60 protein-coding genes (2 of these 60 running past the window's edge) are annotated in these 57,671 nt (G+C 32.2%); 32 read left to right on the top strand and 28 right to left on the bottom strand.

Going from position 1 to position 57,671, the window contains the following annotated elements; translation table 11 throughout:
• The 3 genes from VOI25_RS13905 to VOI25_RS13895 form a co-directional block, all read left to right on the top strand.
• Positions 1 to 679 carry the end of a S41 family peptidase gene (locus VOI25_RS13905; protein ID WP_323789687.1) on the top strand. The gene continues 1,379 nt to the left of window position 1, outside the view, so only the last 679 of its 2,058 coding nucleotides appear in the window; its start codon lies off the left edge, out of view; the stop codon is at positions 677 to 679.
• A 1-nt stretch (position 680) separates the two neighbouring features.
• Positions 681 to 1,715, top strand: a complete 1,035-nt coding sequence (locus VOI25_RS13900) for an LIC11966 family surface protein (protein WP_323789686.1) — start codon at positions 681 to 683, stop codon at positions 1,713 to 1,715.
• A 70-nt stretch (positions 1,716 to 1,785) separates the two neighbouring features.
• Positions 1,786 to 2,532, top strand: a complete 747-nt coding sequence (locus VOI25_RS13895; RefSeq protein WP_323789685.1) for a YebC/PmpR family DNA-binding transcriptional regulator — start codon at positions 1,786 to 1,788, stop codon at positions 2,530 to 2,532.
• Between the two features lie 198 nt (positions 2,533 to 2,730).
• Here the strand turns inward: VOI25_RS13895 and mazG are convergent, their stop codons facing one another.
• The 4 genes from mazG to ruvX all read right to left on the bottom strand — a co-directional run bounded on the left by mazG (position 2,731) and on the right by ruvX (position 5,038).
• On the bottom strand, positions 2,731 to 3,504 hold the full coding sequence (mazG, locus tag VOI25_RS13890) for a nucleoside triphosphate pyrophosphohydrolase (RefSeq protein WP_323789684.1): 774 nt from the start codon (positions 3,502 to 3,504) through the stop codon (positions 2,731 to 2,733).
• 9 nt (positions 3,505 to 3,513) lie between these two features.
• Positions 3,514 to 3,942 carry a DUF5606 domain-containing protein gene (locus VOI25_RS13885; protein ID WP_323789683.1) on the bottom strand — a complete coding sequence of 143 codons (429 nt, stop codon included), beginning with the start codon at positions 3,940 to 3,942 and terminating at the stop codon, positions 3,514 to 3,516.
• 26 nt (positions 3,943 to 3,968) lie between these two features.
• Entirely contained in the window at positions 3,969 to 4,559 is a 591-nt protein-coding gene (gene def / locus VOI25_RS13880) for a peptide deformylase (protein ID WP_323789682.1), read from the bottom strand.
• Positions 4,560 to 4,624: 65 nt separating this feature from the next.
• The gene (gene ruvX, locus VOI25_RS13875; protein ID WP_323789681.1) at positions 4,625 to 5,038 is read right to left on the bottom strand and encodes a Holliday junction resolvase RuvX; all 414 of its coding nucleotides are present in this window, start codon (positions 5,036 to 5,038) and stop codon (positions 4,625 to 4,627) included.
• Positions 5,039 to 5,443: 405 nt separating this feature from the next.
• Here ruvX and VOI25_RS13870 point away from each other — a divergent pair, with 405 nt between their 5' ends.
• Positions 5,444 to 6,259 carry a 2,3,4,5-tetrahydropyridine-2,6-dicarboxylate N-succinyltransferase gene (locus tag VOI25_RS13870; RefSeq protein WP_323789680.1) on the top strand — a complete coding sequence of 272 codons (816 nt, stop codon included), beginning with the start codon at positions 5,444 to 5,446 and terminating at the stop codon, positions 6,257 to 6,259.
• Positions 6,260 to 6,344: 85 nt separating this feature from the next.
• Positions 6,345 to 7,403, top strand: a complete 1,059-nt coding sequence (locus tag VOI25_RS13865) for a glycosyltransferase family 9 protein (RefSeq protein WP_323789679.1) — start codon at positions 6,345 to 6,347, stop codon at positions 7,401 to 7,403.
• Between the two features lie 7 nt (positions 7,404 to 7,410).
• On the opposite strand, the gene VOI25_RS13860 is transcribed toward VOI25_RS13865, so the two are convergent.
• Positions 7,411 to 8,010 (bottom strand): YrbL family protein, encoded by a 600-nt coding sequence (locus tag VOI25_RS13860; protein WP_323789678.1) that lies wholly within the window; start codon positions 8,008 to 8,010, stop codon positions 7,411 to 7,413.
• The gene (locus VOI25_RS13855; protein ID WP_323789677.1) at positions 8,010 to 8,837 is read right to left on the bottom strand and encodes a glycosyltransferase family 2 protein; all 828 of its coding nucleotides are present in this window, start codon (positions 8,835 to 8,837) and stop codon (positions 8,010 to 8,012) included. Before VOI25_RS13855 ends, VOI25_RS13860 begins: the two co-directional genes overlap by 1 nt.
• Before the next feature lie 44 nt (positions 8,838 to 8,881).
• Between VOI25_RS13855 and VOI25_RS13850 the strand changes: the two genes are divergently transcribed.
• Positions 8,882 to 9,637: a glycosyltransferase family 2 protein gene (locus tag VOI25_RS13850; protein WP_323789676.1), complete on the top strand. Its 756-nt coding sequence runs from the start codon at positions 8,882 to 8,884 to the stop codon at positions 9,635 to 9,637.
• On the opposite strand, the gene VOI25_RS13845 is transcribed toward VOI25_RS13850, so the two are convergent.
• From VOI25_RS13845 to VOI25_RS13835, 3 genes are read right to left on the bottom strand one after another with little or no spacing between them, the layout of a single operon-like run.
• Positions 9,634 to 10,407, bottom strand: a complete 774-nt coding sequence (locus VOI25_RS13845; RefSeq protein ID WP_323789675.1) for a lipopolysaccharide kinase InaA family protein — start codon at positions 10,405 to 10,407, stop codon at positions 9,634 to 9,636. The two genes, VOI25_RS13850 and VOI25_RS13845, sit on opposite strands and share 4 nt — an antisense overlap.
• Positions 10,394 to 11,191, bottom strand: coding sequence for a glycosyltransferase family 2 protein (locus tag VOI25_RS13840; RefSeq protein WP_323789674.1), 798 nt, complete (start codon positions 11,189 to 11,191; stop codon positions 10,394 to 10,396). Before VOI25_RS13840 ends, VOI25_RS13845 begins: the two co-directional genes overlap by 14 nt.
• A gap of 16 nt (positions 11,192 to 11,207) precedes the next feature.
• The gene (locus VOI25_RS13835; protein ID WP_323789673.1) at positions 11,208 to 12,074 is read right to left on the bottom strand and encodes a hypothetical protein; all 867 of its coding nucleotides are present in this window, start codon (positions 12,072 to 12,074) and stop codon (positions 11,208 to 11,210) included.
• 104 nt (positions 12,075 to 12,178) lie between these two features.
• On the opposite strand from VOI25_RS13835, the gene VOI25_RS13830 reads away from it, so the two are divergent.
• Positions 12,179 to 13,171: a glycosyltransferase family 2 protein gene (locus VOI25_RS13830; protein ID WP_323789672.1), complete on the top strand. Its 993-nt coding sequence runs from the start codon at positions 12,179 to 12,181 to the stop codon at positions 13,169 to 13,171.
• Here the strand turns inward: VOI25_RS13830 and VOI25_RS13825 are convergent.
• From VOI25_RS13825 to VOI25_RS13815, 3 genes are read right to left on the bottom strand one after another with little or no spacing between them, the layout of a single operon-like run.
• Positions 13,163 to 14,056 carry a glycosyltransferase gene (locus VOI25_RS13825; protein ID WP_323789671.1) on the bottom strand — a complete coding sequence of 298 codons (894 nt, stop codon included), beginning with the start codon at positions 14,054 to 14,056 and terminating at the stop codon, positions 13,163 to 13,165. The genes VOI25_RS13830 and VOI25_RS13825 overlap by 9 nt on opposite strands.
• A complete protein-coding gene (locus VOI25_RS13820; protein WP_323789670.1) occupies positions 14,049 to 14,687 on the bottom strand; it encodes an acetyltransferase in 639 nt (212 codons plus the stop codon). Before VOI25_RS13820 ends, VOI25_RS13825 begins: the two co-directional genes overlap by 8 nt.
• Complete coding sequence (locus VOI25_RS13815; protein ID WP_323789669.1) at positions 14,688 to 15,764, bottom strand: DegT/DnrJ/EryC1/StrS family aminotransferase; 1,077 nt, start codon at positions 15,762 to 15,764, stop codon at positions 14,688 to 14,690. It abuts the gene before it with no gap.
• Positions 15,765 to 15,879: 115 nt separating this feature from the next.
• On the opposite strand from VOI25_RS13815, the gene VOI25_RS13810 reads away from it, so the two are divergent.
• Positions 15,880 to 17,058, top strand: a complete 1,179-nt coding sequence (locus tag VOI25_RS13810; protein WP_323789668.1) for a glycosyltransferase — start codon at positions 15,880 to 15,882, stop codon at positions 17,056 to 17,058.
• A gap of 104 nt (positions 17,059 to 17,162) precedes the next feature.
• Complete coding sequence (locus VOI25_RS13805; protein ID WP_323789667.1) at positions 17,163 to 18,581, top strand: CCA tRNA nucleotidyltransferase; 1,419 nt, start codon at positions 17,163 to 17,165, stop codon at positions 18,579 to 18,581.
• A gap of 42 nt (positions 18,582 to 18,623) precedes the next feature.
• Here VOI25_RS13805 and VOI25_RS13800 read toward each other — a convergent pair whose 3' ends face one another.
• On the bottom strand, positions 18,624 to 19,016 hold the full coding sequence (locus VOI25_RS13800; RefSeq protein WP_323789666.1) for a VOC family protein: 393 nt from the start codon (positions 19,014 to 19,016) through the stop codon (positions 18,624 to 18,626).
• A 54-nt stretch (positions 19,017 to 19,070) separates the two neighbouring features.
• A complete protein-coding gene (nadC, locus tag VOI25_RS13795; RefSeq protein ID WP_323789665.1) occupies positions 19,071 to 19,931 on the bottom strand; it encodes a carboxylating nicotinate-nucleotide diphosphorylase in 861 nt (286 codons plus the stop codon).
• A 184-nt stretch (positions 19,932 to 20,115) separates the two neighbouring features.
• On the opposite strand from nadC, the gene rlmH reads away from it, so the two are divergent.
• Positions 20,116 to 20,589 (top strand): 23S rRNA (pseudouridine(1915)-N(3))-methyltransferase RlmH, encoded by a 474-nt coding sequence (gene rlmH / locus VOI25_RS13790; protein WP_323789664.1) that lies wholly within the window; start codon positions 20,116 to 20,118, stop codon positions 20,587 to 20,589.
• A gap of 3 nt (positions 20,590 to 20,592) precedes the next feature.
• Here the strand turns inward: rlmH and VOI25_RS13785 are convergent, their stop codons facing one another.
• From VOI25_RS13785 to VOI25_RS13775, 3 genes are all read right to left on the bottom strand, one after another.
• The gene (locus VOI25_RS13785; RefSeq protein ID WP_323789663.1) at positions 20,593 to 22,662 is read right to left on the bottom strand and encodes a M3 family metallopeptidase; all 2,070 of its coding nucleotides are present in this window, start codon (positions 22,660 to 22,662) and stop codon (positions 20,593 to 20,595) included.
• A 123-nt stretch (positions 22,663 to 22,785) separates the two neighbouring features.
• Entirely contained in the window at positions 22,786 to 23,085 is a 300-nt protein-coding gene (hpf, locus tag VOI25_RS13780) for a ribosome hibernation-promoting factor, HPF/YfiA family (RefSeq protein ID WP_323789662.1), read from the bottom strand.
• Between the two features lie 106 nt (positions 23,086 to 23,191).
• The gene (locus tag VOI25_RS13775) at positions 23,192 to 24,832 is read right to left on the bottom strand and encodes an AMP-binding protein (protein WP_323789661.1); all 1,641 of its coding nucleotides are present in this window, start codon (positions 24,830 to 24,832) and stop codon (positions 23,192 to 23,194) included.
• A 109-nt stretch (positions 24,833 to 24,941) separates the two neighbouring features.
• On the opposite strand from VOI25_RS13775, the gene VOI25_RS13770 reads away from it, so the two are divergent.
• The 3 genes from VOI25_RS13770 to VOI25_RS13760 all read left to right on the top strand — a co-directional run bounded on the left by VOI25_RS13770 (position 24,942) and on the right by VOI25_RS13760 (position 28,606).
• The gene (locus VOI25_RS13770; RefSeq protein ID WP_323789660.1) at positions 24,942 to 25,520 is read left to right on the top strand and encodes a non-canonical purine NTP diphosphatase; all 579 of its coding nucleotides are present in this window, start codon (positions 24,942 to 24,944) and stop codon (positions 25,518 to 25,520) included.
• 248 nt (positions 25,521 to 25,768) lie between these two features.
• Entirely contained in the window at positions 25,769 to 27,700 is a 1,932-nt protein-coding gene (locus VOI25_RS13765; protein WP_323789659.1) for a DEAD/DEAH box helicase, read from the top strand.
• A gap of 126 nt (positions 27,701 to 27,826) precedes the next feature.
• Positions 27,827 to 28,606, top strand: a complete 780-nt coding sequence (locus tag VOI25_RS13760; protein ID WP_323789658.1) for a carboxypeptidase-like regulatory domain-containing protein — start codon at positions 27,827 to 27,829, stop codon at positions 28,604 to 28,606.
• Between the two features lie 6 nt (positions 28,607 to 28,612).
• Here the strand turns inward: VOI25_RS13760 and VOI25_RS13755 are convergent, their stop codons facing one another.
• From VOI25_RS13755 to VOI25_RS13745, 3 genes are all read right to left on the bottom strand, one after another.
• Positions 28,613 to 29,230: a hypothetical protein gene (locus VOI25_RS13755; RefSeq protein ID WP_323789657.1), complete on the bottom strand. Its 618-nt coding sequence runs from the start codon at positions 29,228 to 29,230 to the stop codon at positions 28,613 to 28,615.
• 95 nt (positions 29,231 to 29,325) lie between these two features.
• Positions 29,326 to 29,700, bottom strand: a complete 375-nt coding sequence (locus VOI25_RS13750) for a VOC family protein (RefSeq protein ID WP_323789656.1) — start codon at positions 29,698 to 29,700, stop codon at positions 29,326 to 29,328.
• Positions 29,701 to 29,733: 33 nt separating this feature from the next.
• Positions 29,734 to 30,390: an RNA methyltransferase gene (locus VOI25_RS13745; protein WP_323789655.1), complete on the bottom strand. Its 657-nt coding sequence runs from the start codon at positions 30,388 to 30,390 to the stop codon at positions 29,734 to 29,736.
• 36 nt (positions 30,391 to 30,426) lie between these two features.
• Between VOI25_RS13745 and VOI25_RS13740 the strand changes: the two genes are divergently transcribed.
• Complete coding sequence (locus VOI25_RS13740; protein ID WP_323789654.1) at positions 30,427 to 31,638, top strand: hypothetical protein; 1,212 nt, start codon at positions 30,427 to 30,429, stop codon at positions 31,636 to 31,638.
• A 2-nt stretch (positions 31,639 to 31,640) separates the two neighbouring features.
• The gene (locus VOI25_RS13735) at positions 31,641 to 32,321 is read left to right on the top strand and encodes an NAD-dependent deacylase (RefSeq protein ID WP_323789653.1); all 681 of its coding nucleotides are present in this window, start codon (positions 31,641 to 31,643) and stop codon (positions 32,319 to 32,321) included.
• Here VOI25_RS13735 and VOI25_RS13730 read toward each other — a convergent pair.
• The 6 genes from VOI25_RS13730 to VOI25_RS13705 form a co-directional block, all read right to left on the bottom strand.
• A complete protein-coding gene (locus VOI25_RS13730; RefSeq protein ID WP_323789652.1) occupies positions 32,318 to 33,397 on the bottom strand; it encodes a serine hydrolase domain-containing protein in 1,080 nt (359 codons plus the stop codon). The genes VOI25_RS13735 and VOI25_RS13730 overlap by 4 nt on opposite strands.
• A gap of 73 nt (positions 33,398 to 33,470) precedes the next feature.
• Positions 33,471 to 34,274, bottom strand: a complete 804-nt coding sequence (locus VOI25_RS13725; protein ID WP_323789651.1) for an AraC family transcriptional regulator — start codon at positions 34,272 to 34,274, stop codon at positions 33,471 to 33,473.
• A 110-nt stretch (positions 34,275 to 34,384) separates the two neighbouring features.
• Positions 34,385 to 34,585 carry a helix-turn-helix transcriptional regulator gene (locus tag VOI25_RS13720; protein WP_323789650.1) on the bottom strand — a complete coding sequence of 67 codons (201 nt, stop codon included), beginning with the start codon at positions 34,583 to 34,585 and terminating at the stop codon, positions 34,385 to 34,387.
• The gene (locus VOI25_RS13715) at positions 34,585 to 35,034 is read right to left on the bottom strand and encodes a hypothetical protein (protein WP_323789649.1); all 450 of its coding nucleotides are present in this window, start codon (positions 35,032 to 35,034) and stop codon (positions 34,585 to 34,587) included. Before VOI25_RS13715 ends, VOI25_RS13720 begins: the two co-directional genes overlap by 1 nt.
• 134 nt (positions 35,035 to 35,168) lie before the next feature.
• Entirely contained in the window at positions 35,169 to 35,696 is a 528-nt protein-coding gene (locus VOI25_RS13710; RefSeq protein WP_323789648.1) for a hypothetical protein, read from the bottom strand.
• Positions 35,697 to 35,796: 100 nt separating this feature from the next.
• Entirely contained in the window at positions 35,797 to 36,615 is an 819-nt protein-coding gene (locus tag VOI25_RS13705; RefSeq protein ID WP_323789647.1) for a peptidylprolyl isomerase, read from the bottom strand.
• Between the two features lie 173 nt (positions 36,616 to 36,788).
• Between VOI25_RS13705 and uvrA the strand changes: the two genes are divergently transcribed.
• From uvrA to VOI25_RS13640, 13 genes are all read left to right on the top strand, one after another.
• A complete protein-coding gene (gene uvrA, locus VOI25_RS13700; protein WP_323789646.1) occupies positions 36,789 to 39,620 on the top strand; it encodes an excinuclease ABC subunit UvrA in 2,832 nt (943 codons plus the stop codon).
• A 30-nt stretch (positions 39,621 to 39,650) separates the two neighbouring features.
• Positions 39,651 to 40,337 carry a TIGR00730 family Rossman fold protein gene (locus VOI25_RS13695; RefSeq protein WP_323789645.1) on the top strand — a complete coding sequence of 229 codons (687 nt, stop codon included), beginning with the start codon at positions 39,651 to 39,653 and terminating at the stop codon, positions 40,335 to 40,337.
• 28 nt (positions 40,338 to 40,365) lie between these two features.
• On the top strand, positions 40,366 to 41,634 hold the full coding sequence (locus VOI25_RS13690) for an endonuclease/exonuclease/phosphatase family protein (RefSeq protein WP_323789644.1): 1,269 nt from the start codon (positions 40,366 to 40,368) through the stop codon (positions 41,632 to 41,634).
• Complete coding sequence (locus VOI25_RS13685) at positions 41,631 to 44,483, top strand: metalloprotease (protein ID WP_323789643.1); 2,853 nt, start codon at positions 41,631 to 41,633, stop codon at positions 44,481 to 44,483. Before VOI25_RS13690 ends, VOI25_RS13685 begins: the two co-directional genes overlap by 4 nt.
• Positions 44,484 to 44,635: 152 nt before the next feature.
• Entirely contained in the window at positions 44,636 to 47,047 is a 2,412-nt protein-coding gene (locus VOI25_RS13680; RefSeq protein ID WP_323789642.1) for an alpha-ketoacid dehydrogenase subunit alpha/beta, read from the top strand.
• Between the two features lie 141 nt (positions 47,048 to 47,188).
• On the top strand, positions 47,189 to 48,043 hold the full coding sequence (gene ppk2 / locus VOI25_RS13675) for a polyphosphate kinase 2 (RefSeq protein WP_323789641.1): 855 nt from the start codon (positions 47,189 to 47,191) through the stop codon (positions 48,041 to 48,043).
• A gap of 10 nt (positions 48,044 to 48,053) precedes the next feature.
• Positions 48,054 to 48,863, top strand: coding sequence for a polyphosphate kinase 2 (ppk2, locus tag VOI25_RS13670; protein WP_323789640.1), 810 nt, complete (start codon positions 48,054 to 48,056; stop codon positions 48,861 to 48,863).
• A gap of 167 nt (positions 48,864 to 49,030) precedes the next feature.
• On the top strand, positions 49,031 to 50,635 hold the full coding sequence (locus VOI25_RS13665; protein WP_323789639.1) for a class I SAM-dependent methyltransferase: 1,605 nt from the start codon (positions 49,031 to 49,033) through the stop codon (positions 50,633 to 50,635).
• Between the two features lie 4 nt (positions 50,636 to 50,639).
• Positions 50,640 to 50,903 carry a DUF202 domain-containing protein gene (locus VOI25_RS13660; protein ID WP_323789638.1) on the top strand — a complete coding sequence of 88 codons (264 nt, stop codon included), beginning with the start codon at positions 50,640 to 50,642 and terminating at the stop codon, positions 50,901 to 50,903.
• Positions 50,900 to 51,379, top strand: coding sequence for a hypothetical protein (locus tag VOI25_RS13655; protein ID WP_323789637.1), 480 nt, complete (start codon positions 50,900 to 50,902; stop codon positions 51,377 to 51,379). Before VOI25_RS13660 ends, VOI25_RS13655 begins: the two co-directional genes overlap by 4 nt.
• A 10-nt stretch (positions 51,380 to 51,389) precedes the next feature.
• Positions 51,390 to 51,761, top strand: coding sequence for a DUF2200 domain-containing protein (locus VOI25_RS13650; RefSeq protein ID WP_323789636.1), 372 nt, complete (start codon positions 51,390 to 51,392; stop codon positions 51,759 to 51,761).
• 32 nt (positions 51,762 to 51,793) lie between these two features.
• The gene (locus VOI25_RS13645) at positions 51,794 to 52,423 is read left to right on the top strand and encodes a GyrI-like domain-containing protein (protein WP_323789635.1); all 630 of its coding nucleotides are present in this window, start codon (positions 51,794 to 51,796) and stop codon (positions 52,421 to 52,423) included.
• 6 nt (positions 52,424 to 52,429) lie between these two features.
• Positions 52,430 to 52,783 (top strand): VOC family protein, encoded by a 354-nt coding sequence (locus VOI25_RS13640; protein ID WP_323789633.1) that lies wholly within the window; start codon positions 52,430 to 52,432, stop codon positions 52,781 to 52,783.
• A 4-nt stretch (positions 52,784 to 52,787) separates the two neighbouring features.
• Here the strand turns inward: VOI25_RS13640 and holA are convergent, their stop codons facing one another.
• Complete coding sequence (gene holA, locus VOI25_RS13635; protein ID WP_323789632.1) at positions 52,788 to 53,792, bottom strand: DNA polymerase III subunit delta; 1,005 nt, start codon at positions 53,790 to 53,792, stop codon at positions 52,788 to 52,790.
• Between the two features lie 105 nt (positions 53,793 to 53,897).
• Here holA and VOI25_RS13630 point away from each other — a divergent pair, with 105 nt between their 5' ends.
• From VOI25_RS13630 to VOI25_RS13620, 3 genes are all read left to right on the top strand, one after another.
• Complete coding sequence (locus VOI25_RS13630) at positions 53,898 to 54,341, top strand: type I restriction enzyme HsdR N-terminal domain-containing protein (RefSeq protein ID WP_323789631.1); 444 nt, start codon at positions 53,898 to 53,900, stop codon at positions 54,339 to 54,341.
• Positions 54,338 to 55,318 carry a glycosyltransferase family 2 protein gene (locus VOI25_RS13625; protein ID WP_323789630.1) on the top strand — a complete coding sequence of 327 codons (981 nt, stop codon included), beginning with the start codon at positions 54,338 to 54,340 and terminating at the stop codon, positions 55,316 to 55,318. The genes VOI25_RS13630 and VOI25_RS13625 overlap by 4 nt, the downstream gene beginning before the upstream one ends.
• A 102-nt stretch (positions 55,319 to 55,420) precedes the next feature.
• A complete protein-coding gene (locus VOI25_RS13620; RefSeq protein ID WP_323789629.1) occupies positions 55,421 to 56,278 on the top strand; it encodes an OmpA/MotB family protein in 858 nt (285 codons plus the stop codon).
• A 57-nt stretch (positions 56,279 to 56,335) separates the two neighbouring features.
• Here VOI25_RS13620 and VOI25_RS13615 read toward each other — a convergent pair whose 3' ends face one another.
• Positions 56,336 to 56,956: an L-threonylcarbamoyladenylate synthase gene (locus VOI25_RS13615; protein WP_323789628.1), complete on the bottom strand. Its 621-nt coding sequence runs from the start codon at positions 56,954 to 56,956 to the stop codon at positions 56,336 to 56,338.
• 47 nt (positions 56,957 to 57,003) lie between these two features.
• Between VOI25_RS13615 and VOI25_RS13610 the strand changes: the two genes are divergently transcribed.
• Positions 57,004 to 57,671, top strand: the 5' portion of a protein-coding gene (locus VOI25_RS13610) for an alpha/beta hydrolase (protein ID WP_323789627.1). It continues 196 nt past the right edge of the window; the window shows 668 of its 864 coding nt (coding positions 1–668); the start codon lies at positions 57,004 to 57,006; the stop codon falls past the right edge of the window.

The raw sequence follows: 57,671 nt of genomic DNA, 5'->3' as shown, positions 1-57,671 counted from the left end.
GTTTTTTGCAGCAGCAATGCAAGATTACAACAGAGCAATTATTGTAGGCTCTACATCGCATGGTAAAGCTTCAGCTCAAGTATTATTGCCATTAGAAGAAAATTCATCTTTAGGATTTTCAAAACTTACAGTAGAAAAATTTTATCGTATAACAGGACAAAGTCATCAGTCTATTGGCGTAATTCCTGATATACCATTACCAAGTGTATATGATAATTTTAAAACTCAAGAACAATACGCTTCTTATGCATTAGATAATGATTCAATTGAACCTGCTCTTCAGTATATTAAACTAAAAGCATTTCCTATTGAAACACTTTTAACAAAAAATCAAGCTCGTATTCGAAACGATGTAGCTTTTGAAGCAGTAAAATCACTTAATTCATTAATTATAGATTACTATTTCGATTTAAAAACCGAATATCCACTCACATTACAAAATGTATATAGCAATATGAATGCATATCATTCTAAGTGGAAAATATTTAGTGACACTATTGAAAGTAAAACCTCATCATTAATTGTAAGTAATACAAGTTCAACAGAGGAAATTCTTAGTTTTAATGCTGAACTAAAAGACGTTAATACATCAATACTAGAGAACATTCAAAACGATATTTATATCTCTGAAGCACATCATATTTTATTAGATCTAATACAATTAAACTCCACGAATTAAAATGAAACACATCACATTAACCCTTAGCATATTTTGCTTTCTAGTTTCAAACCTAGTAATAGCTCAAAGTTTTAAAAATGCATCTGAATATTTAGATTTTGTTGGTGAAGAACAACAAGCCATCACAAAAAATATGTGGAAATACACAAAAGCAGTAGCCCATAGCAACAGCGATAGAAGTATTGAAGGTAAACGAAAAAATTTACTCAAAACATTAGATAAGGCACTAGCAAAAATTGAAAAAGCAGATGGCTTTAATGGCGATGAATATAAAAACCAAGTTTTAAAGCATATGCGACTTAACAAAAGTCTTTTAAATCATGACTATGCTGAAATTGTTGATATGAAAGCTGTCGCAGAACAATCATATGATGCGATGGAAGCTTACATTCTTGCTCAGGAAATGGCAGATAAGAAAATGGAAGAATCGCAACAAGAATATGAAACCAATTTTTATGCTTTTGCCGAAAAACATGCTATTGAAATTATTGAAAGTGAAAATGATTTAGCCCGAAAAATGAAAATATCAAATGAGGTTTTCGAACATTATAATGACATGTATTTGGTTTACTTTAAAGTCTATATTAATGAGGTATACCTTTGGGATGCTGTTCGAGCAAATGACGTAAGTGCTATTCAACAAAACTCAAATGCACTTAATGCAGCTGCAAAAGAAGGTATTGAAATCTTAAAGACAAAATCAAAATATAAAAATGATGATTCTATTATCAATGCTACAAAAACAGCATTTGAGTTCTTTATTGATGAAACTGAAAATAAAATGCCTCATCTCACTGATTTTCTTATTCTAAATGAAGACTTCGATAAAATCAAAACAACTTTAGATCAAACGCCTGAACGTGAGCGAACCAAAAAGCAAATTGATGATTTCAATAAGAAAGTAAAAGTCCTTAATAAAGCTGTAAAGAATTATAATAAGGTAAATACCGAATTAAATACTAAACGCCAAGCCTCTATAAATGAGTTGAATAATACCAACGCAAATTTTTTAGCAAATCACATTCCTAATGACTAATGTTTGTTGGCATTTCAATTAAATTTCGATAATTTTGAATGCAACAAAAAACTTTTAAAAAAGAACGATAATGGGAAGAGCTTTTGAATTTCGTAAAGCAAGAAAAATGAAACGTTGGTCTGCAATGAGTAAAGCCTTTACACGTATTGGCAAAGACATTGTAATGGCTGTAAAAGAAGGTGGTCCTGATCCAGATTCTAATTCTAGATTGCGAGCAGTGATACAAAATGCGAAAGCGGTAAACATGCCTAAAGACAATGTTGAACGCGCAATTAAAAAGGCTAGTGAGAAGGATCAAGGAGATTATAAAGAAGTCCTTTTTGAAGGCTATGCACAACATGGTATTGCCGTACTTATAGAAACAGCAACAGATAATAATACGCGTACAGTCGCTAATGTCCGTTCTTATTTTAATAAATGTGATGGCAGTTTAGGAACCTCTGGATCTGTTATATTTATGTTTGATCATACCTGCAATTTTAAAATTAAAGGCGAAGAATTAGATTTGGAAGAATTAGAATTAGAACTTATAGATTTTGGTGTTGAAGAAATTTTTGAAGATACTGATGAAGATGAAGAAGGAAATGAGCAAACAAGCGTTATGATTTATGCGCCATTTGAAAGTTTTGGAAACATTCAATCCTATCTTGAAACTAATAATATAGAAATTATATCTTCTGGTTTTGAACGGATTCCACAAGTGACAAAAAAGATAACTCCAGAACAAGCAGAAGATGTAGAAAAACTTCTTGAAAAACTTGAAGAAGATGATGATGTACAAAATGTATATCACACCATGGAAGAATCTACAGAGTAATCCTCATAAATAATAAAATCCTGCCTGATTAAACAGACAGGATTTTACCCCTAACTAAACTAAATTTTAAATCTTAATCAAATCCGCTTAACTATATAATTAAGATTGCCTACTTATGATAATAAAACTTATCTCTAAGTTTCTATCTATGTTATATACGAATGCTTTTGTGTATTTGGATTACGACAATTGAAAAAATTATATTTTTTTCGCTTCTTCCCAGTAAATATCCATCTCAGCTAAAGTCATTTCTGATAATGGTTTGTTTAAATCTTTCGATTTTTGTTCTAAATACTGAAATCGCTTTATGAATTTTTTATTGGTACGTTCTAATGCGCTTTCAGGATCTACTTTTAAAAATCGCGCATAGTTTATCATTGAAAATAAGACATCACCAAATTCACTTTCAATTTTGTCTTGATTGCCAGAATTGATTTCAACTTGTAATTCACTTAGCTCCTCTTTTACTTTTTCAAACACTTGATGTGGTTCTTCCCAATCAAATCCTACTCCAGCAACTTTATCTTGAATTCTGTTAGCCTTTACCATAGCTGGTAAACTTTTGGGTACACCTTCTAAAACGCTTTTCTTTCCTTCTTTAAGTTTAAGTTGCTCCCAGTTTCTCTTTACGTCTTCTTCATTTTCAACAACAACATCACTATAAATATGTGGATGTCGATCAATTAACTTATCGCAGATACTATTGCAAACATCAGCAATATCAAAACTATTAGATTCGCTTCCTATTTTAGAATAGAATACAATGTGTAGTAATACATCACCTAATTCCTTTTTAACCTCGTCTAAATCGTTGACTAAAATAGCATCTCCCAATTCATAAACTTCCTCAATAGTTAAATGACGAAGTGTTTGTAAGGTTTGCTTTTTATCCCAAGGACATTGTTCGCGCAACTCATCCATAATTATGAGTAAACGTTCAAAAGCTTGTAATTGCGATTTTTTATCAGACATGTTTAAGGTTTATTCTTCCTCTTCAGAAGCAGCAACCTTTGCCTCTTCTTCTAAAGCATCAAGCATATCATGCTTTTGAAGTAAATTGTACCACTGCACAATTTTTTTAATATCACTTGCATAAACACGGTCTTCATCATAATCAGGCAATACTTCAAAGAAATATTCCTCTAAAATGTCTTTAGAATCTTTATGACTTATAGAAGTTTGTTGACCATTTTCTTTTTCCATTACCTTTTTAAGAACATCTCTTAATGGTAACTCTTCTGTTAATGTATACACAGCAATTTCGCTAAGAATGCTCACGTTACTGTGAATATTTACATTTACTTTTTTTTGATCAATTAAAGATTCAGCTACAAAGCCAGTTCTTGTTTGTGCAATAACTTTAAACAATCCTGGTTTTCCAGAAATGGAAAGTATTTTATCTAAACTCATAATTTATATAATATGATTTTTATGTTTTATCGTTTCTTTTTTAAAGCAGGAAAACGCATTCTGTAATCTACCTGTATTTTCCCTTTAGAAATGTTTGATAATTTTCCTTTTATCAAACGCTTTTTTAATGAAGATAGTTTATCAGTAAATAATATACCTTCAATATGATCATATTCATGCTGAATAACTCTAGCTATTAATCCGTCAAATTCTTCAGTATGTGTTTTGAAGTTTTCATCTTGATACTGAATCTTAATTTTTGGTTGTCTAAACACATCTTCGCGAACATCCGGAATACTTAAACAGCCTTCATTAAAAGCCCATTCGTCTCCTTCTTCATCCAAGATTTCAGCATTAATAAATGTACGCTTGAAATTTTTCAAAATCTCTTGCTCTTCTTCAGAAAATTCGTCATCTTCAGCAAAAGGTGATGTGTCAACCAAAAATATTCGAATGGCTAATCCAATTTGCGGAGCTGCCAAACCTACACCAAATGCACCATACATCGTCTCTTTCATATTCTCTAAAAGAGCTTCTAATTTAGGATAATCTTTAGTTATTGGTTCTGCTTTTTTTCTTAAAACAGGATCGCCATAAGCAACTATTGGTAATATCATGTACTTTTATTTTTCGATTGCAAAAATACAATTCTTATTGTGATTTTTTAACTTTTTAGATTTAATTACGATTGATTATACAAGTAACTTTGAAGAATGATTGTCGCACTAATTTCATCAACCAAGGCTTTATTTTTTCGTTGCTTTTTATTAAGTCCGCTATCAATCATTGTCTGAAATGCCATTTTAGATGTAAACCGTTCATCTATTCGTTTCACAGGAATCTCTGGACACGCTTTTTCTAATTTATCTAAAAACTTAGAAATCGACACTTCACTTTCAGAAGCCTCAAAATTCATTTGTTTCGGCTCTCCTACTATAAATAGCTCGACAGATTCTTCAGCAATATAGGTTTTTAAAAACCCAATTAATTCTTTGGTATCAACGGTCGTTAACCCAGAAGCAATAATCTGTAACTCATCTGTTACAGCTATTCCTGTTCGTTTTGTACCATAATCTATTGCTAGTATTCTTGCCATATTGCAAAGGTAATTGTTATTAAACAAAAAAACGCCTCTTTGTAGGTCAAAGAAGCGCTGTAAAATAATCAACCATCAATTATTATTCATAAACTAGTTTACCCTCTACTTTAAACAGTTCATGTTATACTTTTAAGACACATGATTTATAGTTAGGTCACATCTCTTTTTTGTTTTTTTTAAAAATAAAAACACCCTTCTAATAAAAGAAAGGTGTTTTCAAAATTAGCTATTAATTATTAAAGAATTCAAGTGCCTATATTAGGGATGACACATGAATAATAATAATCACAACTTTAAGACACCAACTTTTTAATTAGGTCACATTTTTTTTTATTTTTTCTGAATTAGAAATTATGAGAAGAATTTTATAGACTTATCTTTGTCAAAATTGAGACCTCTAAAATGAAAGAATTACAACAACATATAGAAAACGCATGGAACGACCGTTCTTTATTAACTAATGACATTACCATCAAAAGTATAAGATCTGTAATAGACTTATTAGACGAAGGCACGTTAAGAGTTGCTGAACCTACAAAAAATGGATGGCAAGTTAATGAATGGGTAAAAAAAGCAGTTGTTCTATATTTTCCTATTCAAAAAATGGAAACCCTTGAAGCTGGTATTTTTGAATACCATGATAAAATTCCATTAAAACGTGATTATAAAAAGAAAGGTATTCGTGTTGTACCAAACGCAGTTGCAAGACATGGAGCTTACATATCGCCTGGTACTATTTTAATGCCAAGTTATGTCAATATTGGCGCTTATGTAGATGAAGGTACTATGGTTGATACTTGGGCAACTGTTGGTAGTTGTGCACAAATTGGAAAGAATGTGCATCTTTCTGGTGGTGTTGGAATTGGTGGTGTTTTAGAACCGTTACAAGCAGCACCAGTAATTATTGAAGATGGTGCTTTTATTGGTTCTCGTTGTATTGTTGTTGAAGGAGTACGTGTTGAAAAAGAAGCTGTCTTAGGAGCAAATGTTGTTTTGACAATGAGTACAAAAATTATTGATGTGACTGGCGATAAACCTGTTGAGATGAAAGGTGTTGTTCCTGAACGTTCTGTAGTCATTCCAGGAAGTTATACGAAAACATTTCCTGCAGGAAACTATAATGTTCCTTGTGCTTTAATAATTGGAAAACGTAAAGAGAGTACCAATAAAAAAACCTCTCTAAATGATGCGTTACGTGAATATGATGTTGCCGTGTAACTATTTTAAATCACAGATATCATTTTAGATTGAGATTATACGATTGAGTAAGCTAATAATAAAATAACGCTTAGCGTTTTAGAGTTTGAAAATTTTAATTATACAGCAAAAAATGATTGGTGATGTGCTCACTACAAGCATTTTGTTTGAAGCTTTAAAAGCTGAACATCCAAATGCTGAGCTTCACTATGTAATAAACTCTCATACATTTGCTGTTGTTGAACATAATCCTTTTATAGATAAATTTTTATTTGTTACGCCTGAAATAGAAGACAATAGAGCTGAATTTTTAAGTTTTTTAAAAGGTATTAAGAAAGAACAATACGATGTTGTTATAGATGTGTACTCAAAATTTTCGAGTAATCTTATGACAAAATTTTCAGGGGCAGCGATTAAGATTTCAAAACATAAGTGGTACACCAAATATTATTACACCCACACTTTTAAAGAAGCAACTGAAGCTAAAACCAATGCTGGATTAGCGATAGAAAATAGATTGCAATTATTAGCACCAATCGTTGATAAAATCCCAGCGGCTATTCGTCCGAAAATTCATCTAACGTCTGAGGAAATTTCAGCTTCAAAGCAATTACTATCAGATGCCAAAATAGACTTATCTAAACCTCTATATATGATTAGCGTTTTGGGAAGTGGTACTAATAAAACCTATCCCTTGCCTCACATGGCAAAAGTAATTGACTTTATTGTGACTCAAACCAAGGGACAAATTTTATTCAATTATATTCCAATTCAAATTGATGAGGCAAAAACGGTATATAATTTTTGCACGTCTGAAACTAAAAAACACATCTTTTTTGATGTCTTCGGAAAAAGTCTGAGGGAGTTTTTAGCTATTACTTATCATTGCACAGCTATGATTGGTAATGAAGGTGGTGGTGTAAATATGGCTAAAGCTTTAAGTATTCCAACCTTTACAATTTTTTCTCCTTGGATTATTAAAGAAGCTTGGAACATGTTTGAAGATGGCAAACAAAATGTATCAGTTCATTTAAAGGATTTCAATCCTGATATCGTGGAAAATTCATCACCAAAAGAATTAAAAGAAAACTATAAATCGCTTTATGAACTCATAAAACCTTCACTTTTTATTGAGGAACTAGAAAAATTTCTAAATTCTAACTAAACTGTTTTTATCCGTTAGCAAGCCACATTTGTCTGTGATGAGCCATACTTTGCATATCGTTTTTTATCAATCGTCGTTCTACTTTCCTTTTAGCAAAATAACCAAACCAATCTGCAAAGGGAAAAATGTCTCTATGTCCAATACCATCAACAATAACCATTTCAATAGAATTATCTTTCAATAGTTTACAACAGATATTTCTAGGTTTAAAATCGCTAGCAAAAACCTTATGCTTTATCATTTGCGACTGTAATCGTAAAAGTGCTTGATCGAGAACATCATCACTAAATAGAGGATCTTTCATTATCATGTAATGCCTCAAGGTTTTTGAAACTGTATTTGTAGTTTGATCTCTAACCAAATCATAAACAAAACCTTCGCCTAGATTTGTTTCAATACGTCCATGATAGGCTGCAAAAAAAGGGTAATCAAACTCAGAGAAATCCTTATTTTTAATCTTTTTGTAATACTTGATTTCTTTATAAAGGTGAGCTTCATCAACTCCTGGCTTTCCAATTTTGATGCACAAATTATCGGATTTAGGATGAAAATAGCATTTCCTAGCCAGGCCTTCTGCCATATAATGTTCATCTTTAAGAACTACCATTAGGAACTCAATTTTTCAATACCAAAAGGTGTTTTGGTAATTTTTTTAGATTTTGTAGTCGCTCTGATGGCTTTGTTTTTTTCAATCATTTCAGGTTTCACATAGCCTCTAGCATGATCTAAATGCAAACAAACTGCACTATATCTAATTTGCTTTGCCTTAATTCCGGCATTAAACAAGCGTTCACCTAATTCTCTATCTTCACCTCCATACTGCATACGTTCGTCATAACCATTTGCGGCTAAAATATCACTTTTAAAACCTGATGAATTATGACCATTCCAAGTGGCTGTTGTAGGTGTGATTGCATTAAGTAATTTTTCCTTAAGACCTTTTGAGGTCAACTTATTATTCTTAAATGAAGATTTTAATCCGTGTTGTTTTAACCAGTTAATATTAAAACAATGTTGATTCTTAATATCAGTTTCAGTAATGGTTTCGCTAATATCCATTGGCAACTTAAAATAACCTCCAGATAGAAAATATCCAGCTTCTCTCCTACTAGCATGTACCTGTAAAAAATCTGCTCTAGCAATACAATCACCATCAGTATATACTAAATAATCGCCTTTACTTGCAACAGTTGCTTTGTTTAAAATGATTGTTTTTTGAAACCCTTGGTCTTTGTGCCAGATATGTTGAATAGGAAAACTAACCTGAGAAGCCATAGTATCAATCAGAGATTTTGTATCCTCATTTGATCCATCATCAGCAATAACGACTTCAAAGTTCTTAAAGGTTTGTACGTCAAAACTCCACAAGACTTTTTGCAGCCACTTTGGGTTGTTATAGGTACTTATAATTACTGAAATATCAATAGCTTTCATTGCCTCAAAAATAGTTATTTTTGCCTAATTAAGATGAATCAAGAATGATTAAACTCTCAGGTGTAATAATTACGTTTAACGAAGAACGAAACATTGAAAGGTGTTTGCAGTCACTCGTAAACGTTGTTGATGAGATTATTGTTGTAGATTCATTTTCTACAGATGCTACAAAGCAGATTTGTTTAAAGTACAATGTGACATTTATTGAACAGAAGTTTCTAGGGTATATTGAACAAAAAAACTTTGCATTAACGAAAGCATCAAATGACTTTATTGTGTCTTTAGATGGTGATGAAGCCTTGTCTGAAACGCTTCAAAACTCTATCATTGAATTAAAATCTAATTGGCAATTAGATGGCTATTATTGCAATCGATTAAATAATTTTTGCGGACAATGGATAAAGCATTCAGATTGGTATCCAAATAAAAAACTTCGCGTATTTGACAGACGACTAGCTGAATGGAAAGGTATTAATCCACATGATGAAATTGTTCTAAAAGACAATCGCAAAGCAGGAATACTTATAGGCGACATTTTGCATTGGACCTATCAAAGTTATACCGAGTTTAATAAAAAAACAGATTATTTTTCTTCCATTTCAGCTCAAGCTTACTACGATATTGGAAAAAAAGCACCTTGGTATAAAATTGTATGGAATCCTTTTTGGGCTTTCTTTAAAGCTTACTTTTTAAGACTCGGATTTTTAGATGGAAAAAACGGATTTGTTATAAGTAAGGAAACAGGAAAAATCACCTATTTGAAATACACTAAACTCAGACAATTATATAAGGAGAATTAATTCTTAGATTTTTTCCAAAACTTAAGCTTCTTTTTAAGTCTGCGTTTTCTATGGTATTTATGTTGAAAAGCTTCTGTAGATGACCACATTAAATCAAATACCTTATTGTAATCTTCACCAGAACATTTCGCATATTCATCACTCATCACTTCAATCATGGACTTATGAATTGTGAGTTTAGAGAAATTTTTTATTCGTGTTTCAAAATCGAGTGTTTTAAACTCCATTCTATTTAAATCTACTAAATAAAACTCGTAGTCGTCTCCTACTTTTTTAATCAAGGTGTTGCCTGGAGAATGATCTAAAAAATGCACATTTTTTTGATGTAGTTTGTAGGTGAATCTAGTAAATGCTCTTAAAATAGTATCAAAATCAGGGTAATTTAAATTTGTAGTTAACTCACGATAGGTCAAATCACAATCCTGTTGTTCGCTTATATAATAGCTCTTTTTGAAAAGCAAACCTGTTTTATATTCATAATAAGCTATAGGTTGTGGTGTACCAATATCTAAACTTACAAGCCAATTTCCATATTCAAATGAGCGCTGTGCTTTACTTTTTCTAAAAAAACGATACGCAATTTGATTGATAAAATTTGGAATACGGAAAGACTTGACATTTATGGACTTCCCATTTAAATCAAATAACCTAAGTGAGTTTCGATCTTGATTACCAAAAGGCTTCCCTTTCAAATCAAAATTTGAAATGATATCATCAAAAAATGCTTCGTGAGCTTTAAAATCGTTATGTATGTTTTTAGTTCGTTTCACCTAAATATTTATCTACACCATTTTTACACCAAACCGTTTTATTAGCAATGGTTTGTAATTCGATATCGTTATTAATTTCTAGTCTGCTTTTAGATTTTTCATTGTGATAAATATGAAAAACAATACCTCTATAGCGAATGCGTTTGCCTTGTAATCCAAAATTATGAAATCTTAAAGCCAATTCAGAATCTTCTCGTCCCCAACCTTTAAAATCCTCATTATAACCATTTACGGCAACAAAGTCTGATTTAAAGTAGGACGTATTACAACCTCTATATTTTTTAGAAAACAAATTACTGGCTTTATAAAACTGACTTAAAAAGGGAAAATGTAATGCACGTGTTCGTTTCTTTATACCTTTTGAAAACGCCTTAAATCGAATTTGTTTCTCCTTAAATAAAGTCTCTAAATAGGATTCTTGAATATTTACACGACTTCCAAACAAATACGTATTCTTCTGTGCATAATGTAAATGATCCTCAACGTAATTAGAATGTAAAATACAATCACCATCAGCTTGAATAATATATTCGCCTTGAGCTTGTGCTATCGCTTTATTTAATATAACCGATTTCCTAAAACCTTCATCTTCGTGCCACACATGTCTTAAAGGAATACTGAACTTCGATTTGAATTCTTCAATCAATTGAGCCGTTTCTTGAGTTGAACCATCATCAGCAATAATTATTTCATCAGGCAATTGCGATTGATAAAACGCACTTAACAACACAAGTTCTAAAGCTTGCGGCCAATTATAAGTTGAAATGATTAAGGTTGACTTCATTGAGTTATCAAAATGCTTAAGACTTAAATAAAAATTTAAACCACTGACCGAAATTCTTTTTTAATAAATAGGATGAGCTCAGTTTTAAATCGTCTTGAGTTTTTACTAAATTTTTCATTGTTTCAAGGTCTCTAGAAGGTAAATATCCTAAACCTTTCCAGATTTTCGGATCCATATAGAATAAATCTTTTAACTCTTTATAATTATTTTCATCGGCTTTTTTCCATTTCGGAAAGAATTCATCATTTAATTGATGACTATGTCCCCAATTTTCTAGTTTAAACTTCAGTTCGTCTTCTGTTCTAGCCAAACATTCGTGTAAGAGCACATTATCAGTATAAATTATGCGTTGCTTAGTGTTTCTAGCTCGCTTATAATTTGGGTAATTAGTTGCTAACATCACCTTAGTTGGTTCATTTACATAGAGAATGCCATTATCTAAATACTTATAGATATTAACCAAAAAGCCTGCAATCTGAATTGGTCGCTTCTCAGGCTTGTCTAAATAATGATCATACTTTCTTAAGGTAGTTACGAAATTTTTAAAATCTAAAAATATTTCGTCAGCATCAACTTGAACCAGCCAATTACCAACACCCATTTGTTCTGATAGCATAGTTCTTTCTCTCGTGTCATTTTGAATTGTATCCATTTCTGGAATGAAAAAATCGTCTTTATATAAGGTGATTTTCTTTTCTGTATCAAATGTTTCCAACCACGAAAAAAAGCTAGCATCTATTTCAAATGAATTTCCTTTCCAAGTACGTTGATCTTTATCTAAAGCAATATAAATTGCATCAGCTTCATTGTAAACTGGTGGAATAGAATATTTTAGTTTTTCATAATCATAAGACATTAAAAAACCAACATGAATTTTTTTCATTTAAATAGTAACTGTTGAAATCAGAATTCTAGAATAAATTATAATCACAAATATAATGTTAAGCTTTATAAATACTTACTTTTGCTATTGAAAAACATAAACCAATGAATGCATTAACTGTAATCATACCAGTTTATAATGGCGAAAAGTATTTGGAGGAAGCGATAGACAGCATTCTTAACCAGACATTTACCGATTTTAAATTGTTAGTCTTAAATGACAATTCTTCAGATAGTACTCCTGCTATATTAAAAGCATATCAAGACAAAGACAGCCGAGTTGAAGTTATCCATAAAACAAAAAATGAAGGACCTGCAAATTTAAGAAATGAAGGCATTGAAAGAGCTCAAACCGAATTCATTGCACTTATGGATGCCGATGATATTGCTTTACCAACGCGGTTTGAAAAACAGTTGGCAGTTTTTAATAACAATCCCAATATTGGTGTTTGCGGCACCTGGTTTACATTTTTTGGAGATAAACAAAAATTAATCAAACATGCAGTTGAACCAGACGCTTTAAAAGTTCAGTTCTTGAGTAGTTGTGGAATTGGGAATCCAACAGTTATGTTTAGAAAATCTGCCATTAAGGACTTTAGATTCGAACATCAATTTGTTCCTGCAGAGGACTACGGACTATGGAGTGAAGTGATTCGTGTGACCGATTTTTATAATATTCCAGAATCCTTACTCAATTACAGATGGCATCCAAATAATATCAGTCAGACGAAAACAGAAAATCTTCATAAGGCTAATGTTTTAATTAAAAAAAGACAATTAAAACATTTTGGTATCGATGCAAATTCTGAAAATATGGATGCGTATCTAAATGCTGTTTCCTTAAAAAAAGATCTAACGCCAGAACAAGTTATTGCTGCTATTGAAGCTTCAAAGAAATTAAAAGAAAGAAATCAGACTTCAAACTATTACAATCCTACAATTTTTGAATCTCATATTGATAAAGTGATTATTAGAACCATAAGAAATGCTAATAATTACAACAAAACCTTCTATTCGTATTTGAAAAATGAATCTAGCTATTTTGGGCACATTCCATTTATTGACAAAATGATTTTGCGTTTGAAATGCTTATTTTAAAAAGCGTCTCTTGAAGTATTTCAATTTCGTTTTCAAGTTTCCATTTTTGAAATAATCAGTCATGAATTTCAACTGATCTTCAGTTAAAACCTCTCCTTTTTGCTTCTGTTTAAGTAATCCGAAAGCCGTTGCATTACCAAGAGAATTTAGAATTCGCTTCATGTTTTTTGATCGAGACTCTGGAACAGCTTCCATTATTTCCTTAATGTTTAAATAAGACGAATAGTTTTTATGATAATTTGATGTTAACGAGTAAACACCACCTTCATGCACTCTATATACTGAAGATACAAAATTCAAAAAGGCTCCTTTTCCTTCCCTCAATAATAATACATAAAGAGAATTATCCTTATAATGTTTCAAGGTCTGGTAGAGTTCTAAATCGAATGCTTCCATTCTGAACATCGAGGTTAATGTATAGGTAGAATATGGTGTGAATAAATTATTGAAATCAATATCAATGATATCTTTGGTATAACCGAAATCGGTTTTCGTTAGTTCACCTTTATCATTTACTATGCTGTAATCTGTCCAACAAATCGTATAGTTCGGATTAGCTTCAAGGAAATCGACTTGTTTTTGAAGTTTTAATGGATCAATCCAATAATCATCACCTTCACAAACTGCAATATATTTTCCTTTAGCGGCTTTTAGAGTTCTGATGAAATTAGGAATCATTCCAACATTCTCTTCGCTAAAAATCAGGTTGATTTTATCTCCATATGATTTACAAATCGCTAACGTATCATCTGTGCTTTTATCTTCGCCTACAACAACTTCATATTCAAAATCAGTTTTTTGGGAAAGAAGACTGTCTAATGTTTGTTTAATAAACGCCTCATGATTATATGAAATGACTACAACGGAAACTAGAGGTTTACTCATTCGATTTTATAATTTTACCAGGAACACCAACAACAACACTATTGTCTGGAACATCTTTAAGCACTAATGTTCCTGCACCAATAATACAATTGCGACCAATAGTTATATCTGGAATAATAATAGCATTTGTACCAATGCTGGTTAAATCTCCTATTGTACATCTTCCTGAGATATTTACATTAGGCGATAATTCAACAAAATCACCAACAATAGTATCGTGACCTATAGTACAATTTAAATTGATTAAACAACCTTTACCAATTGTTATGCTATTGGTAATACGAACACCTTGCATTATAGTTGAACCATCTCCAATGCCGACATCAAAACTTCCTATAGAAGCGTCATCGGCTATTATCGTTTTTAAATGAACTCCAAGGTTAGAAAACTTTTTAAACATTGTTTCTCTTACTGAAGGCAATCCAATTCCGATAACAGCGTCCTTATCTGAAGAGGTTTTCAAAAACTCTTGCACTTCGATAATAGATTTCAACACTCTAAACTTTTCAAATAATACGTCAGGAAAAGGCGTTGTTACATCATCAAAAAAAACGATGCTTTCAGTGTCATAACTGCTTGTTACAACCTCTAAAACCTCTTTCGCAAAACCTTTAGCACCAATAATAATCATCTATAACGTATTTATAATAATTTCACTTATGCGTTTGACATCATCTTCAGACAGAGTATAATATAAGGGCAAACAAATAATACGTTCCGCAATACTTTCTGAAATTGGCATTGTTTCACCATTTATGTATGCTATGGTATTAAGAGATGGATAAAAATAGCGTCGTGGAAAAATTTCGTTTTCATTTAAGGCTTTTATTACTGCTAATGTTTGAGGTTCATTTTCTAAAACAATAGGAAAATAGGCATGGTTATAATCAACATTATCAGCTATATTTTGAAATGTAATACTAGTACTGTTTTTTAAATTCTCTATATACAACAGATATAGTTTTTCTCTTCTAGCAAATATCTTGTCAAAATAGGGTAAAACCGCTAAACCCATTGCTGCTTGCAATTCACTCATCTTAGCATTTATACCTAAACCATGAAATCGTTCAGGACCATCATGACCAAAATTATGATGGTAAAATAATTTATCTCTTAAGTTATTATCTTTTGTAAATAACGCGCCTCCTTCTCCAGTATGAAAAATTTTTGTGGCATGAAAACTACATGTACTAACGTCGCCATATTCAAAAATAGAAGTGCCTTTATAAGTCACACCAAATGCATGTGCTGCATCATAAATCACTTTTAAATTATGTTTATCAGCAATGTGTTGAATCGCTTCTAAATTACAAGGATTACCAAATACATGTGTAGCAATAATTGCAGAGGTCTTGTCTGTTATTTTGGCCTCAATTTCTTTTGGATCTATATTGAAACTATCGCTTTCTATGTCTGCAAAAACGGGAACACATGATTCCCATACAACCGTTGATGCTGTTGCAACATAACTAAATGGAGTTGTAATAATTTCACCTGTTAAACCTAAAGCCTTAATGGCAATTTGTAACGGTAAAGTTCCATTTGTTGTGGCAATAATACTTGATACGTTCAGTTTTTCGGTAATTTCGCTCTCTAACCTCAGAACTAAATCACCTCTATTTGTAATCCACTTTTTATCCCAAGCATGATCAAGAATAGTTTGAAACTCTTCTTTTGGAGGTAAAAATGTTTGTGTTACGTATATCATATAAACACAAATTTAATAAACTAATGTTTGTAATTAACATTTATATAAAATTATTGTTCGTTAGCCTGTTTTCGTATATAAAATCCTATTTTTATACCAACATAAGGCATCATATATGGATAAGAAAATTTTAGTTATTCCTTCTTGGTATCCAAATAATAAAAATGATTTGGTAGGTTCATTTTACAAGGAACAAGCTCAATTATTAAACAAAAACGGATTTGATCTCAAGATTCTACTTGGTATTGAACATAAATTAAGTTTAACTAAATATATCTTAAACATTTTCAAATCGACTGTAGCCTTATCTACTAGTTTTCTTAAGCAAGATCCTGAAGCATTTTCATTTGACATTTACTACTACAAAAAATGGTCGGAAAAAAAGAAATTGCAACATATAAAAAAGCAGTATAAAAAGGCATTTGATTTACTTTCAGAACAGTGGAAACCTGAATTAATTCATGCACAATGTACAGCAAACGCTGGAATCTATGCGTCTTATTTGTCAAAGACAAGCGACATTCCTTTTGTCATAATTGAACATCAAATTTTCTTATTGAATGTGTATCCTAAAACGATTCAAAAAGAAATGATACAGGCAATCGAAAATGCAACCAAAATTGGAGCTGTAAGTTACCATCAAAAAAGATGTATTTTAATGCATAACATTAATTGTAATCCAGTTATTACTTGGAATTTGATGGATGAAACTAAATTCGATATCATTCCAAAGACATCTAATTCAAAGTTTACAATTCTAACGATTACTTATCCTCATTTTATAAAAGACAGTGAAACTTTTTTCAAAAGCATTCAAGCCTTTAAAAACAGTAGCAAAATAGATTTTGAAGTTATTGTTATCGGAAATGATTCATTTAAGGATATTACTAAAGCAAACAGTCTTACCTTCGAATCTCAAGCGAAAGCTTTTGATGTCTTTGATAAATGCACCTTTTATCCACACCTAAATCGTGAAGAAATTAAAAAGAAACTTCAAGAATGCAATGTATTTGTGTCGACTAGTATAGCTGAAACCTATGGTGTTGCACCTCGAGAAGCTATGTTATGTGGGAAACCTGTAATAAGTACTAAAAGCGGAGGTATTGAAGATTCTTTAAACTCGACAACTGGTGTTTCTGTTCAACTCAAAGATTATAAAGCGATCGCGAACCACCTAAATGAAATTAGCTCTAATGAATTGTCTTTTAGTCCAGAAAACATCCGAAATTTCATAATTGAACAAGCTGGTCAAAAAGCGTTTATAAAAATTATGAGTGGTTTTTATAATTTGTAATTGTTTAATTTATCAAATCCTTTTTTTAAAAATCTCTAAATCGTAGATTTGCCAAGAATAATAACTGGTCAATAAACGAGTTTATTTAGTTGATACCTGTAATAATGAACTACAAAGACGCTTTACAAAATAAAATTTTTAAAATCATTTCAGATTCTGCTAAAGAGCTGAAACTTGATTCGTATGTCATTGGTGGTTTTGTTCGTGATTATATTTTAAATAGAGGATTACATAAAGATATAGACATTGTAGCCATTGGAAGTGGAATATCTCTTGCCAAACAGGTCGCAAAAAATTTACCAATTTCACCTAAGGTACAAGTGTTTAAAACCTATGGAACTGCCATGCTTCCTTTTGAAGATATGGATATTGAATTTGTTGGTGCTCGAAAAGAAAGTTACCATGAAAACAGTAGAAATCCAGTGGTTGAGAATGGAACTCTTCAAGATGACCAAAACCGAAGAGATTTCACTATAAATGCTATGGCTTTAAATTTAAGCGAAGCTAATTTTGGTGAATTATTAGATCCTTTTAATGGCATTAAAGATTTACAAAATAAAATTATTCGTACACCTTTAGATCCAGATATCACTTATAGTGATGACCCATTGCGAATGATGAGAGCGATTCGTTTTGCAACGCAACTCGGATTTGTAATAGAACCTAAATCGCTTGACGCTATTTCTAGAAATAAAGAAAGGATAAAAATCATTACCAATGAACGTATCGTTGTAGAACTCAATAAGATTCTTGAAAGTGATGTGCCTTCTGTTGGCTTTTTATTGCTAGAAAATACAGGATTATTAGATTTTATTTTACCTGAATTAACGGCTCTAAAAGGAATTGACGAAATTGAAGGTCAAAAACATAAGGACAATTTTTATCATACGTTAGAAGTCGTTGATAATATTTCAAAACATACAGACAACCTATGGTTACGTTGGGCTGCACTGCTTCATGATATAGGTAAAGCGCCTACGAAAAAGTTCAGTAAAAAAGTAGGTTGGACCTTTCATACACACGAATTTGAAGGAGCAAAAATGGTCTATCATTTATTCAAAAGGTTAAAAATGCCATTGAACGAAAAAATGAAGTTTGTTCAAAAAATGGTGTTTATGAGCTCCAGACCTATTGTATTGGCTCAAGATCTTGTAACAGATTCTGCAGTAAGGCGTTTGGTTTTTGATGCTGGTGATTATGTAGAAGATTTAATGACACTTTGTGAAGCCGATATTACCACAAAGAATCCTAAGAAATTTAATAAATATCACAACAACTTTAAAATTGTTCGTCAAAAAATTGATGAGGTTGAAGCTCGTGACCATGTTCGTAATTTTCAACCACCAATCTCAGGTGAGGATATCATGAAAGCTTTTAATATCAAACCTTCACGTGAAATCGGACAAATAAAGGAAGTGATTAAAGAAGCCATTTTAGAAGGTGACATTCCAAATGACTATGAAGCTGCTTACGAACTTATGATTAAAGAAGGTATCCGATTAGGACTCAAAACTGCTAATTAGTTTTTTTGATTGGAATTAAGTCAGCCAATATAACAACGAGCATTATTCAACGGCATCATTGACTTCTATCCAATATCCATTTAGATCTTGAAAGTAAACTTGTCGAATTCCGTCTTTCCTAATGTAATCTTTGTGTGGTGTGTCTCGCCAATCTGAATACTCTATTTTTAAAGTCGCTAAATGCTTGACAAATGAGCCAAAATCGTTTGTAGCCAAGGCAAAATGAACAGCCTTATTTGTTTTTATAATAGCATCGGGTCTAGAAATCAAGTGAAGTTGCTTGCCTTCACCTAAAGATAGCCATCTCGTCTTAGAATTAGAAGCTGTATTCTTTATTTCCTTAAAATGAAATACGTTTTGGTAAAATGCAATAGATTCGTCAACATCTTTTACCGAAAGCGCTATATGATTGAAAGTAAAAGAAGGTGTTACCATAGGTCTATCGTCTTGTGAATTAGAAAAAGACTTAAAATCTCATTAACAATTAGTTTATTCTACCGCTTTTAAACTTAAATCTTTATTGTAAACCGAATGTGTCAATGCGCCAGAAGAAATATAATCTACACCACATTCCGCATATTTTCTAAGCGTTTTTTCATTTATTCCACCTGATGATTCCGTTAAACATTGATCGCCAATAAGCTTAACGGCAGTTCGTGTATCTTCATAATTAAAATTATCAATTAATATACGATACACACCTCCTACCTCAAGGATTTCTTTAATTTCATCGAGGTTTCTTGCTTCTACAATAATTTTCAAATCACGATTGGTATCTTTCAAATATTGCTTGGTTTTATTGATTGCTTTTGTAATTCCTCCAGAAAAATCAATATGATTGTCTTTCAACATAATCATATCATATAAAGCAAATCTATGGTTTTCTCCTCCTCCAATTTTTACAGCCCATTTTTCAAGTGCTCTAATACCAGGAGTAGTTTTTCTAGTATCTAAAATTTTAGTTCCAGTACCTTCTAATAAATCGACAAACTGTTTCGTTTTTGTGGCAATTGCACTCATGCGTTGCATGGCATTTAACACCAAACGTTCTGCCTTCAAAATTGATTGTGAAGCGCCTTCAACATAAAATACAATATCGCCAAATTTAACACGACTTCCGTCTTCAATTAGCGTTTCAACAGTCATGTCTTTATCGACATAAGCAAAAACTTGTTTAGCGAATTCTACGCCTGCAATAATGCCTTCATCTTTCACAAGAAGTTTGGCTTTACCCTTTGCAGTTACGGGAATACAAGCTAATGAACTGTGATCACCATCTCCTACATCTTCTCTGATAGCGTTTGAGATAATTAAATCTATTTCTATGTTGAATTGTTCTTTAGAAATCATATGAATATATTTAATGTAAAAATAGTAATTGACTTCAATTAAATAAAGTGATATAGAAATGAATTTTTCAATTTTAAAACGAAAAATGATAACTTTGATATTCTCTTAAAGAAAGAAAAGTCTACCAGTTTGCAGTCTATAGGTTTTTTTATTAGGTTTCGACTGCGCTCAACCTGACATTGATATGACAATTAAACTCCTTGCCATTGGCAAAACTGACAACAAACAATTACTAGCGCTTATTGATGATTATCAAAAGCGTTTAGGATTTTATGTAAGATTTGAGTTTGAGATTATTCCAGATCTCAAAAAAGCTAAACATCTTAGTGAAGATCAGCAAAAGCAAAAGGAAGGCGTACTTATTTTAAACAAACTGAATCCCACAGATGTTTTGGTTTTACTTGACGAAAACGGAAAACAATTAGATTCGGTTGCCTTTTCAAACTACTTGCAAAAGCACATGAATTCTGGAATTAAACAATTGGTATTTGTGATTGGTGGTCCTTATGGTTTTTCACCTGATGTTTATCAAAAGGCACATGGGAAATTATCATTGTCTAAAATGACATTTTCTCACCAAATGATTCGGTTGTTTGTATTAGAGCAATTGTATAGAGGCTTTACAATTTTACGTAATGAGCCTTACCATCATCGTTAATCTTTATTCTAAACCAAGGCTTTTAACGTAAGCTTTGTTATTCATTGGTCGGCCTAAAAATTCTTCAACAGCTTCGTCAACAGTTCTTTGGCTTCCGTTTGCTAAAATTAATTTTCTATATCTCACTCCAGTTTCTTGATCACGCAATCCATTCTTTTCAAAAATGGTAAACATATCTTGAGCATAAACTTCTGACCATAAATAACCATAGTAATATACTGGATGTGTATTGATATGAATCCAACAAGCCTGAGGATGTGTTCCTTCAATATACCAATCCATTACACCCAATTGCTTATCGACATCTCGCCATAATTGATCCGTATCTATTGGTTGCTCTGGATTGTATTTATCATATAAATTCATATCATAAATACAACTTCTTAATGAACCTTGGGCAGATAGTCCTGACGATACATTTTTAGCATTCACCATATTATCAAATAATTCCTTTGGCAAGACTTCACCTGTTTCATAATGTTTAGCAAATGAACTCAAGATGTTATAATCCCAAATCCAGTTTTCAAAAATTTGAGACATGGCTTCTACAAAATCTCTTTTTGTATTGGCTTGCAAACTATATTCTCCTTCATAAGCCATAGCATCCATAATATGACCAAACTCATGAAATAAGGTGCTTAATTCGTTATGTGTAATCATTGAAGGCAGTATATCAGTTCCTTTTGTGAAATTCCCTAAAAGCATAGCCACTGGGACTTCATAACCATCTGCTGTTTGTTTACCAGTTGAAAGTGGAACTGCATAAAACCAAGACTCTTTATTTGGTCTTGGAAATAAATCTAGGAAGAACCTTCCTTTTAACTTACCATTTTCAAACACTTCGTAAGCTTGGATATCTTCATGCCAAACTGAAGCATTTTCTACTTTTTTAAATTCCACATCTAATAATTCTTGATACAATTCAAACATGCCATCTAGACATGAGCTTACTGGTAAATATTCACGGATTTTTTCAGTATCCACTTGATATTCGGTTTTTAATATTTGGTTTTTATAATAAGATAAATCCCAAGCATTTAAAACTTCTTCATTATTAATGTTATCTGTTTTTTTTCTAGCGGTTTTCAAAACTTCTATATCTTGAATAGCTTTTTCTTTAGATTCGGCAACTAGGTCATCAATAAATTTCCAAACAGCTTCTGGGTTTTTAGCCATTTTCGGTACTAAATTATGTTCAGCATAAGATTTTTTACCCATTAATTGTCCGAGTTGATACCGTTTTGCAACCAACTGATTCAATATACCTATATTCTTATCTGCTCCTCTGTTAGAATACAATATTTGGTACTTTTTTCTGGTTTCAGAATTTATTGCATTACTCATAACTGGTCCACTAGTTGAAGGTTGAGCAGGAATTTCGTATCTACCGTTTTCAGTTTTATATTTTTCTTTAAGATTCTCCGGAATCCCTTTTGCTCCAGCTTCATCAATTAACAATACTGAATTAGCTGTGTTCATATTTGTTGAATATTGAGACGTTAAATCTGTTATTTCAGCCTTTAATGTTTTAACCTTATTGAGTTTTTCATCTGATAAATTAATTCCAGATTGCTTGAAACTATCAATGATATCATTAACAAATCGCTGTCTTCTAGTATTTAATTTAGAATAGTCTTTAGAAGCAGCAAAAGTTTCAAATTGTTTGAACAAATCTTTGTCTGATGAAATTGCTGTACTCAAAGAATCTACTTTTTGTGAGTACTCTAAACCTTTTGCTCTAGTAATAGAATCTGTAGAAGTCCAATACAACATAAATGAATTGCTGCCAGCTTTATTTAGTCTATTGTATACATCATCAAACGGATGAAATGTGTTTTCTAATGTTGGAATGGATTGATTTTTTATAATTTCAATGGTCTGCACTACATTTTGGATTTCATAAGTCACAAAGTCTTCTATAGATTCTCCAGTTACATTAGCGTAATCAAAAGGTTCATTTAAAGCAACATTAAACGGATTATCTTTTGACAACTCAACTACAGCCTTTTCGGCTTCTTTTTCTGAACAATTCATAAGTGATAGTAATACAAGTATAGCAGCTAGTTTTCTCATTTGAAATAAAAATTTATGTATTTACAAATATAACATTCAAAAATCACAAATTCATCAATGCAAAAAAAAGTCTTATAAAATCATTACGGATTTTATAAGACTTTTTTGAAATAATTAAAACATTTAATGTGCATTAAAAACTTCTTTGCGTTTTTTAAGTTGACGTTCTAAGTCGCTAATTGTAGATCGCACTGCGACTTCATATTTTGATTCGTCGGAAGTGGCAAAAATTCGTGGTCCAGGCAAACTTAATTCTATATCACAAATTTTACCTTTCGTGTGACTATTATCATCGTGTTTAAATCGGACTGTTGCTCCAATTATAAACTCGTATCTATTAAATAATTTATTTAGTTTTTCTTCTGTAAAGGTGTTTAGTGATTCACTTATATCCACACCTACATATCTAAAGTTTACATTCATAATCGTTCTTGTTTTAGGTTAATTTCAATACTTAAATTTACAAAATTCTATCAAATTTTAATTGATAAATATCATAAAATGTATATAATTTTCAAGACGTCATGGACTATTCAAAAATTATGTTATCTGACGTATTAAACCAAGTCGGATAAAACTCTTGATGAATTTTCTCAATGCTATTTCGTTTCACTTTCATACTAGGTGTGGTCAAACCGTTAGCGACATTCCAGTCTTCTTTCATAATTACGACTTTTTCAAGTCGCTCATGTTTTTCAAGCGTTGGATTTATTTCAGCTACACTCGCTAATAATGAACTTGATATACCCTCTTTTGATTTCGCTTTTCCGAGTTCTGATAAGGTTATCAAGGCAATTGGTTGCGGAATTCCGGTTCCAACAATACAAATTTGTTCAATATCTGTATTGCTACACATTAATAGTTCGATATGAGAAGGCGAAATGTATTTTCCTTTATCGGTTTTAAACTGATCTTTTACACGACCAACAATACTTAAAAAACCATCATGATCAAATTCTCCCATATCTCCAGTTTTTAAGTAGCCTTCGTCATCAAAAACTTCGGCTGTTAATTCGGGAGCTTTAAAATAGCCTTTCATTAAGCAGCTGTTTTTAATACAAATTTCTCCTTCAGCAGATAATTTGGCTTTGACATTATCGAAAGTTTTGCCCACAGTTCCAATTTTACTCGCTCCAGGTTTATTGAAATGAGATACACAACAATCTTCAGTCATACCATAACCTTGATAAATGGTGATTCCCAATTTTTGATACCATCTTACAATTTCAGAAGCAATTGGTGCAGCAGCTGAAGCTATAAATACAGCGTCTGTCAATCCTAATTTTTGTTTTAGTTTCTTTTTTATAATTCCGTTTATTAGCGGAATACTTAATAATATATTTAGCTTTTTCTGTGGAAGTGATTCTAGTATTTTTTCTCTAAATTTTGTCCATATTCTTGGCACGGCAAAAAACAAATTGGGCTGAACAGCTTCTAAATCTTTAGCAAAAGTATCTAAAGATTCTGCGAAAGTAATTGTACCTCCCAAAACCATTCCAGCGTTATTCAATAATCGTTCGGCCACATGAGCTAATGGCAAATATGAAAATAGTTTAGGCTTATTATCTAGAGTAAACTCACGAACTAATGTTGAAGATGATTCCATAAAATTACTTCCAGAATGCATTACTCCTTTCGGAGTTCCTGTTGTTCCCGACGTATAAATAATAGTATGTAGCGCTTCTGGATCTGACTTATGAACGACTTTTAATGGTTGCGTATCATTAACAATATCTTCCCATAAGGTACCTTCTTGTTCACCAAATAACCCAACACTAATTTTTGGAATATCAGGAACACCATCCTTTTGAGATGCAAAATCATCTAATTTACCAATAATTATGGCTTTTGATTCACTATGCACTAAAATTTGGTTCATGGATGCACTATTCAATGTTGGATAAATAGGAATAGACACATATCCAGCCATCATAATAGCTAAGTCTGCCAAAATCCAATGTGCACAATTCTTAGACAGTAATGCCACATGACTTCGTTCTGGTAGATGTAAAGACCCTAAGTAGGCAGCCATTTTTCGTGCTTCTTCTCCAGCTTCTTGATATGAATAGGTGATTTTTTTACCGTTAATAGGTTGATTTAAAAAGAGATGGTGTGGAGATTCAGCTTCCCAGTATAAAAAAGCCTCTAGAGGTGATTTAAATTCTTTCATTCTATAGCATAGTTAGTAATTACTAAATATAGCCAAAGTTTTTCAGTAAAAGAATTTCTCAAAAAAATGAATGCATTAAAGTATCTTTGACCACATAAAAGTCAAGACAATGCAACTCGTTTTCGCCACTAATAACCTAAATAAACTTAAGGAAGTACAATCATTAATTCCTGACCACTTTAAACTATTAAGTTTAAAAGATATTGGTTGTTTTGAAGACGTCCCAGAAACCCAATTGACCATTGAAGGTAATGCTATTCAAAAAGCAGAGTATATAAAGGAACAGTATGGCTTTGACTGTTTTGCAGATGACACAGGTTTAGAAGTTGAATCACTCAATAAAGAACCGGGAGTTTTTAGTGCACGTTATGCTGGTGAGCAACGCGATGCAAATGATAATATGAATAAGTTACTTCAGAATCTTGAAGGAAAACCAAATAGAAGTGCACAATTCAAAACCGTTATTGCTCTGCATCTCAATAACAAATTAGAAACGTTTACTGGTATTTGTAAAGGTGAAATTACTGAAACCAAACAAGGCAACGAAGGCTTTGGTTATGATCCAATTTTTAAAGCTAAAGGCTACACTAAAACCTTTGCTGAAATATCTTTAGAGGAGAAAAACAAGATTGGGCATCGAGGTAAGGCCGTTAAACAATTAGTCTTATTTCTAAATGAATTGCGTTAACGATGGAACGGCATGTTTGAAATCCTTTTTGTTTTTTTTACAAAAAGATTGAGTAGTGAGAGCGTGTTAAAACGCCCAAGTATTGTATATCCAAATAATAGTCTATCTTTGCACCTTTAAAATCCCAAAGAATTGGGATGTTAAATTCCTCAGAGTGAGGATGTGTTACCTAGAAGTTTAAGTGTTAAGTATGTCGATTCGCTTCTTTTGTAACACCAAAGGACATAATCGAATACAAAACAAAACGAATGAGCACATTCCAAGAACTCGGTCTTAATGAAGACCTATTAACTGCTATTACCGATTTAGGATTTGAAAACCCTAGTGATGTACAAGCAAAAGCAATTCCAATTTTATTAGAAAAAGATTCTGATCTCGTTGCCCTAGCGCAAACTGGTACAGGAAAAACTGCAGCATTCGGATTTCCGATGCTTCAAAAAATAAATATTGAAAGTCGAACGACCCAAGGCTTGATACTCTCTCCTACTCGAGAGCTATGTTTACAAATTACCAACGAGCTTAAACTCTACGGAAAATATTGTAAAGGACTTAATGTTACTGCAATTTATGGTGGTGCAAGTATCACAGATCAAGCTAGATCTGTAAAACGTGGTGCACAAATTATTGTGGCTACTCCTGGTCGTATGAAAGATATGATTAGCAGAAACATGGTTGATATTTCTAAAATCGAATATGCGGTTTTAGATGAAGCTGATGAAATGCTAAACATGGGGTTTTATGAAGATATTACTGATATTTTATCACATACTCCTGAAGATAAAAGCACATGGTTATTTTCTGCAACGATGCCTAAAGAGGTCTCTAGAATTGCAAAAGATTTCATGAATGATCCGATAGAAATTACTGTTGGAAATAAAAATGAAAGTACAAGTCAGGTATCTCACGAATACTATTTAGTAAACGCAAGAGATCGCTATCAAGCTTTAAAGCGTTTATCAGATGCTAATCCAGATATTTTTTCTGTGATTTTCTGTCGTACAAAACGTGATACTCAAAAAGTTGCCGAAAACTTAATCGAAGATGGTTATAGTGCTGGTGCTTTACATGGTGATTTAAGTCAGAACCAACGTGATTTGGTAATGAAATCGTTCAGAAATAAACAAATCCAAATGCTTGTCGCGACAGATGTTGCTGCTCGTGGTATTGATGTTGATGATATTACACATGTTATAAATTATCAATTACCTGACGAACCTGAAATTTACACACACCGTTCTGGACGTACTGGGCGTGCTGGTAAAACAGGTATTTCGATGGTTATTGTTTCTAAAAGTGAAGTCCGAAAGATTAAAAGTATCGAACGTATCATCAAGAAAGAATTTGAGAAAAAAGAAATTCCTGATGGCATGGAAATTTGCGAAGTGCAATTAATGTCGCTTGCAAACAAAATACATAATACTGAAGTTAATGATGAGATTGACAAACATTTATCTAGCATTAACGAATTATTTGAAGACACAGATAAAGACGAATTGATTAAAAAATTCTTCTCTGTTGAATTTACGCGCTTCTATAATTATTACCAAAAATCTAAGAAACTCAATGTACCGAGTTCATCTAGAGATTCTGAAGGTGATAGTGGTGGTCGCGGTTATGGTGGAAGCAAAAATGAATCACGTTACTTTATTAATGTTGGACGAAAAGATGGTTACGATTGGATGAAACTGAAAGATTTCTTAAAAGAAGTTTTAGAGTTAGGTCGTGATGATGTCTTTAAGGTAGATGTAAAAGACAGTTTTTCATTCTTTAATACAGAAAAAGACATTCAAGAGAAAGTACTCGCCTTTTTTACCGATTTTAAACATAACGGAAGATTTGTTAATGTAGAAGTAAGTGAAGACAGAGGTGGTGGCGGAAGAAATCGTGGTGGACGTTCAGGTGGTGGACGACGTGATGGTGGAGGTGGAAGCCGAAGACGTAGCGATGATAGATCAAGAGGTGAAAGACGTTCATCAGGAAGACGCAGTGATTCTGGTTCTGGAAACAGAAGTGATAGACGATCTTCAGACAATTCAGGAAGACGAAGCGATAGACGAAGTAGCGACAGTTCTGGTAACAGAAGTGATAGACGAAGTTCTGGTGGAGATTCGAGACCACCTAGACGTTCTGAAAGCAGTTCGGGATCTGACAGACCAAGACGCTCAAGGCGAAGAGATTAAATATAGAAACCTCGTAACAATGTTGCGAGGTTTTTTTAAACCTTCTTGTTAATATTAAGTCAAATTATTAGGCATTAATTCAGTTATTTACTTTTGTTTACTACTTTTATGTCATAATTTTAATACATGAAACACCTACAAGTACTTGTTTTTCTACTTTTTACTTCTGTAATTGGTTATGCTCAAGAACCAACATCTGTTATAGGAACTGTTATTGATGTCTCTACAGATTTACCAATTGATCGCGTAAATATTGTTAATTTGAATCAAGTCATTGGTACGTCGTCTAGTGATGATGGCGAGTTTGAAATTAAAGCTAATGTTAATGACACTCTTCATTTTTCGTATTTAGGTTATAAATCAATTAAGGTAAGAGTCACTAATGATTGGCTTAAGTTTGGTAAAACCAAAATAGGAATGACCGAATTGGCTTTAGCTCTTGAAGAAGTCGTTGTAAATCAATTAAAACTAACAGGTTATTTGGCTGTTGATATTAAGCAAGTTCCAATAAAATCTAATTATAGATACAGTATTTCAGGTTTATCAAATAAAGGTTACGAAGCTGGTGATAGAAGGCCTAATGCCGTAAGTAAAGTTTTAGGTGCAATTTTTAATCCTGCAGATTTTTTACATAATATGTTTGGAAAAAAACCAAACGAGTTGCGTAAACTGAAAAAAATGAAGCAAGACGATGAAATTAGAAATAATCTAGCGTCACGTTTTGATCGTGAAATGTTGATGGTGTTATTACAAGTCGACAAATATGATTTAGATGAAATTATAAATCAGTGTAATTATTCAAAAGACTTTATAGAAACGGCTAATGACCTCCAAATTTTAGATGCTATTAGTGAGTGCTATGAAGAATACAAAGTGTTGAGCAGAAGTAAATCAGGTCGATTTTAATTGGTTCTATACTTGATATTGCTTGCAGGTTCTAGCAAAATAACCCAACCAAAACGTAATACCCAAAAATTTAAAACCGTCTTCAGCTAGTTTAGCTATATATGGCGATGCATTAGGCAAGAAATTATCTATAAATAATGATAATCCGAAGCCACCCATAGCCAATGTGAAAAGTATAAAATCTGATTGAAGAATGACTTTATAATATTTCAATAGATAAAATAGCATCAATATTCCATATCCTAAAAACACAACTTTTTGGTGAATTCCTAATTCCGGAAATACTATTTCGTGAAACATAAATGCATCATCTAATGCAAGAAAAATTGTTATAAATGCAGAAGCTTTAATAAATGCTTTGTGTTCTTTCTCCTTAATAAATTGAACACTATAAATACAAATTGCGGCCGTTGCCGACCAAAGAAAAATACCTAATTGTGATAATAAACCAGTATAAATAGGAACCTCTCCTATTACAGCGACATCACTTGTAAGTACAACTAATGGCACCTCGTTGATTACATGAATTCCAGTTACAAATCCTAAGACTAGGATTACAATTATAAACAGAATTATAAGGGAAGACTGAATAGTCTTCAATTGGTTTTTTAATAGTTCAAACATAATATAATAGCTAATTGACAGCAACATAGCTATAAAAAAAAAATACAACAATTAAATCGTATAAAATACCAAAATATCAGATATGATAAATGAGGTTACGATTTTGAATGCAAAGCTATTCTATTACCTTCTGAGTCTATAAAAACAGCCATGTAACCATGTTCAGGAGAAATTTGTGTTTTTGGTTGATAGATTTTTCCACCAGCTGGTATCACTCTACTTAATTCATTTTTAACATCAATGGAATTGAAATACACTAAAGTTCCTTTTTGACTAGGTATGTAAGATTCTTGCTTTATCAAAGTTCCAGTAGCTCCAGGTTTAGTTTCATTAAAAGGAAACCAACCCATTAAAGTGCCTCCAAAATCATGAACCGATAATTTAATTTCAAAAACAGCCTCATAAAACCGTTTTGCTCTATCCATATTATCTACTGGTATTTCAAACCAGCCTACCATATTGTTTTCCATAGTATCTAATTTTAAAAATAATTTACTTTATAACTAGTCTTTTTGATAAAAACGCTCAATGATGTCTTCATAACTTTTTATCGTCTTCTTACACCAATCTAAGCGTTTTTCATTTTGCTCCTCTTCAGTGAGTTGCCAATCCACCTTAGAATGTTTAAGTTTCGTTGTTACATGTTGCAAAATAATTGCTGCAGACACAGAAATGTTCAAGCTTTCGGTAAATCCAACCATTGGAATTTTCAAAAAACAATCTGCCTCATCAATGACTTCCTGCGACAGGCCTTCCGTTTCTCTACCAAAGAAGAAACACGATTTTTTTGTGACGTCAAAATCAAATAATAAAGCATCATCCTCATGAGGTGTTGTTGCAACAATTTGATAACCTTTCTGCCTCAAATCTGAAATAGTTTCCTTAACAGAATTATACCTAACTAAATCGACCCATTTTTGTGCTCCCATAGCAATTTCACGATCAATTTGCTTACTATTTAATTCTTCTACGATATGAACTTCTTGAATTCCAAACACATCACAACTACGTATTACTGCACTTGTATTATGTAATTGATAGACATCTTCGGTAGCAACAGTGAAGTGCTTAGTTCGTTGCGACAACACTTTTGCAAAACGCTCTTTACGATGCTCTGTAAGATAGCTTTCAAGATGTTCAAGAAGATTTAAATCGGTCATTAAATTGTTTTATATTAGTTGAAATTAAAAAAACTTATGGGATTTAAAAACATAGTACTCCTTTTTTCATTTTTACTAATTAACAGTTATAGTATTAATGCTCAAAACAACCGCAATGACATACGAAAAGACACAATGGCTTTGAGCGACGAAAATACTGAAAAAGTTATGGCTTTCGGTCATTTTATTGAAGCTTCAATACATGAAAATAATCCAGATGATTTTAATTCCAAATTAAATAGTGACTCATTCTTTGACCTTGTATTTAAATATTATCCTGAGATAAATCGAAAAGATGAATTTGTAAAAGGCTTTAGAAATGGTTTAAAAGCTTCGTTATCCGCTTTTCCAAGCAAAATCATTACTGAAGTAAAAAATGGATCTTACTATGATTTTGTAAATTATCGATATGATTATGAAAGTGAAACGTACTATGTGCTTTTTAGGTTGTATTCTTTAGAAACTGGAATGAATTATCATGATTATCGAGTGCAAAAAAATAAAGACGATATTGAATTTTCCGATATGTATATTTATGTCTCTGGTGAGTATTTATCAGAAACTATTGGTCGATTATTAAGCTATTCCATTCCAAAGGAAGATGTAAAAGCCAAGGAACAATCTCAAATAGAACGGGATTCAGAAATTCTATATCAAGTCATAATGTATCACAAATCTGGTGCATATGGCAAAGCCTACGAAGCCATGGAACAACTAGAATCTAAACTCTCTAAAGAGAAATTTGTGCTCATTCTTAAATCCTTAATAGCTAGTCAGGTGGATGATGCGAAGTATTTAAAATCTCTGGAAGAATTAATAGCTACATATCCAGATGATCCAACCTTAGCGCTTAATAAAATTGATTATCATATTTATAAAGAAAACTATTTTGAAGCCATTCAAGTTATCAATCAATTGCAAAATGAAACTGAAGACGACTTTTTAAACTTTATGAAAGGTGCTGTTGCTTTTCTTGATGGCAACTATGATTTAGCACTCAATATGTTTAGTTATACTATAGAAAATTTTCCAGGATTTTTCGATGGTCAAATTGGTTATCTCAACGTTCTAATTGTAATGGAAAACTATTCAGAAGCCATAAATTTCCTTGACACATTAATCGCTGAAGGCTATGAAAAACCTTCTTTGATAGACTACTTGGAAGAGGATGATGAAACTGGAGAAAACATTCTAGATCAATTTATACAGTCTGAGGATTTTAAAGCTTGGAAATTAAAAAAAGATTAAAAATGAAACATATCGTTGTATTAACTGGCGCTGGAATGAGTGCTGAAAGCGGATTAAAAACATTTAGAGATGCTAACGGATTATGGGAAGGTCATGATGTGATGGAAGTTGCAACACCTGAAGGTTTTCATAGAAATCCAGAATTGGTTTTAGAATTTTATAATCAGCGTAGAAAGCAATTGCTGCAGGTTGAACCAAACTCTGCTCATGTCGATTTAGCCCATTTAGAAAACGATTTTGAAGTTACAATCATTACCCAAAATGTAGATGATTTGCACGAACGTGCTGGAAGTCGTAAGGTAATTCACTTGCATGGCGAATTATTAAAAGTTAGAAGTTCAGGCAATGAATTTGACATCCAATCTTGGACTCAAGATCTAATTTTAGGAGATAAATGTGAGAAAGGCTATCAATTACGGCCACATATTGTTTGGTTTGGCGAAGCTGTCCCTATGATAGATAAAGCAATGGAAATCTGCGCAACTGCAGATTCATTATTGATTATTGGCACCTCAATGCAAGTCTATCCTGCCGCAAGTTTGATGCATTATGTACCTGAACAAACGCCAACTTATTTTATTGATCCTAATCCTGCAATGACAAGTAATGGGCAACTAAAGGTCATTGCAGAAACTGCTACTTCAGGACTTAAGAAAGTCATTGAGTTACTTAAATACCATTAATTTTTATTAGACTCAATGGAAGGAATAATATAGGTATTCATTAACTCATCTGTATAATTGTGAGCATTTCGGTTGTTATAATTTGTAGAAGTAATGACAACAGATAAATTAAGATCAGGACAAGCCAAAACTTTGTTTCCTCCATTTCCAGACATATAATACGATTTGTATTTTGTGTCATTTCCGAAGCTTTTTAGCCACAGTAAATACCCATAATCTGTGTCATCATAAGCACTTACTTTTGGAGTGGTTGCTTTTTGAAGCCATGATTCAGAAATAATTTGCTTCCCATTCCATTTTCCATTATTTAAACACATTTGGATGAGTTTTAAAAAATCTCTACTTCTATATTCACTTCCACCTGCCGTATTTAAAACACCTTTAGGAGAATAATGCAAGGTGTAATCCTTAATTGCGAGAGGCTCAAAAAGATGAGTCTTGGTAAAATCTATGAGATCACCTTTAATCGCATGCTGTAGTATATCTGCTATCGCAGCAGATTTAGCCGAAGCATATGCAAAAACTCTTCCATAAGGTGCATCTTCAGGTTTAGGTCCAAATGGATATGAACGCACTGGCAAATCCACTAAAAATTGTGTCCAATCTTCAATAAAATACATACGTTCTTCATGTCCACGAGAATGCCAATTACTGTCGTCACATTCCAAAATAGAGGTCATGGTTAATAAATCTTCTATGGTAATATTATCTTTTCTTTTATCTGGATTCTTAACGGGTAATGTATGCTTCAAATAAGTGAATATTTTATCTTTTTCAGAATTCACAAATCCTTTGTCTATAGCAATTCCAGTTAGAAATGTTGCCAATGTTTTAGTTGCAGAGCGTGTATTATGTTTTGAATCAACGGTGTTATTATTATAGTATTTTTCGTATACTACATTACCATTCTGTGCGACCAATATACTCGTAATTCGTTCATATTTACCAGATTCAACAAGGCTATCCATTTCATGCAATAACGCTGTTGTCTCAGAATTAGCATTAGAAAAATCGAGTTGTGCAAATAGTTGTGTTGAGATACATAAACAAAGTAAAAGAAGGCATTTAAATTTCATGTGTTTAGTTTTTTAAATTAACAGTGATCAAATATAGAATTCGAGATTAGGATAAAATAGTATGAAATTAACATCAGTTAATTTTACTTCTATATTGATTTGGAGTCATTCCTATGTACATTTTAAATAATCGAATGAAATGACTTTGATCTGAAAACCCACACATATAGGTAATATCAGTTAATGACAAACTGGGATTCATCATATAACTCATTGAATTCTTAACCTTAATTTGTCTAATATAATCACCTAGAGTGGTTTTTAAATATTTAGGAACTGCACGAGAAATATGTGCTGGATGTACTCCTAATTCTTTTGAAAGTGATTCTAAACTTAGATTCTTATTGGTTTGATGTAGTACCTCTTTTAGTTTATGAATCCATTTTGGTTCATCTAACGTGTTTGTGAATTGGATTGAATCAATGCCTTCGCAAAACTGAAAGAGTAATAATTCGGTTGAAACTTGAGAATAGTCATCATGACATTTAAATTCGAAATACAACTTGGCTAAAACATGGTGTAGATTCGGGTTATTAATTAATCGACTGCCTTCCCACAAATTCAAATCTAATTGTTTGTCTTTAAACCATTGTCTTTCAAACTCTATATGAAAGCCTTTCGCGAAATTTGAATGTTTTGAATTAAAATGTGGTTCATCCCAATTATAAAAAAACAGGCTTCCAGTTGTGCATGCAGTTTGTTTTCTCTTATTGTTATCATACAAATTCCCTTGAAGAACATACATTAAATAAGGGTTTTCATGGTAATGCCAATCTGTTTGTTGTGTTAAATAATTATATTCTGAAAGAATAACTCCATTATAGTTATGCTCAGATTTCATTATACCATAATATTCTCCTTTAGATAATATCTTCATTTTAAATAATTAGAAATCTATATATTAAAGATAAAAAAACAATGCGGTTGTTACACTAAAGCAAAATTATAATCGCTTTCAGAAGTAATAATACAACAAATAGGACCACTTTAATCATCTTCTGAAAGTTTAAAAAAAGCGTTAACTGGTTTTTCAAAAACTTCAGATAACTTAAGTGCTAAAACCGTTGATGGTACATATCTATTCGCTTCAATAGAATTTATGGTTTGACGTGATACACCAATTTTTTTGGCTAAATCGTCTTGAGTTAAACTCAATATTGCACGTTCAACTTTTATAGTATTTTCCATTATCTCATGCGTTTTAAAGTATGAAAACACAAGAGTTGAACCATTAATATAAATAATAGTAATTGAAAATCACCAATATCATGAAATGCTTCACCTTCTGGTTTCAATGCATTGGAAACACCATATTCAACAAATGGCATAATTAAAGCATAAATGACACCTGCAACAAAGGCATAGGTGTACGATTGCATTCTTAATTTCACAATCATTTCATCTTCAAATTTATCTCTTGCAATAGACATAAACATCATCCCAATTAAAAGTACTTTTTTTAATACTTCTTTTAATACGTCTTGATCCCCTTCTAGAGCAAATGCTCTAACAAACATCATGACAATTGCTAAACCTGCGATTACCATTCCTATGTTATAAAAGTAATGTGGCAATCTAAAATTAATTAGCCTTTCTAACCCTTTTCTCTCGCATTCTACAAAATTCTGTTTTCCCATAATTGACAAATATATTTTATATTAAGTAAAATTATTTTTACTATATGACAAATATACTTTACATTTTAAAATTACACAAATATAAATCACTGTTTATAGAAAACAGTGATTTTAAAAGTTTAAAAAATGCGTTTTTAAGAGCTCTTCTGACCTACAAACTGCTGAGTTTTTAATTTAAAAAGCACATTGAAGGTTGTTAAACTTCCGTAGCTACGTGTGATATATTGCTGAAGATCTATTTTCTCTTGTTCGTCAAGATTTTTACTTGAGTTGATTTTTTGCTCCATAACACGAAGACGGTCTCTAACCATGGTTATCTTATGGAAAAAACTATCAATTGGAATTTCTTTGCTCTGCAAACTCGTATCAGCTGGCTCTAAAATTAATTTCCCTCCTTTCCATTTATCTGCTATGGAAATCACTTCAGTGACATCGCTCCATTTTTTTAGAATTTGCACTAAACTGCTTTCAACATCAAAAAAACTAACCGTATCGACTTCATCTTCGGCGGCTTCAATAACTTCAAAATCGCTATCTAGGTCAATCGTCTCTAATCCGTTGTCTATAAAAGTTACCCAATAATGCTTTGAAGTCACATTAGTAACAACACCTTTGCCGTACTCTGGATGCTGTATTCTTGATCCTATACCTAATAATTTCATTGAAAATTTGTTTTCATTCCCAGGATTGGGAATCTAGTTTATATTGATTAATTGCAACTAAAATAAAAATTATTATGGACAACTAAGTGCTATGACATTACTAATTCGTTTTTACATTGATTGAAAGAATTACAACATCATCTTTTGGTCGATCCATTTTATCTGTTTTAACTTGAGCTATAGAATCAATGATATTTAAGCCCTCAATCACTTGTCCAAACACAGTATAATTTTGATCTAAATGTGGTGTTCCTCCAATTGTTTTGTATACTTCACGATGTGTTTGTGGAATGCTATAGGTTTTAAAATCTGTAAAACCTTCAACCTTTTTAGTTATACTATCATTTAAAACAGTGTACTGTTTAAAATCTTCATTTTTTTCTGCTTTTTTTAAACCATCCCAAAGTTCCTTACTGCTAGGTTGATTTAAAAAATAATGTCTAGCTAACATTTTATTTATTCTTGAATCTGCTACATCCAAAAGACTATCATTATGGACTTTTCCTTGAACTATAAAAAACTGCATTGCACTAGATACTCTGCCAAGCGTTTCTGATCTCGCTGTAGACAAAGCACCTTTCTTATGAAACAAATCTGACCTAAATTCTGCATCAACCGAATACTCCAAATCTCCTTCGCCCAACATATCACCAGGTTTAGCATGTCGGCTCTCTGGATCACCACCTTGAATCATAAAGGTTTCAATAACACGATGAAACAATAAACTATCGTAAGCTTTATCATTAATTAATTTAATAAAATTATCACGATGCAAAGGTGTTTCGTTATAAAGTTCGATGACCATTGTACCATAATTGGTATGCATTTCAACACGTGTTCTATCCTCTGGATTCGAGATATAACTTAAAAGAAATAAGCATGATACTAGTGTAAAAGCAATTTTAAGATTCGTTTTCATATTTGATTTTTAGTTGATAAACTAGCCTAAATTAAATCATTAATTTCAAAACTCCTAAATATGGATCTATCTATTATTTTAACAAAACTCTAAATAAACCTTCTTTCGGTTTTAGTCCTAAATTAAGTACCTTTGCAACTTTGTGACCAAAACTCACATTTTCAGGTTTATTTATGAGCAAATTCCACGAAACCATCGAGGTTAAAGGTGCCAGAGTGCATAACTTAAAAAATATTGATGTTTCCATTCCGCGAGAACAATTAGTAGTCATTACTGGTTTATCTGGAAGTGGAAAATCGTCTTTGGCATTTGATACCATTTATGCCGAAGGTCAGCGTCGTTATATTGAAACATTTTCTGCTTATGCTCGTCAATTTTTAGGTGGCTTAGAACGTCCAGATGTTGATAAAATAGACGGCTTATCACCAGTAATTGCCATCGAACAAAAAACCACGAGTAAATCACCTCGATCTACAGTTGGTACCATTACAGAGATTTACGATTTCTTGCGTTTGCTTTATGCTCGTGCAAGTGATGCTTACAGTTATAATACTGGAGAAAAAATGGTAAGTTATAGCGATGAGCAAATAAAAGAACTCATCAAAGAGAGTTACAAAGACAAACGAATAAATGTCCTCTCTCCTATTATTCGTTCGAGAAAAGGTCATTATCGCGAACTTTTTGAACAAATTGCAAAGCAAGGCTTTGTTAAGGTAAGAACTGATGGCGAAGTTCGAGATTTAGTTAAAGGAATGAAACTCGATCGTTACAAAACTCATGATATAGAAATTGTAATTGACCGACTTAAAATTGATGGTACTGCAGATAATGATAAACGCCTTTCAGAAACTATAAATACTGCCATGTATCATGGTGATGATGTTTTGATGGTTTTGGATCACGATTCTGAAGAGGTGCGTTATTTTAGTCGAAATCTTATGTGTCCTTCGTCTGGAATATCATATCCAAATCCAGAACCGAATAATTTTTCATTTAACTCACCTAAAGGTGCATGTCAAACTTGTAATGGTATTGGGACTTTATATCAAGTCAACGAAAACAAAATTGTTCCAGATGACAAAATTTCTATCAATGCTGGTGCTTTAGCACCTCATGGTCCGCAAAAAAACAGTTGGATTTTTAAACAATTTGAAACCATCGCTCAACGTTTCGATTTTACCTTAAATGATCCATTTAACAAAATACCTGCTGAAGCCAAACAAATGATCATGTATGGCGGAAACGATAAGTTTTCCGTAGAAAGCAAGTCTTTGGGTGTTACTCGTGATTATAAAATTGAATTTGAAGGTGTCGCTAATTTTATTGAAAGTCAATATAAAAATGCTGAAACAACATCGCTCAAACGTTGGGCAAAAGACTATATGGACAAAGTCTCTTGTCCAACTTGTGAAGGTTCTAGACTTAGAAAAGAATCCTTGTATTTTAAAGTCAACGGATTAAACATTGCTGAGCTTGCACATAAAGACATCATTGATTTTGCTGCTTGGTTTGACGATTTAGAAAATCATTTGAGTGACATTCAATTTAAAATTGCAGAAGAAATTATAAAAGAGATTAAAGCTCGATCAAAGTTTTTATTAGATGTTGGTCTAGACTATTTATCGCTCAATAGAAGTTCCAAATCACTTTCAGGTGGCGAAGCCCAACGTATTAGACTTGCTACTCAAATTGGTTCACAATTGGTAGGTGTACTTTATATTTTAGATGAACCAAGTATTGGATTACATCAACGTGATAATGAAAAATTGATCAACTCATTAGTCGCACTTCGTGATATTGGCAATTCTGTTATTGTTGTTGAACACGATAAGGATATGATAGAACGTGCCGATTATGTCATTGATATTGGTCCGAAAGCAGGAAAATACGGTGGAGAAATTATCAGTATTGGTTCTCCAGCAGAGTTATTAACACATGATACCTTAACTGCCGATTACCTAAACGGTAAAAAAGAAATTCCTGTGCCAAATAAACGTCGTAAAGGCAATGGTAAAACTATAGAACTTAAAGGTTGTACAGGAAATAACTTGAAAAATGTATCTGTTGTTCTTCCTTTAGGCAAAATGATTGGAGTTACTGGAGTTTCAGGAAGTGGAAAATCAACACTTATAAACGAAACACTCTATCCAATTATGAATGCCCATTATTTTAATGGTGTAAAAGTTCCTATGCCATACAAAAGCATTAAAGGGTTGGAACATATTGATAAAGTAATTGATATAAATCAATCGCCAATTGGTAGAACACCAAGGAGCAATCCTGCAACCTATACGGGAACGTTTAGCGAAATTCGTAGTTTATTTGCTAAAATCCCAGAAGCTATGATTCGTGGTTATAAACCAGGACGTTTCAGTTTCAATGTAAAAGGTGGTCGATGTGAAACTTGCCAAGGTGGTGGTTTACGTGTAATCGAAATGAATTTTCTTCCAGATGTATATGTTGAATGTGAAACCTGTCAAGGTAAACGATTCAATAGAGAAACGCTTGAAATTCGTTACAAAGGAAAATCGATTAGTGACGTATTAGACATGACCATGAATGAAGCGGTTAACTTTTTTGAGCACATTCCGAAGATTCACAAGAAACTAAAAACCATTGTAGATGTAGGTTTAGGCTATATCACGCTTGGTCAACAAAGCACAACTCTTTCTGGTGGAGAAGCGCAACGTATTAAATTAGCTACAGAGCTTAGTAAAAGAGATACTGGAAATACCTTCTATATTCTTGACGAACCAACTACAGGTTTACATTTTGAAGATATTAGAGTTTTAATGCTAGTTTTAAATAAACTGGTAGATAAAGGTAATACCGTTTTAATCATTGAACATAACCTAGATGTGATTAAAATGGCAGACCATATTATTGATATTGGTTATGAAGGCGGACAAGGTGGTGGAAAGATTGTTGCAAAAGGAACTCCTGAAGAGATAATTAAAGATAAAAAGAGTTACACTGCTAAATTCTTGAAAAAAGAATTAAATTAGCAAGTTGACTTAAAATTAAGAAGAATATAAATGAGAAAAGAACAGAATGTAAAAGGTTGGAACGAAATTAAAACCAACGACTCATGGGCCATTTTTAAAATTATGGGTGAATTCGTAAGCGGTTACGAAAAGCTTAGTAAAATAGGACCTTGCGTTTCCATTTTTGGATCTGCAAGAACAAAACCAGATCACAAATATTATAAACTCACTGAAGAAGTCGCTACAAAAATTGTAGAACATGGCTATGGTGTGATTACAGGAGGTGGACCAGGAATCATGGAAGCCGGAAATAAAGGTGCTCACATTGCAGGAGGAACTTCAGTAGGACTGAATATCGAATTACCCTTTGAACAACATGACAATCCATATATCGATTCAGATAAAAGCTTAGACTTTGATTACTTCTTCGTGAGAAAAGTAATGTTTGTAAAGTATTCGCAAGGATTTGTGGTAATGCCTGGAGGATTTGGAACTTTAGACGAACTCTTTGAAGCCATGACTTTAATCCAAACGAATAAAATTGAAAAATTTCCTATTATTTTAGTTGGAAGCAGTTTTTGGGGTGGTTTAATGGATTGGGTTAAATCAACGTTATTAGAAGAAAAGAATATTAGTCCGAAAGATTTAGATCTCATTCATGTGGTTGATTCTGCAGATGAGGTTATAACTATTTTAGATAGTTTCTATAAAGAATCTGGATTAAGTCCGAATTTCTAAAAACCAACATTCGCTTTTTAATATAGCTATGAAAAAGAAAATATGTTTGGTATTGATGCTTAGCATCTTTGCATTTAATGGACTGCAGGCTCAGGAGAATTTTAAATTCATGTTTTATAACATTTTAAATTTCCCTTTAGAAGATGCTGTGCCTAATAGGTTGCAGTATTTAGAAGTTGTTTTAGATGATTATAGACCAGATATTTTTATGGTTTGTGAGCTCAATAATAGTAGTGGTGCAGAAACCATATTGAGTGCACTTCAATTTTTAAATCCGAATTATGAAAGCGCAACATTTGAATTAAATACGTCTGATGACAACATTAGTGACCAAAATGATCTTCAGAATTTAATTTATTATGATAGTTCAAAATTTATTCTAGAGAACCAAAGTATCGTAACAAGCATTTTTAGAGATTTCAATCATTATCGAATGAAAATCAATTCGCTAGAATCGGCAACAAATCCGGTATTTATTGATATTATAGTTTGCCATTTAAAGGCGTCAAGTGGCACAGAAAACCAAGCACTTCGTTTTGAAATGGTTGAAGATTTAGTCGCATATCTTGATACATTTCCTACAGACAGCAACGTGGTTTTAGCGGGAGATTTTAATGTTTATACTCATACAGAGCCTGCATTTCAAGAACTAATCGATTCTGATAATAATAATACTATTGATTTTATTGATCCTGCGAATCAAATTGGGAGTTGGCATAATAACACTAATTATATTGATGTGATGACACAATCGACAAGAACTTTAAACGGTTTTGGCGGTTCAACTGGAGGATTTGATGATCGCTTTGATTTTATCATGACCTCAGAAAATATGGCAACAAATCCTGAAATTAAATTTGTCGAAAACTCGTATAAAGTGTTTGGCAATAATGCTAACGTTCAGTGCTATAATCAAGCAATCAATTCTTCTGATTGTAGTGGTCCCGATTATTCAGCATTTATTAGAGAGGCATTACATAATTTTAGTGACCACCTTCCGGTTACCTTAGAGTTTCAAACTAATCAATCCTTATCAATAGAAGAGTTCACAACTGTTTCAACCATACAATTTGTTGGTTCTAATATCATTAATGATGTATTAAAACTAAAATTAAATCCTTTAACCCAAATAAAAACGCTGACCATTACCAATAATTTAGGTCAAATCGTTAAAACCATTTCTGTTAAAAATTCGTTATATATTGAAGAAAACATGTCATCTCTAGCAAATGGTATATATTACATAACATCGCAAGAATTTCAAGTTAAACCATTAAAATTCATTATTACACATTGAAATTTAGACATTCCATTTTTATAGTATCTTGTTTGTTCTTTTATGTAACTGGTTATGGTCAAAATTCTATTGATCTCAAGGCAGATTTTGATATTGAAAACAAAACTATTCATGTTCAACAAAAAATAATTTATCAGAACACTAGTGATGATGTGTTAAATGTTATTTACTTAAATGATTGGAATAATGCATACTCTACAAAAAACACACCTTTAGCAAAACGTTTCGAAGAAGAATTTAGTCTTAAAATTCATCTTGCAAAAAATGAACAACGTGGTTATACAACCATGACTTCTTTAAAAAATAAAGTTGGTGAAGATCTTAGCTTTCATAATCTTGATGAACATCCAGATATTATAAAAATAGATTTAAGCAAACCTCTTCTGCCAAATGAACAATATGAGCTCAACTTAAACTATAATTTGGTATTACCAGATGCCACTTTTACTGGTCATGGAATAAGTAAAAACAATGAGTTTAATTTAAAATATTGGTACCTCACTCCTGCTGTTTACGACGGAAAGTGGCAAATTTATAGCAATAAAAATCTAGATGACCTATATACACCAAAGGCAAATCTTAATCTTAAAATTAAATTCCCTTTAGGATATACCTTTATTTCTGAATTAAATACCATAGATATCCAGCAAACCAAAACTGATCAAACCATAACATTATATGGAGAAAACAGAGTCAATACCACATTTTTATTGGTTAAGTTTTCTGATTTTAAGTTTGTTCAAACTGATGATTTTAATATCGTTTCAGATATAAGTAGTAAGAATATTGCACCAGAAGAAAAGGCGTTAATTACAGATAAAATAACACGTTATATTACTCAGAATCTTGGAGAGTATCCACATGAACGCTTGTTAATTACTAAAAGTGATTATAAAAAAGACCCCTTATATGGTTTAAATCAATTACCAGATTTTATTCGACCATTTCCTGATAGTTTTCAATACGAATTGAAACTCTTAAAAACGGCTCTTAAAAACTATTTGGACAACACACTTTTAGTCAATTCTAGAAAAGATTATTGGATTAAGGAAGGTATTCAGATTTATTATTTAATGAAATACATTGAAGCTAATTATCCTGATACCAAAATGATTGGAACACTTGCTAAAGTTTGGGGAATTAGATCGTTTCATGCCGCAGATTTAAATTATAACGATCAATTTGTATTGTTCTACATGCAAATGGCTAGAACAAATAAAGACCAGGCCTTAACCGTCTCAAAGGATTCTCTATTAAAATTTAATGCAAATATTGCCAATAAATACAAAGCAGGTGTTGGTTTACGATATTTAGATGATTTTGTAAATGGCAACACAGTTGAATCTACAATCACTGAATATTTAGCAAATCATAAACTGAATATTACATCTTCAAAAGATTTCGAAACCCTTCTGAAGAAAAACACAACCAAGGATATCGACTGGTTCTTTTCAGATTATATCAATTCACGAAAAAAAATCGATTTCAAAATAAAGGGTGTTGAAGCTACTGAAGATTCAATAACGCTAACCATAAGAAACAAAAGAAAAACAAGTGTTCCAGTTTCCTTATTTACGCTTGATAATGATTCTATCCTTACCAAAACTTGGATAGAAAATATAAACGATAGTAAAACACTTACCATTCCTAGAAATGGCACTACCAAGTTTGCTTTAAACTACGATAATACGATTCCTGAGTTCAATCTTCGAGATAACTACAAATCTTTAAATAGTAATTTTTTAAATAATAAGCCTCTTCAGTTTAGGCTTATCCAAGATATTGAAGACCCTTATTACAACCAGATTTTCATGATGCCATTAATAGAGTTTCAAAATATTTATGATGGATTAACGCTCGGTAGTAAATTTTACAACAAAACATTACTAAGAAAACGACTTAATTACAAGATATCTCCTCAATATGGCACAAATTCAAAAGCGCTAACAGGTAGTGCATCAGTGCGCTACACACATAATATTGAAAATAGAAATCTATACGCAATTAATTACGGAATAAGTACAAGCTATTCGTCTTTTGCAGAAGATGCCTTTGTCACACGAATTTCTCCTAGCCTATCTTTAAACTTTAGAGATGATAACGATTTTAGATCTGATGAATTCAAAAATTTGAATTTTAGGTTTTTATCAATACGAAGAGATGTTGGTGATAATACAATATTTGAAGTAGATAATGATATAATTGATGAACCAGACTACAATATTTTTAATATTAGATATGTAACAGGTCAACCTGGTATTATTAGTTTCAAAAGGTGGTTTTATGATTTTCAGGCCGCTGAACGCTTCGGAAAAGTATCAGTTAATTTCGAATACAGAAAATTATCTGAACGTAACAGACAGTTTAATATTCGTTTGTTTGCAGGAACATTTTTATATAATAAAACAGATAATGAATCAGACTATTTCAGTTTTGCTTTAGATCGACCAACAGATTACTTATTTGATTACAACTATTTAGGACGTTCGGAATCCTCAGGGATTTTTAGTCAGCAAATTATAATAGCAGAAGGCGGATTTAAGTCTATGTTAGAAACACCATTTGCCAACCGCTGGATGACAACAGCAAATGCAAGTACAACTATTTGGAGATACATTGAAGCCTATGCTGATGTTGGTGTTGTTAAAAATAGTAGAGAAAATCCGAAATTTGTCTACGATTCTGGAATTAGATTAAATTTAATAACAGATTATTTTGAAGTTTACTTTCCTATATATTCAAATCTAGGTTGGGAAATAGGGCAACGAAAATACGAAGAGCGTATTCGTATTTTATTTACCTTAGATCCTGGAAGACTTTTAGGTCTATTTAGACGTAAATGGTTTTAGAATATCCTTAACCAAACCTTTATTTAACTCCCAATATTAGGAATATCGTAATTTTTACTATGTTTTTTTGATAATATACTAAATTTATAACAATTTTCAATGTTGTAAAACATAGAAACTTTAGTTAAATTTGCAACATATACTTTTAGCCAATGCAAACCGATTCTAATACCACATCAGATTTAACTTTTGAAGACTTCAAAACTCAAGTCTTAAACGACTATACAATTGCTATAACAAGTAGAGAATGTAGTTTATTAGGGCGACGCGAAGTATTAACCGGAAAAGCTAAATTTGGTATTTTTGGAGACGGAAAAGAAATTCCTCAACTCGCTTGGGCAAAAGTTTTTAAAAATGGAGATTTCAGATCTGGTTACTACAGAGATCAAACCTTTATGATGGCTATTGGAGAATTAACTATAGAGCAATTCTTCGCAGGCTTGTATGCAAATACAGACATTGCACAAGAACCAATGTCTGCTGGTCGTCAAATGGGTGGTCATTTTGGTACTCATAGTCTTGATGAAAATGGCAACTGGAAAAACCTCACAGAACAAAAGAATTCTAGTGCAGATATTTCTCCTACTGCTGGTCAAATGCCAAGACTTTTAGGATTAGCACAAGCTTCTAAAATATACAGACAAGTTGAAGGCATAGATACCACTAACTTTTCAAAAAACGGAAATGAAATTGCTTGGGGAACTATAGGTAACGCAAGTACTAGTGAAGGTTTATTCTTTGAAACCATAAATGCTGCAGGTGTTTTACAGGTACCAATGGTGATTAATATTTGGGATGATGAATACGGAATTTCCGTGCATGCTAAATACCAAACTACAAAAGAAAACATCTCAGAAATCTTAAAAGGTTTCCAACGTGATGAGGACAATAAAGGTTACGACATTTTGAAAGTGAACGGTTGGGATTATCCAGCGTTAATAGAAACCTACCAAAAAGCAGAACAGATAGCGCGTAAAGAACATGTTCCAGTGATGATACATGTTGTCGAATTAACACAACCTCAAGGCCACTCTACTTCTGGTTCTCACGAACGTTACAAAAGTAAAGAACGCTTAGAATGGGAACAGGAATTTGATTGCATCGCTCAAATGAGCAAGTGGATGATAAGCAATAATATTGCGACACAAGAGGAACTTGATGCACTAAATAAAACGATAAAAAAGAAAGTACGCGATGGTAAAAAGGCAGCTTGGAACTCCTATTTACAACCCATAAAAAACGAACAAGAAGAAGCTAATATCTTATTAACTGCCTTAGCAGAATCAAGTACTAATAAAGTATTTATCAATAAAATCACAGATCAACTTAAACATATTGAGGAACCTGCGAGAAGAGATATTGCATCTACCGTTAGAAAGGCCTTACGTTATGTTGTTTCTGAAGATTCTATAGAAAAAGATCGTATTCAGACATGGATTAATGCCTACATTGAAACAGTTCAACCCAAATACAGTTCGCATTTAAATAGTACTTCAAAACATGCGGCTATTAATATTAAAGAAGTATTACCAACGTACGATAGTAATGCAGAACAGGTTGATGGCAGATTAGTTTTAAGAGAAAACTTTGATGCTATTTTTGGAAATTATCCAGAAGCTCTAGTTTTTGGTGAAGATGCAGGAAATATTGGTGACGTCAATCAAGGTTTAGAAGGTCTTCAAGAAAAATATGGAGAACTTAGAGTTGCAGATGCCGGAATTAGAGAAGCTACTATTCTCGGACAAGGGATTGGTATGGCCATGCGAGGTTTAAGGCCAATTGCCGAAATTCAATATTTAGATTACATTTTGTACGCGTTACAAATTATGAGTGATGATTTAGCAACACTTCATTATAGAACCAAAGGAAAACAAAAAGCGCCTTTAATTGTTAGAACTCGTGGACATAGACTCGAAGGCATTTGGCATTCTGGATCTCAATTAGGAGGTATTATTAACCTCATTAGAGGTATACATGTTTTGGTTCCAAGAAATATGACCAAAGCTGCAGGTTTTTACAATACACTTTTAGAAAGTGATGAACCTGCCTTAATTATTGAATGTTTAAATGGATATCGTCTAAAGGAAACTTTGCCAAATAATATTGGTCAATTTAAAACGCCTATAGGCGTTGTTGAAACTGTAAAAGAAGGTACAGATATTACATTAGTGTCTTATGGTTCAACGCTCAGAATTGTAGAACAAGTAGCAAAAGAACTTCAAGAAGTTGGTATTGATGCTGAAGTAATTGATGTTCAATCCTTATTGCCATTTGATATCAATCATGACATCGTTAAAAGTGTTGCCAAAACAAATCGATTAATGGTAATTGATGAAGATGTTCCTGGTGGAGCTTCTGCTTATATATTAAATGAAATATTAAACACACAGAATGCATTTCAATATCTTGATGGTCAGCCTAAAACCTTAGCAGCAAAATCACATCGTCCAGCTTATGGAACTGATGGAGATTATTTCTCGAAACCATCAGCAGAAGATATTTTTGAGGCTGTTTATGACGTCATGCATGAAGCTAGCCCAAATGACTTTCCTAAATTAAGATAACTTAATTAGACATACTTATAATTTAAAAAACCTTCTGGTAAATCGGAAGGTTTTTTTTATCAAGCATCTAAAATGATATAAGTCATAAAATCATTATATAGTAATTCATACCTTAGTAGCTTTATGTAAAAATTTCAATATATGCTTACAGAAGAAGTTATTAAAACATTCAAAACTAATTTAGATTTAATTTCATATTTAGAAACTCATAAAGCTGACAATCCAGATTATGAATCTGCACTAGAAAAACACAAATATGAAGAGGAATTACTTCCACTTCAAGCAGAACTTGTAGATTTTCAACGTTGGGTTCAAAAAGAAAACAAAAAAATAGCCATCATTTTTGAAGGTCGAGATGCTTCAGGAAAAGGTGGAACAATAAAGCGTTTTAAAGAACATCTCAATCCAAGAGCGATGAGAATTGTCGCTTTAAACAAACCAACAGAAGTTGAAAAAAATCAATGGTATTTCAATAGGTATATTAAAGTTTTACCAAATGCTGGAGAAATTGTTTTTTTCGATAGAAGCTGGTACAACAGAGCTGTTGTAGAACCTGTTATGGGATTTTGCACAAAACAACAATATAATCGTTTTATGATTCAGGTTCCTGAATTTGAAAATATGCTATATGAATCTGGCACAACTATCATTAAATTTTGGTTTTCAGTTTCTAAAGAAGAACAACAACGTCGCTTCGAAAAACGATTAAAAAACCCGCTTAAAAAATGGAAATTTAGTCCTGTTGATGAAAAAGGTCAAGAACTTTGGGATGATTTTACAATTTACAAAAATCAAATGTTTTCGAGAACGCATAACTCCTTCTCTCCTTGGGTAGTCATTAAATCGAATGATAAAAAACAGGCACGACTAGAAAGTATTAAATATGTATTAAGCCTATTTGATTACGATAACAAAGGGAATAGTTGCAAAGCTCTTTTACCAGATCCAAATATCGTTCAGCGCTATTTTAGAAACACAGTTCAACTAGACCAATAATAGAAATAGTATGACAGAAAAAGACGTAAACACCCTAAATTCAAAAAAAGGACTTGAAGTCCTGTTGCGCCAAAACCACATCGATGTTGAAAAAGCAATTCAGCATGTTAAGTATGAAAAACGACTAGAAAAACTTCAAGAAGAAATGCTAATTCTTCAGCAATGGGTGTCTAAAAACAATAAGAAAGTTGTCATTCTTTTCGAAGGACGTGATGCAGCAGGAAAAGGTGGTGCAATAAGACGAATTATTCAACATTTACCTCCTCGTGCTATTCGAGTTGTGGCTTTACCTAAACCCAATGAGACAGAAATTGGACAATGGTATTTTCAGCGTTATATCAATCGTCTTCCAAATAACGGAGAAATTGTGTTTTTCGATAGAAGCTGGTACAATAGAGCTGTAGTAGAACCTGTGAATAATTTTTGTTCTAAAAAAGACTATGAAATCTTTATGGGTCAGGTTAATGAATTTGAAAAAATGATCCAAGATTCTGGAATCTATTTACTAAAATTATATTTCTCAATTACCAAGAAGGAACAAGAACGTCGTTTTAAAGATATTATTAGTTCTACAATCAAAAAATGGAAATATAGTGATGTCGATAAAAAAGCATTGTCGCTTTGGGATGAATATACAAGATATAAAGAAACCATGTTTGAGAAAACCCAAGATCAGGCGCCATGGAAAATCATTAAAGCTAATAAAAAAACAAGTGCTAGAATTACAGCTTTTGAATATATCTTAAAACAAATCCCTTATGAGATAAAGGATTTAGAAACCATTAAGCATAAATCATTACGTTCCATATTAAATGAATAGTTTAAAAACTAACGGTCAAAACAGACTAATAAAATCCAGTTAATATAACTGCATTGTAAACTAAAAATTAACCAATTATTTAGTTTATTGAAAAAAAACATGATAATACCTTAAAAATCCATCGCACTTGTGATGGATTTTTTATATTTATAGGAAACAGACCAACTATGCTTTCAAAACAAGACAAACATAAATTAAGAGGCTCAATATTTAGACATCTGGACGGAATTGCAACTGCAACTTCTGCATTTTCACTTCATAAAAAAGGGGTATTAACCTATTTATTAGAACAGAAACAAGCATCTTTAGAATCCTTAACATCAAAATTTAATGCTAATGAAGGCTATCTTAATGTAGCCTTACGAATTTTATCCTCACAAGGTTGGTTAATTCAACATTTGGATAATAAAAGTAATTCGGTGTCTTATGAAACCAACGCGTCAAGTGCACACGCATTTAAATTAGTACCTCATTATGAAGAGGCTGTAAATTTGTTAAAATACACTGTTAAATTATCTAATGAACCCATAGGAATTGATGCCTTTCATATCTTAGAAAAAGTCTTCACCTCTTTTGAATCGCAATATGGTATGGACATTTCTGAAGAATCTTCAGTAGAATATCAAATATTAAAACATATTGAAGGTGCTATTATTGCTCCCATCATTGTTAGGTTAGGAATGAATGGTTTATTTCATAAATATTTTATGGAAGCCTCTTTTACTGCTGAAGAATATCATAAAAACCCTGAGAGTTTTAAGAAGATTTTAGATTTCTTTTCACATTTAGGGTGGTTTATTAAAAAGAAAAACACCTATCAATTTACTAATGAAGGTTTGTTCTTCGCAAAGAGAGCGAGTGCTTATGGTGTAACAGTTTCGTATTTACCAACCTTTATTCATTTAGATGATTTAATCTTCGGAAATGCGAGTGTTTTAAAAACAGATTCACCTGATGAAACCGAAAAACATGTCCATCGCGAAATGAATGTCTGGGGAAGTGGAGGCGCACATTCCACCTATTTTAAAGTTATAGATCAAGTCATCATAAAACTATTTAACAAACCAATTGAAGAACAGCCAAAAGGTATTCTAGATATGGGTTGTGGAAATGGTGCTTTTATTCAACATATATTTGATGTAATTGAATACCAAACCAAACGTGGGAAAATGCTCGATGAACATCCATTGCTATTGGTTGGAGCCGATTTTAATCAGGCAGCTTTAAAAGTCACCAGAGCAAACCTAATTAAAGCCGATATTTGGGCAAAGGTCATTTGGGGCGATATAGGAAGACCAGATATTTTAGCCAAAGATTTAAAAGAAGATTATAATATTGAACTTAAAGATTTACTCAACGTTCGAACGTTTTTAGATCATAATCGTATTTGGGAAGCACCTCAAAATAAAACTGGTAGAGTTAGTGATTCTTCAGGAGCTTATGCTAGTCATGGAAAACGTTTAAGCAACAATTTTGTTGAAGATTCATTATTAGAACATTTGACCAAATGGAAACCTTATGTAGAACGTTTTGGATTACTTATGATTGAATTACATACCGTTAGTCCAAAATTAGTTGCTCAAAACATCGGACAAACAGCTGCTACTGCTTATGATGCTACACATGGATATAGTGATCAATATATCTTAGAAGTTGATGTATTTAATAAAGTAGCTCAAGAAGCTGGCTTGCATCCAGATCCAAATTATTTTTCAAGATTTCCAGACAGTGATTTAGCAACTGTGAGCGTGAACCTTTTAAAAGGACATTAAATTCATGAAAGAACAACAAACATTAATCACAAGGGATTGGTTGGCTATTGAACGTACAAAACTTGCAAACGAACGTACCTTTTTAGCTTACTTTAGAACCTTTGTTGTGTTTTTAGGAACAGGACTAACCGTTTTAAAGATTGAATTCTTTTCAGAATTAAAAGCCTTTGGTGTCGCGTTATTAATTATATCACCCATCATACTCATAATTGGTGTTATACGACTTATTAGAGTAAAACAAACCATTAGAAAACACTATAAAATTTGAAAGCAGTTTCAGTAGTTACCATAAAAAAAGAGTTACAACATCGTTCTTCTGACGAGTTGATGCAACTTTGTTTACGACTTTCAAAATTTAAGAAAGAAAACAAAGAGCTCCTCACCTATTTATTATTTGAAGCTCATGACGAGTCTGGCTATATTGAAACTGTAAAAGCTGAAATCGATGCTCAGTTTGAAGTGATAAACACTAACAGTTATTTTTACATTAAAAAGAGTGTTCGGAAGATTTTACGAAACATCAAAAAATATGCACGATACTCCTTAAAAAAAGAAACTGAAGCCGAGTTACTGCTCTATTTTTGTGACAAATTGAAAGACTTTAAACCAAGCATTAGAAACAATACTACTTTAATCAATATCTATAACAGACAACTCGCTTTAGCAGAAAAATTAGTATCTGCAATGCACGAGGATTTGCAATACGACTTTGGATTAATGATTGAAGAATTAGGATACATATAAATTAGACATTATGAAAGACACAAGCCATCACGATGAGCGTGTTGCAAAAATGATTTTCGCATCTGTTTATCCTCATTACGTAAATAGAATTGAAAGAAATGGTAGAACCGAAGATGAACTACATCAAGTCATTGAGTGGTTAACGGGATATGACAAAAACAAACTTGAAACGCTCCTCAAGGAAAAAGTCACTGTTGAGGAGTTTTATCAAAAAGCTACCATACATCCAAATGCAAAACTTATAAAAGGAGTTGTTTGTGGCTATCGCATTGAAGACATTGAAAATAAATTAACGCAGAAAGCACGATATTTAGACAAACTAATTGATGAATTAGCAAAAGGTCGAAAGATGGAGAAAATTTTGAGAGTGGAAAAACCGTAAGTGAATGACATTTAATACTAAATACTCTACAAATGAAACACGAATGGAGAAAAAAAGAAAAAAACGTTTATTTGCCTAAGACTAAACCAGAATTAATTACAATTCCCGAATTTCAATTTGTGACCATTAGTGGTAAAGGAAATCCTAATGATGCATTCTTTGCAGATTATATAACTGCATTATATGCTGTTTCCTACACGATTAAAATGAACCTCAAAAAATTAGACACCAAACCCAATAATTATATAGATTGGACTGTATATCCACTGGAAGGTGTTTGGGATATTAGTGATTTAGCAAAACAGAACTTTAATGGAAAACTAAATAAAAATGATTTAGTATTTGAACTCATGATTAGACAGCCCGATTTTATAAGTCGAGAATTCTTCAATGACATGTTGGAGGTCGCAAAAAAGAAAAAACCAGTGCCTCTTTTAGATAAGGTTGAATTCAAAACCATAACTGAAGGACGATGTATTCAAATGATGCATATTGGAAGCTATGATAGCGAACCTGCAAGTTTTGATAAAATGGAAGCCTTTGCTGAAAGCCAAAATTTAATCCGAAAATCAAAAATGCATAGAGAAATATATATTTCTGATTTTAGAAAAGTGCCACAAGACAAACTAAAAACAACCTTACGATTTCAATTAGATAATTAAACTATAATGAACACCACAAACAATCACATTAATTATATCGAATTTAAAGCTAACAACTTAGATAAAACTAAAGCCTTTTATAGTAAAGCATTTAATTGGACATTTACCGATTATGGACCAAATTATACTGCGTTTGAAGACAGTGGAGTTTCAGGTGGTTTTGAAAAAACAGATGATACCATTACAAATGGTGCGTTAATTGTTTTACATCACAACAATTTGGAAACTATTAAACAAAACATCATAGATCTTGGTGGTACAATAGCGGTCGATATTTTTTCCTTTCCAGGCGGAAAACGTTTTCAATTTTTAGATCCTTCAGGAAATGAATTGGCAGTTTGGTGCGAAGCAGATGAATAGTAGTTTAAGATAAAATTTTTACCATTAGTTCTTTCAGCAAATCGCCTTGAGGCACAGCATTAGAATTCACACCTTTGCTTTTCACATCAAATTCACGAAGTATGGAGACAATTCCACTCACTTTACGCATCGGAAAATTTCGAGCGGCAGACACATACTCATTTACGAAATACGGATTAATTTTTAGGGATGAAGCTACGTTTCTAGGATTTTTATCATGCAAACCATGAAAATGCAATAACTGAGAAAAGAAACTAAAAAGTAACGATACCGTTACAACCATTGGATTGTCTTTTGGATTATTTGCAAAATAATTTACAATTTTGAAGACCTTAACACTATTGCGTTCACCAATAGCCTTTCGCAATTCAAAATTATTGTAATCTTTACTTATACCTATATTTTCTTCAATATGTTCTGCAGAAATTTGAGTTCCTTCAGGAAGCACAATTTTAAGCTTTTCTAATTCATTATTGATTTTACTTAAATCTGTTCCTAAAAACTCCACCAACATTTGTGAAGCCTTTGGAGAAATTGTATAATTCTGTCCAGAAAGTACTCGACGTATCCAATCTGCCACTTGATTTTCGTAAAGTTTTTTACTTTCAAAAACAACACCAGATTTCTTTATGGTTTTGTATAATGCCTTACGCTTATCAATTTTTTTGTATTTGTAGTTGATGACTAAAACCGTTGTTGGTTGTGGGTTTTTAGCATAACTCTCCAATTTATCAATCGTTCGTGCTAAATCTTGAGCTTCTTTTACAATCACCACTTGACGTTCAGCCATCATAGGATAACGTTTAGCATTGCTCACAATATCATCAATTGCAACATCACGACCATAAAGTACCATTTGATTGAATCCTTTTTCCTCTTCGGCAAGAACATTGGTTTCAATATAATCTGAAATAGCATCAATATAATAAGGCTCTTCTCCCATTAAAAAATAAATGGGTTTGATCTGACCTTTTTTTATATCTGCAACGATTTGCTTTACGTCTTCCAATGTGTGTAAAATTCCTGTTTTATAGATTCAAATTCCAAAAAAAGCGTTTGGTTTTTGGTATTTCTGTATTGTAAGTTAACTTTGAAAAAAACTGAACTTATTTATATGCACGAACTCAACTTTCCAAAGTTTGAATTCCGTTTCAAAAGTAACGAAAATAAAGTTTCTATTTTCGATGAGATTCGTAAAAAATTCATCATTCTACAACCCGAAGAATGGGTACGTCAACATTGCGTTCAGTATTTAATTCAGCATAAAAATTATCCAAAATCTTTAATTAATGTTGAAAAAGAACTCAAAGTTAATGGCTTAACAAAACGCTATGATATTGTCATATTTAATCCCGACGGAAGTATTCATCTTATTGTAGAATGTAAATCACATAAAATTAAAATAGACCAAACTACTTTTGATCAGATTGCAAGATATAATCTAACTTTAAATGCTAGTTTTTTGATGGTAACTAACGGAATTAATCATTATTATTGTATGATGGATTTTAAGAATGAACGCTATGAGTTTTTAAAAGATATTCCAGATTATAAATGAAACTCGCAGTCGTCATATTAAATTGGAATGGAAAGGAATTGCTTGAGCAATTTATACCTTCAGTTATTACGTTTTCACAAGAAGCAGATATTTACGTCGCAGATAATGCGTCAACTGATGATTCAATTGCGTTTTTAAAACACCAATTTCCACAAGTACAAATTATTCAGAATACGGTTAATGGTGGCTACGCTAAAGGCTATAATGACGCCTTAAAACATATTGAAGCTGATGTGTTTTGCTTACTTAATAGTGATATCCAAGTGACACAGAATTGGCTCACTCCTATTATTGAAGAGTTTCAGTCAGATATAAATACCGCTATTATTCAGCCTAAAATTTTAGATTTCAAAAAGAAAACACATTTTGAATACGCTGGAGCAGCTGGTGGATTTATCGATAAGTATGGGTATCCGTTCTGTCGAGGTCGAATTTTTGATACTATTGAAGAAGACCATGGGCAATACGATGACACCCAAACTATTTTTTGGGCTTCAGGAGCTTGTTTCTTTATTAGAAAATCAACTTTTGATACATTAAACGGTTTTGATGAGTCCTATTTTGCTCATTTTGAAGAAATCGATTTGTGTTGGCGCGCCTTTAATTCAGGATTTACTGCCAAATATATTGGCACATCAAGGGTATATCATGTTGGAGGTGCAACGCTAAGTGCTTTAAACCCAAAGAAAACCTATCTCAACTTCAGGAATAGTTTATTTACCTTAATTAAAAATGCACAAGGCTTTCTTTTCGGAATTATCGTCATCAGATTAATTTTAGATGGTATTGCTGGCATAAAGTTCCTGCTCAGTTTAAAATTTTCACATTTTCTTGCGATTTTAAAAGCACATTTTAGTTTTTATGCTAACCTAAATCGACTATTGAAACAACGAAAACAACTTCCGAAGAAAAAAAACTACTGCAAAACAACATCTATTGTTTGGTCTTACTTCATTAGAAAACGCCATATTTTTTAATTGTTCATAAAACTGTTAAAATTTTAGTTAAAGATGGTCTTAAGGATTATTCTTTTACATAATTTTGGTATGTTAAATAACAACTAATTATTAAACTTTATTATGAGAAAATTAATGCTATTAAGTGTTGCTGGGATGTTCATTTTGACTTCATGTGTGTCTAAGAAAGATCATATGGCACTAAAAGAAGAACACAAAAAAACTCAGGATTTATTGAATTCTGCAACTGTGAAATTAAATTCTTGTTTATCTGACAAAGCTGCTGCACAAGCACGTGTTGAAACAATGAAAGATCAGTTAGCTGATTTACGTAAATCGAATCAAGATTTAATTGACACCAAAGGAAACTTAACAACTTTGACTCAAAAAGGTGCTGAAAATCTTGAAAAGTCATTGGAGAGCTTAAAAGAGAGAGATTTAAAAATCACGCGTTTACAAGACGCTTTAACTAAAAAGGATAGTGTAACCTTAGCAATTGTATCTAGTTTGAAAAAAGCTGTAGGAATTAGTGATCCAGACATTGAAGTTAATGTAGAGAAAGGCGTTGTATTTATTTCTATTGCTGATAAATTATTATTTCAGTCAGGAAGCTATAATGTAACAACTAAAGCAAAAGATGTTTTAGCAAAAGTTGCTGCCGTAATTAACAGCAAACCTAACTTTGAAGCTATGGTAGAATCTCACACAGACAATGTACCTTACTCAAAAGGTGTGTTAGTTGACAACTGGGATTTAAGTGTAAAACGTGCAACATCTGTTGTCCGTGTTTTAGAAGAACTTAAAGTGAATCCTCAACAACTTATTGCTGCTGGTCGTAGTTATCATGTACCTTTAGTAGAAAATGATACGGCTGACAACAAAGCAAAAAACAGACGTACTCGAATTGTGGTATTACCAAAAATTGACCAATTCTATGAAATGGTTGAAGAAGAAATGAAAAATTTATCTGCTGGTAATTAATTCAGAGAATTCAGAATAGTTAATAAAGCTCAATCGAAAGGTTGGGCTTTTTTATGCTTAAAAAATCTCTAAACTCCCTTTGCCTTCTCTAATAATTACAGGCTCATCTTCAGACAAATCAATAACAGTAGATGCTTCATTGTCTCCATAACCACCATCAATTACCAAATCTACAAGATTATCCCATTTTTCAAGAATCAACTCTGGATCTGTAGTATATTCAATAATTTCATCTTCATCATAAATAGATGTCGAAACAATTGGATGACCAAGTTGTTTAACAATTTCTAAAGCAATAGAATTATCTGGTACACGAATACCAACAGTTTTTCTCTTTTTGAAGGGATGTGGCAAACTTTTAGAACCTGGAAGGATAAACGTATAGGCTCCAGGAAGTGCACGCTTTAATATTTTAAATTTGGCTGTATCTATTTGTTTAACATAATCACTTAAATTACTTAAATCATGACAAATAAATGAAAAATTAGATTTCTCTAATTTAACTCCTTTAATCCTTGCTATTTTCTCTAGAGCTTTGATATTAGTTATGTCACAACCCAAACCATAAACGGTATCTGTGGGATAAATAATTAATCCACCTCGTTTTAGCACTTCAACAACTTTTCTAATCTCTTTAGGATTAGGGTTTTCCTTGTAAATTCGAATTAATTCAGCCATAATAAGTATCTTGCTATTATGTTTACAAAGTAATTAATTATTTTATTATGCAGCCCATTAAATACACCTTTCTATTTCTTTTTATTTCATTTGGACTAGTATCTTGTTCAGATGATGATTCTTCAACACTTAATGATCCTCAAGACTCAACAGCTTTAGAATTTAGGCAAGATCTAAATGTATCTTATGGCAGTGATAGCAATCAGGTTTTTGATATCTATTTACCAGCTGGAAGAACCTTAAACACAAAGGTTATGATATTAGTTCATGGTGGTGGATGGACTTCAGGTGACAAAGCAGATATGAATCCTTACAAAGACGTCTTACTCCAAGAGCAACCAGATATCGCGATAGTGAACCTTAATTATAGACTTGCCGATCAAAACAATTTACCAATTCCAATGCAAACTGACGATATTAGTGCTGTCATAAATTTTTTAAAGGCTAATCAAAATGATTATACCATTTCTAATGATTTTGGTTTTACAGGTGTAAGTGCAGGAGGTCATTTAGCATTACTATGGAGTTATACACTAGATTCAGATAATGATGTAAAAATGGTATGCAGTATTGTTGGTCCAACTAATTTGGCGGATCCTGAATATACAGATAACCCAATTTATGCTCCACTCTTTGAGATTTTTGGTGATGATATCACTACTGATTATCTAGAAAACTCTAGTCCGTTACATCGAGTAACTGCATCTGCACCACC

The sequence above is a fragment of the Psychroserpens sp. genome (assembly GCF_034670085.1).
Classification (GTDB): domain Bacteria; phylum Bacteroidota; class Bacteroidia; order Flavobacteriales; family Flavobacteriaceae; genus Psychroserpens.
Note: the sequence above shows the minus strand (reverse complement) of the source record. Positions and strands in the feature narration are given on the sequence as shown.

Bases quoted from the DNA above. Each gene is read 5' to 3' on its own strand.
- VOI25_RS13900 (WP_323789686.1), top strand. From the start codon at position 681: ATGAAACACATCACATTAACCCTTAGCATATTTTGCTTTCTAGTTTCA.
- VOI25_RS13895 (WP_323789685.1), top strand. From the start codon at position 1,786: ATGGGAAGAGCTTTTGAATTTCGTAAAGCAAGAAAAATGAAACGTTGG.
- mazG (WP_323789684.1), bottom strand. From the start codon at position 3,504: ATGTCTGATAAAAAATCGCAATTACAAGCTTTTGAACGTTTACTCATA.
- VOI25_RS13885 (WP_323789683.1), bottom strand. From the start codon at position 3,942: ATGAGTTTAGATAAAATACTTTCCATTTCTGGAAAACCAGGATTGTTT.
- def (WP_323789682.1), bottom strand. From the start codon at position 4,559: ATGATATTACCAATAGTTGCTTATGGCGATCCTGTTTTAAGAAAAAAA.
- ruvX (WP_323789681.1), bottom strand. From the start codon at position 5,038: ATGGCAAGAATACTAGCAATAGATTATGGTACAAAACGAACAGGAATA.
- VOI25_RS13870 (WP_323789680.1), top strand. From the start codon at position 5,444: ATGAAAGAATTACAACAACATATAGAAAACGCATGGAACGACCGTTCT.
- VOI25_RS13860 (WP_323789678.1), bottom strand. From the start codon at position 8,010: ATGGTAGTTCTTAAAGATGAACATTATATGGCAGAAGGCCTGGCTAGG.
- VOI25_RS13855 (WP_323789677.1), bottom strand. From the start codon at position 8,837: ATGAAAGCTATTGATATTTCAGTAATTATAAGTACCTATAACAACCCA.
- VOI25_RS13850 (WP_323789676.1), top strand. From the start codon at position 8,882: ATGATTAAACTCTCAGGTGTAATAATTACGTTTAACGAAGAACGAAAC.
- VOI25_RS13840 (WP_323789674.1), bottom strand. From the start codon at position 11,191: ATGAAGTCAACCTTAATCATTTCAACTTATAATTGGCCGCAAGCTTTA.
- VOI25_RS13835 (WP_323789673.1), bottom strand. From the start codon at position 12,074: ATGAAAAAAATTCATGTTGGTTTTTTAATGTCTTATGATTATGAAAAA.
- VOI25_RS13830 (WP_323789672.1), top strand. From the start codon at position 12,179: ATGAATGCATTAACTGTAATCATACCAGTTTATAATGGCGAAAAGTAT.
- VOI25_RS13825 (WP_323789671.1), bottom strand. From the start codon at position 14,056: ATGAGTAAACCTCTAGTTTCCGTTGTAGTCATTTCATATAATCATGAG.
- VOI25_RS13820 (WP_323789670.1), bottom strand. From the start codon at position 14,687: ATGATTATTATTGGTGCTAAAGGTTTTGCGAAAGAGGTTTTAGAGGTT.
- VOI25_RS13815 (WP_323789669.1), bottom strand. From the start codon at position 15,764: ATGATATACGTAACACAAACATTTTTACCTCCAAAAGAAGAGTTTCAA.
- VOI25_RS13810 (WP_323789668.1), top strand. From the start codon at position 15,880: ATGGATAAGAAAATTTTAGTTATTCCTTCTTGGTATCCAAATAATAAA.
- VOI25_RS13805 (WP_323789667.1), top strand. From the start codon at position 17,163: ATGAACTACAAAGACGCTTTACAAAATAAAATTTTTAAAATCATTTCA.
- VOI25_RS13800 (WP_323789666.1), bottom strand. From the start codon at position 19,016: ATGGTAACACCTTCTTTTACTTTCAATCATATAGCGCTTTCGGTAAAA.
- nadC (WP_323789665.1), bottom strand. From the start codon at position 19,931: ATGATTTCTAAAGAACAATTCAACATAGAAATAGATTTAATTATCTCA.
- rlmH (WP_323789664.1), top strand. From the start codon at position 20,116: ATGACAATTAAACTCCTTGCCATTGGCAAAACTGACAACAAACAATTA.
- VOI25_RS13785 (WP_323789663.1), bottom strand. From the start codon at position 22,662: ATGAGAAAACTAGCTGCTATACTTGTATTACTATCACTTATGAATTGT.
- hpf (WP_323789662.1), bottom strand. From the start codon at position 23,085: ATGAATGTAAACTTTAGATATGTAGGTGTGGATATAAGTGAATCACTA.
- VOI25_RS13775 (WP_323789661.1), bottom strand. From the start codon at position 24,832: ATGAAAGAATTTAAATCACCTCTAGAGGCTTTTTTATACTGGGAAGCT.
- VOI25_RS13770 (WP_323789660.1), top strand. From the start codon at position 24,942: ATGCAACTCGTTTTCGCCACTAATAACCTAAATAAACTTAAGGAAGTA.
- VOI25_RS13765 (WP_323789659.1), top strand. From the start codon at position 25,769: ATGAGCACATTCCAAGAACTCGGTCTTAATGAAGACCTATTAACTGCT.
- VOI25_RS13760 (WP_323789658.1), top strand. From the start codon at position 27,827: ATGAAACACCTACAAGTACTTGTTTTTCTACTTTTTACTTCTGTAATT.
- VOI25_RS13755 (WP_323789657.1), bottom strand. From the start codon at position 29,230: ATGTTTGAACTATTAAAAAACCAATTGAAGACTATTCAGTCTTCCCTT.
- VOI25_RS13750 (WP_323789656.1), bottom strand. From the start codon at position 29,700: ATGGAAAACAATATGGTAGGCTGGTTTGAAATACCAGTAGATAATATG.
- VOI25_RS13745 (WP_323789655.1), bottom strand. From the start codon at position 30,390: ATGACCGATTTAAATCTTCTTGAACATCTTGAAAGCTATCTTACAGAG.
- VOI25_RS13740 (WP_323789654.1), top strand. From the start codon at position 30,427: ATGGGATTTAAAAACATAGTACTCCTTTTTTCATTTTTACTAATTAAC.
- VOI25_RS13735 (WP_323789653.1), top strand. From the start codon at position 31,641: ATGAAACATATCGTTGTATTAACTGGCGCTGGAATGAGTGCTGAAAGC.
- VOI25_RS13730 (WP_323789652.1), bottom strand. From the start codon at position 33,397: ATGAAATTTAAATGCCTTCTTTTACTTTGTTTATGTATCTCAACACAA.
- VOI25_RS13725 (WP_323789651.1), bottom strand. From the start codon at position 34,274: ATGAAGATATTATCTAAAGGAGAATATTATGGTATAATGAAATCTGAG.
- VOI25_RS13720 (WP_323789650.1), bottom strand. From the start codon at position 34,585: ATGGAAAATACTATAAAAGTTGAACGTGCAATATTGAGTTTAACTCAA.
- VOI25_RS13715 (WP_323789649.1), bottom strand. From the start codon at position 35,034: ATGGGAAAACAGAATTTTGTAGAATGCGAGAGAAAAGGGTTAGAAAGG.
- VOI25_RS13710 (WP_323789648.1), bottom strand. From the start codon at position 35,696: ATGAAATTATTAGGTATAGGATCAAGAATACAGCATCCAGAGTACGGC.
- VOI25_RS13705 (WP_323789647.1), bottom strand. From the start codon at position 36,615: ATGAAAACGAATCTTAAAATTGCTTTTACACTAGTATCATGCTTATTT.
- uvrA (WP_323789646.1), top strand. From the start codon at position 36,789: ATGAGCAAATTCCACGAAACCATCGAGGTTAAAGGTGCCAGAGTGCAT.
- VOI25_RS13695 (WP_323789645.1), top strand. From the start codon at position 39,651: ATGAGAAAAGAACAGAATGTAAAAGGTTGGAACGAAATTAAAACCAAC.
- VOI25_RS13690 (WP_323789644.1), top strand. From the start codon at position 40,366: ATGAAAAAGAAAATATGTTTGGTATTGATGCTTAGCATCTTTGCATTT.
- VOI25_RS13680 (WP_323789642.1), top strand. From the start codon at position 44,636: ATGCAAACCGATTCTAATACCACATCAGATTTAACTTTTGAAGACTTC.
- ppk2 (WP_323789641.1), top strand. From the start codon at position 47,189: ATGCTTACAGAAGAAGTTATTAAAACATTCAAAACTAATTTAGATTTA.
- ppk2 (WP_323789640.1), top strand. From the start codon at position 48,054: ATGACAGAAAAAGACGTAAACACCCTAAATTCAAAAAAAGGACTTGAA.
- VOI25_RS13665 (WP_323789639.1), top strand. From the start codon at position 49,031: ATGCTTTCAAAACAAGACAAACATAAATTAAGAGGCTCAATATTTAGA.
- VOI25_RS13660 (WP_323789638.1), top strand. From the start codon at position 50,640: ATGAAAGAACAACAAACATTAATCACAAGGGATTGGTTGGCTATTGAA.
- VOI25_RS13650 (WP_323789636.1), top strand. From the start codon at position 51,390: ATGAAAGACACAAGCCATCACGATGAGCGTGTTGCAAAAATGATTTTC.
- VOI25_RS13645 (WP_323789635.1), top strand. From the start codon at position 51,794: ATGAAACACGAATGGAGAAAAAAAGAAAAAAACGTTTATTTGCCTAAG.
- VOI25_RS13640 (WP_323789633.1), top strand. From the start codon at position 52,430: ATGAACACCACAAACAATCACATTAATTATATCGAATTTAAAGCTAAC.
- VOI25_RS13630 (WP_323789631.1), top strand. From the start codon at position 53,898: ATGCACGAACTCAACTTTCCAAAGTTTGAATTCCGTTTCAAAAGTAAC.
- VOI25_RS13625 (WP_323789630.1), top strand. From the start codon at position 54,338: ATGAAACTCGCAGTCGTCATATTAAATTGGAATGGAAAGGAATTGCTT.
- VOI25_RS13620 (WP_323789629.1), top strand. From the start codon at position 55,421: ATGAGAAAATTAATGCTATTAAGTGTTGCTGGGATGTTCATTTTGACT.
- VOI25_RS13615 (WP_323789628.1), bottom strand. From the start codon at position 56,956: ATGGCTGAATTAATTCGAATTTACAAGGAAAACCCTAATCCTAAAGAG.